Source organism: Spirosoma soli (assembly GCF_042684525.1).
Taxonomy (GTDB): domain Bacteria; phylum Bacteroidota; class Bacteroidia; order Cytophagales; family Spirosomataceae; genus Spirosoma; species Spirosoma soli.
Map to the genome: position 1 here is coordinate 56629 of NZ_JBHULN010000016.1, position 57671 is coordinate 114299.

Annotated in this window: 49 protein-coding genes, 1 tRNA gene and 1 pseudogene (1 of these 51 running past the window's edge); 22 read left to right on the forward strand and 29 right to left on the reverse strand. The window is 49.5% G+C overall.

Annotation, left to right across the window (positions count from 1 at the left end):
• The 3 genes in view from ACFSUS_RS21550 to ACFSUS_RS21560 are tightly spaced (at most 39 nt apart) and all read left to right on the forward strand, a layout consistent with a single transcriptional unit that may run on beyond the window.
• Positions 1–1545, forward strand: partial view of a lantibiotic dehydratase gene (locus tag ACFSUS_RS21550; RefSeq protein WP_381525824.1) — the final stretch only. The gene continues 1614 nt to the left of window position 1, outside the view; the window shows 1545 of its 3159 coding nt (coding positions 1615–3159); its start codon lies beyond the left edge, outside the window; the stop codon is at positions 1543–1545.
• 3 nt (positions 1546–1548) lie between these two features.
• Complete coding sequence (locus ACFSUS_RS21555; RefSeq protein WP_381525825.1) at positions 1549–3750, forward strand: peptidase domain-containing ABC transporter; 2202 nt, start codon at positions 1549–1551, stop codon at positions 3748–3750.
• A 39-nt stretch (positions 3751–3789) separates the two neighbouring features.
• Complete coding sequence (locus ACFSUS_RS21560) at positions 3790–4476, forward strand: HlyD family secretion protein (protein WP_381525826.1); 687 nt, start codon at positions 3790–3792, stop codon at positions 4474–4476.
• A 56-nt stretch (positions 4477–4532) separates the two neighbouring features.
• Here the strand turns inward: ACFSUS_RS21560 and ACFSUS_RS21565 are convergent, their stop codons facing one another.
• Entirely contained in the window at positions 4533–4757 is a 225-nt protein-coding gene (locus ACFSUS_RS21565) for a hypothetical protein (RefSeq protein ID WP_381525827.1), read from the reverse strand.
• Positions 4758–4898: 141 nt separating this feature from the next.
• Positions 4899–5408 (reverse strand): hypothetical protein, encoded by a 510-nt coding sequence (locus ACFSUS_RS21570; RefSeq protein ID WP_381525828.1) that lies wholly within the window; start codon positions 5406–5408, stop codon positions 4899–4901.
• Between the two features lie 119 nt (positions 5409–5527).
• Between ACFSUS_RS21570 and ACFSUS_RS21575 the strand changes: the two genes are divergently transcribed.
• Both ACFSUS_RS21575 and ACFSUS_RS21580 read left to right on the forward strand, forming a co-directional pair.
• Entirely contained in the window at positions 5528–5761 is a 234-nt protein-coding gene (locus ACFSUS_RS21575) for a hypothetical protein (protein ID WP_381525829.1), read from the forward strand.
• Between the two features lie 134 nt (positions 5762–5895).
• Complete coding sequence (locus tag ACFSUS_RS21580; RefSeq protein WP_381525830.1) at positions 5896–6102, forward strand: hypothetical protein; 207 nt, start codon at positions 5896–5898, stop codon at positions 6100–6102.
• A 125-nt stretch (positions 6103–6227) separates the two neighbouring features.
• Here the strand turns inward: ACFSUS_RS21580 and ACFSUS_RS21585 are convergent, their stop codons facing one another.
• The 4 genes from ACFSUS_RS21585 to ACFSUS_RS21600 all read right to left on the reverse strand — a co-directional run bounded on the left by ACFSUS_RS21585 (position 6228) and on the right by ACFSUS_RS21600 (position 14597).
• Positions 6228–7391, reverse strand: coding sequence for a cellulase family glycosylhydrolase (locus ACFSUS_RS21585; protein ID WP_381525831.1), 1164 nt, complete (start codon positions 7389–7391; stop codon positions 6228–6230).
• 62 nt (positions 7392–7453) lie between these two features.
• The gene (locus ACFSUS_RS21590; RefSeq protein WP_381525832.1) at positions 7454–8644 is read right to left on the reverse strand and encodes an aldose epimerase family protein; all 1191 of its coding nucleotides are present in this window, start codon (positions 8642–8644) and stop codon (positions 7454–7456) included.
• Between the two features lie 99 nt (positions 8645–8743).
• The gene (locus ACFSUS_RS21595; protein WP_381525833.1) at positions 8744–9790 is read right to left on the reverse strand and encodes a glycoside hydrolase family 43 protein; all 1047 of its coding nucleotides are present in this window, start codon (positions 9788–9790) and stop codon (positions 8744–8746) included.
• A 121-nt stretch (positions 9791–9911) separates the two neighbouring features.
• Entirely contained in the window at positions 9912–14597 is a 4686-nt protein-coding gene (locus tag ACFSUS_RS21600; RefSeq protein ID WP_381525834.1) for a translocation/assembly module TamB domain-containing protein, read from the reverse strand.
• A 134-nt stretch (positions 14598–14731) separates the two neighbouring features.
• Here ACFSUS_RS21600 and tsaD point away from each other — a divergent pair, with 134 nt between their 5' ends.
• From tsaD to ACFSUS_RS21615, 3 genes are all read left to right on the forward strand, one after another.
• Entirely contained in the window at positions 14732–15730 is a 999-nt protein-coding gene (tsaD, locus tag ACFSUS_RS21605) for a tRNA (adenosine(37)-N6)-threonylcarbamoyltransferase complex transferase subunit TsaD (protein ID WP_381525835.1), read from the forward strand.
• Between the two features lie 73 nt (positions 15731–15803).
• A complete protein-coding gene (locus ACFSUS_RS21610) occupies positions 15804–16727 on the forward strand; it encodes an MOSC domain-containing protein (protein ID WP_381525836.1) in 924 nt (307 codons plus the stop codon).
• Positions 16728–16789: 62 nt separating this feature from the next.
• Positions 16790–17626, forward strand: coding sequence for a UbiA prenyltransferase family protein (locus tag ACFSUS_RS21615; RefSeq protein ID WP_381525837.1), 837 nt, complete (start codon positions 16790–16792; stop codon positions 17624–17626).
• A 21-nt stretch (positions 17627–17647) separates the two neighbouring features.
• Here ACFSUS_RS21615 and ACFSUS_RS21620 read toward each other — a convergent pair whose 3' ends face one another.
• A complete protein-coding gene (locus ACFSUS_RS21620; RefSeq protein ID WP_381525838.1) occupies positions 17648–18586 on the reverse strand; it encodes an alpha/beta fold hydrolase in 939 nt (312 codons plus the stop codon).
• Between the two features lie 4 nt (positions 18587–18590).
• Between ACFSUS_RS21620 and ACFSUS_RS21625 the strand changes: the two genes are divergently transcribed.
• A complete protein-coding gene (locus tag ACFSUS_RS21625; RefSeq protein WP_381525839.1) occupies positions 18591–18911 on the forward strand; it encodes a hypothetical protein in 321 nt (106 codons plus the stop codon).
• Between the two features lie 51 nt (positions 18912–18962).
• Here the strand turns inward: ACFSUS_RS21625 and ACFSUS_RS21630 are convergent, their stop codons facing one another.
• Positions 18963–19502: a PAS domain-containing protein gene (locus tag ACFSUS_RS21630; protein ID WP_381525840.1), complete on the reverse strand. Its 540-nt coding sequence runs from the start codon at positions 19500–19502 to the stop codon at positions 18963–18965.
• Positions 19503–19764: 262 nt separating this feature from the next.
• Here ACFSUS_RS21630 and ACFSUS_RS21635 point away from each other — a divergent pair.
• From ACFSUS_RS21635 to ACFSUS_RS21650, 4 genes are all read left to right on the forward strand, one after another.
• A tRNA-Asp gene (locus ACFSUS_RS21635) sits at positions 19765–19841 on the forward strand.
• Between the two features lie 53 nt (positions 19842–19894).
• Positions 19895–20995 carry a Nif3-like dinuclear metal center hexameric protein gene (locus tag ACFSUS_RS21640; RefSeq protein WP_381525841.1) on the forward strand — a complete coding sequence of 367 codons (1101 nt, stop codon included), beginning with the start codon at positions 19895–19897 and terminating at the stop codon, positions 20993–20995.
• Between the two features lie 17 nt (positions 20996–21012).
• Complete coding sequence (locus ACFSUS_RS21645) at positions 21013–21768, forward strand: zinc ribbon domain-containing protein (RefSeq protein ID WP_381525842.1); 756 nt, start codon at positions 21013–21015, stop codon at positions 21766–21768.
• A gap of 84 nt (positions 21769–21852) precedes the next feature.
• Entirely contained in the window at positions 21853–23304 is a 1452-nt protein-coding gene (locus ACFSUS_RS21650) for a tetratricopeptide repeat protein (RefSeq protein ID WP_381525907.1), read from the forward strand.
• Between the two features lie 30 nt (positions 23305–23334).
• Here the strand turns inward: ACFSUS_RS21650 and ACFSUS_RS21655 are convergent, their stop codons facing one another.
• The 5 genes from ACFSUS_RS21655 to ACFSUS_RS21675 all read right to left on the reverse strand — a co-directional run bounded on the left by ACFSUS_RS21655 (position 23335) and on the right by ACFSUS_RS21675 (position 27460).
• Positions 23335–24522 (reverse strand): phosphoglycerate kinase, encoded by a 1188-nt coding sequence (locus tag ACFSUS_RS21655; RefSeq protein ID WP_381525843.1) that lies wholly within the window; start codon positions 24520–24522, stop codon positions 23335–23337.
• An 81-nt stretch (positions 24523–24603) separates the two neighbouring features.
• Complete coding sequence (gene vapC / locus ACFSUS_RS21660) at positions 24604–25014, reverse strand: type II toxin-antitoxin system VapC family toxin (protein WP_381525844.1); 411 nt, start codon at positions 25012–25014, stop codon at positions 24604–24606.
• Positions 25015–25212, reverse strand: coding sequence for a type II toxin-antitoxin system VapB family antitoxin (locus tag ACFSUS_RS21665; protein ID WP_381525845.1), 198 nt, complete (start codon positions 25210–25212; stop codon positions 25015–25017). It lies immediately after the preceding gene.
• Positions 25213–25254: 42 nt separating this feature from the next.
• Positions 25255–26445, reverse strand: a complete 1191-nt coding sequence (locus ACFSUS_RS21670; RefSeq protein WP_381525846.1) for a hypothetical protein — start codon at positions 26443–26445, stop codon at positions 25255–25257.
• The gene (locus ACFSUS_RS21675) at positions 26432–27460 is read right to left on the reverse strand and encodes a DUF2157 domain-containing protein (RefSeq protein ID WP_381525847.1); all 1029 of its coding nucleotides are present in this window, start codon (positions 27458–27460) and stop codon (positions 26432–26434) included. Before ACFSUS_RS21675 ends, ACFSUS_RS21670 begins: the two co-directional genes overlap by 14 nt.
• Positions 27461–27556: 96 nt before the next feature.
• Between ACFSUS_RS21675 and ACFSUS_RS21680 the strand changes: the two genes are divergently transcribed.
• From ACFSUS_RS21680 to ACFSUS_RS21690, 3 genes are read left to right on the forward strand one after another with little or no spacing between them, the layout of a single operon-like run.
• On the forward strand, positions 27557–29245 hold the full coding sequence (locus tag ACFSUS_RS21680; protein WP_381525848.1) for a VRR-NUC domain-containing protein: 1689 nt from the start codon (positions 27557–27559) through the stop codon (positions 29243–29245).
• Positions 29246–29282: 37 nt separating this feature from the next.
• A complete protein-coding gene (locus tag ACFSUS_RS21685) occupies positions 29283–29540 on the forward strand; it encodes a hypothetical protein (RefSeq protein WP_381525849.1) in 258 nt (85 codons plus the stop codon).
• Positions 29541–29575: 35 nt separating this feature from the next.
• Positions 29576–29908 carry a PIN domain-containing protein gene (locus ACFSUS_RS21690; RefSeq protein WP_381525850.1) on the forward strand — a complete coding sequence of 111 codons (333 nt, stop codon included), beginning with the start codon at positions 29576–29578 and terminating at the stop codon, positions 29906–29908.
• A 13-nt stretch (positions 29909–29921) separates the two neighbouring features.
• Here the strand turns inward: ACFSUS_RS21690 and ACFSUS_RS21695 are convergent, their stop codons facing one another.
• From ACFSUS_RS21695 to ACFSUS_RS21710, 4 genes are all read right to left on the reverse strand, one after another.
• Positions 29922–31313, reverse strand: a complete 1392-nt coding sequence (locus tag ACFSUS_RS21695) for a glucoamylase family protein (protein ID WP_381525851.1) — start codon at positions 31311–31313, stop codon at positions 29922–29924.
• A 78-nt stretch (positions 31314–31391) separates the two neighbouring features.
• Positions 31392–32909: a RagB/SusD family nutrient uptake outer membrane protein gene (locus ACFSUS_RS21700; protein WP_381525852.1), complete on the reverse strand. Its 1518-nt coding sequence runs from the start codon at positions 32907–32909 to the stop codon at positions 31392–31394.
• A gap of 18 nt (positions 32910–32927) precedes the next feature.
• Positions 32928–36047 carry a SusC/RagA family TonB-linked outer membrane protein gene (locus tag ACFSUS_RS21705; RefSeq protein WP_381525853.1) on the reverse strand — a complete coding sequence of 1040 codons (3120 nt, stop codon included), beginning with the start codon at positions 36045–36047 and terminating at the stop codon, positions 32928–32930.
• 100 nt (positions 36048–36147) lie between these two features.
• Positions 36148–36885, reverse strand: a complete 738-nt coding sequence (locus tag ACFSUS_RS21710) for a class I SAM-dependent methyltransferase (protein WP_381525854.1) — start codon at positions 36883–36885, stop codon at positions 36148–36150.
• Between the two features lie 172 nt (positions 36886–37057).
• On the opposite strand from ACFSUS_RS21710, the gene ACFSUS_RS21715 reads away from it, so the two are divergent.
• Positions 37058–37462, forward strand: coding sequence for a c-type cytochrome (locus tag ACFSUS_RS21715; protein WP_381525855.1), 405 nt, complete (start codon positions 37058–37060; stop codon positions 37460–37462).
• A 91-nt stretch (positions 37463–37553) separates the two neighbouring features.
• Here ACFSUS_RS21715 and ACFSUS_RS21720 read toward each other — a convergent pair whose 3' ends face one another.
• Complete coding sequence (locus ACFSUS_RS21720) at positions 37554–38561, reverse strand: aldo/keto reductase (protein ID WP_381525856.1); 1008 nt, start codon at positions 38559–38561, stop codon at positions 37554–37556.
• The gene (locus ACFSUS_RS21725; protein ID WP_381525857.1) at positions 38533–38952 is read right to left on the reverse strand and encodes a (R)-mandelonitrile lyase; all 420 of its coding nucleotides are present in this window, start codon (positions 38950–38952) and stop codon (positions 38533–38535) included. The genes ACFSUS_RS21720 and ACFSUS_RS21725 overlap by 29 nt, the downstream gene beginning before the upstream one ends.
• A gap of 555 nt (positions 38953–39507) precedes the next feature.
• Between ACFSUS_RS21725 and ACFSUS_RS21730 the strand changes: the two genes are divergently transcribed.
• The gene (locus ACFSUS_RS21730; RefSeq protein WP_381525858.1) at positions 39508–40752 is read left to right on the forward strand and encodes a hypothetical protein; all 1245 of its coding nucleotides are present in this window, start codon (positions 39508–39510) and stop codon (positions 40750–40752) included.
• A 99-nt stretch (positions 40753–40851) separates the two neighbouring features.
• Here ACFSUS_RS21730 and ACFSUS_RS21735 read toward each other — a convergent pair whose 3' ends face one another.
• Positions 40852–41736 carry an SDR family oxidoreductase gene (locus tag ACFSUS_RS21735; RefSeq protein ID WP_381525859.1) on the reverse strand — a complete coding sequence of 295 codons (885 nt, stop codon included), beginning with the start codon at positions 41734–41736 and terminating at the stop codon, positions 40852–40854.
• Positions 41737–41925: 189 nt separating this feature from the next.
• Between ACFSUS_RS21735 and ACFSUS_RS21740 the strand changes: the two genes are divergently transcribed.
• Positions 41926–42516, forward strand: coding sequence for a Crp/Fnr family transcriptional regulator (locus tag ACFSUS_RS21740; protein WP_381525860.1), 591 nt, complete (start codon positions 41926–41928; stop codon positions 42514–42516).
• Between the two features lie 34 nt (positions 42517–42550).
• Here the strand turns inward: ACFSUS_RS21740 and ACFSUS_RS21745 are convergent, their stop codons facing one another.
• The 3 genes from ACFSUS_RS21745 to ACFSUS_RS21755 all read right to left on the reverse strand — a co-directional run bounded on the left by ACFSUS_RS21745 (position 42551) and on the right by ACFSUS_RS21755 (position 44724).
• Positions 42551–43120 (reverse strand): DUF4256 domain-containing protein, encoded by a 570-nt coding sequence (locus ACFSUS_RS21745; RefSeq protein WP_381525861.1) that lies wholly within the window; start codon positions 43118–43120, stop codon positions 42551–42553.
• 130 nt (positions 43121–43250) lie between these two features.
• Positions 43251–43643, reverse strand: a complete 393-nt coding sequence (locus ACFSUS_RS21750) for a hypothetical protein (protein ID WP_381525862.1) — start codon at positions 43641–43643, stop codon at positions 43251–43253.
• A gap of 523 nt (positions 43644–44166) precedes the next feature.
• A complete protein-coding gene (locus tag ACFSUS_RS21755; RefSeq protein WP_381525863.1) occupies positions 44167–44724 on the reverse strand; it encodes a dihydrofolate reductase family protein in 558 nt (185 codons plus the stop codon).
• A gap of 296 nt (positions 44725–45020) precedes the next feature.
• Between ACFSUS_RS21755 and ACFSUS_RS21760 the strand changes: the two genes are divergently transcribed.
• On the forward strand, positions 45021–46253 hold the full coding sequence (locus tag ACFSUS_RS21760) for a PQQ-dependent sugar dehydrogenase (RefSeq protein WP_381525864.1): 1233 nt from the start codon (positions 45021–45023) through the stop codon (positions 46251–46253).
• A gap of 231 nt (positions 46254–46484) precedes the next feature.
• On the opposite strand, the gene rlmB is transcribed toward ACFSUS_RS21760, so the two are convergent.
• Complete coding sequence (gene rlmB, locus ACFSUS_RS21765; protein WP_381525865.1) at positions 46485–47339, reverse strand: 23S rRNA (guanosine(2251)-2'-O)-methyltransferase RlmB; 855 nt, start codon at positions 47337–47339, stop codon at positions 46485–46487.
• Positions 47312–48703 (reverse strand): GWxTD domain-containing protein, encoded by a 1392-nt coding sequence (locus ACFSUS_RS21770; RefSeq protein ID WP_381525866.1) that lies wholly within the window; start codon positions 48701–48703, stop codon positions 47312–47314. The genes rlmB and ACFSUS_RS21770 overlap by 28 nt, the downstream gene beginning before the upstream one ends.
• Positions 48704–48903: 200 nt before the next feature.
• On the opposite strand from ACFSUS_RS21770, the gene ACFSUS_RS21775 reads away from it, so the two are divergent.
• On the forward strand, positions 48904–49671 hold the full coding sequence (locus ACFSUS_RS21775; RefSeq protein ID WP_381525867.1) for a class I SAM-dependent methyltransferase: 768 nt from the start codon (positions 48904–48906) through the stop codon (positions 49669–49671).
• Between the two features lie 5 nt (positions 49672–49676).
• Here ACFSUS_RS21775 and ACFSUS_RS21780 read toward each other — a convergent pair whose 3' ends face one another.
• Together ACFSUS_RS21780 and ACFSUS_RS21785 are read right to left on the reverse strand one after the other, a co-directional pair.
• Positions 49677–51986: an FdhF/YdeP family oxidoreductase gene (locus ACFSUS_RS21780; RefSeq protein ID WP_381525868.1), complete on the reverse strand. Its 2310-nt coding sequence runs from the start codon at positions 51984–51986 to the stop codon at positions 49677–49679.
• Between the two features lie 93 nt (positions 51987–52079).
• The gene (locus tag ACFSUS_RS21785) at positions 52080–53084 is read right to left on the reverse strand and encodes an App1 family protein (RefSeq protein WP_381525869.1); all 1005 of its coding nucleotides are present in this window, start codon (positions 53082–53084) and stop codon (positions 52080–52082) included.
• A gap of 107 nt (positions 53085–53191) precedes the next feature.
• On the opposite strand from ACFSUS_RS21785, the gene ACFSUS_RS21790 reads away from it, so the two are divergent.
• Positions 53192–54070 carry a diacylglycerol/lipid kinase family protein gene (locus ACFSUS_RS21790; protein WP_381525870.1) on the forward strand — a complete coding sequence of 293 codons (879 nt, stop codon included), beginning with the start codon at positions 53192–53194 and terminating at the stop codon, positions 54068–54070.
• 93 nt (positions 54071–54163) lie between these two features.
• Here ACFSUS_RS21790 and fdhD read toward each other — a convergent pair.
• Positions 54164–55009 (reverse strand): annotated as a pseudogene (fdhD, locus tag ACFSUS_RS21795) (formate dehydrogenase accessory sulfurtransferase FdhD).
• A gap of 63 nt (positions 55010–55072) precedes the next feature.
• Positions 55073–57649, reverse strand: coding sequence for a DUF5686 and carboxypeptidase-like regulatory domain-containing protein (locus ACFSUS_RS21800; RefSeq protein WP_381525871.1), 2577 nt, complete (start codon positions 57647–57649; stop codon positions 55073–55075).
• Between the last annotated feature and the right edge of the window lie 22 nt (positions 57650–57671).

The window sequence follows — 57671 nt, forward strand, 5'->3', positions numbered from 1 at the left end:
CCTTATCTGGCCAAGTCATCGCGGCCCGTCGAAGATCAGCTTGATTTACGCGATCTATTTATCTCTGTGCGAGGTAATGAGGTCATGTTACGGTCGAAGCGACTGGGCAAGCAGATTATCCCGCGCTTAAGCACCGCCCACAACTACAGCTACCGCGCGTTGCCGGTTTATCAGTTCTTATGTGACTTACAAAACCAGGGTAAGCGTCCGGGCCTTTCGTTCAATTGGGGAGCCATGGCCCGCCATCATTCGTTTTTGCCCCGCGTTACTTACAAATCGGTCATTTTGTTACCCGCCAGCTGGCAGTTAGCGAAAGATGATTTTGCCCCCTTGCTGGCGAGTGATGTATCAGAAGCGATCATTCGTCAATGGCAAGAAACCTGGCGAATGCCCCGGTTTGTGGTGCTGGCCGATGGCGACAATGAATTGTTGGTGGATTGGCAAAATCCGCTCAGCATTCGGGCTCTGGTCGATGCCGTTAAAAATCGGAGTACCATTATACTGGCGGAATTTCTGTACGAAAACCAGCAGGCCACCGTTCAGGACCACGCTAACACCCCTCACACGAATCAGTTTATTGCGCCTTTAGTACGTACCGAACCAGCCTACACTCTCCCGAGCGAACGTCTGACAAATTCGAGCGGTGTACAACGTCTGTTCTCGGTTGGGTCCGAGTGGCTATATTTCAAGCTGTATTGTGGCGTAAAGTCGGCCGACCAAATTCTGCTGGACGTGGTACGCCCCGTTACGGAACAACTCCTATCGGCAGGCCTGATCGACAAGTGGTTTTTCATTCGGTATACCGATCCTAAGCCTCATTTGCGGTTTCGCTTGCACCTCTCAAACCCACTTCAGATTGGCGATGTCATCCGTTGCGTACGCAGTTATCTGGAGCCTTTCGAGCAAACCGGTGTCATCTGGAAAACCCAACTCGATACGTATGTCCGGGAATTGGAGCGGTACGGGATGGAAAACATCGTTTTGTCGGAAACCTTGTTTTACTACGACAGTACGGCCGTTCTGGACTTTCTGGAACGCACCTGGGGTGACGATCGCGAGCAGCTGCGCTGGCTCTGGGGTATTCGGGCCGTCGACGATCTGCTCCGCACGTTCGGTTTAGATCTGACCCAGCGGCACCGGTTGATGCTTGACCTCAAGACTGGTTTTGCTCAGGAGTTTCGGGTAGATCAGTCGGGTAAGCAGCAACTTGATCAAAAATACCGCACCAACCGTCCGCTCATCAGTCAATGGCTCAATCGTGAACAAGACCTGGTTCAACCTACCTATGAGTTACTGACGGTACTTTACCAAAAGCACGATGCGCTCGCTCCCCTTGTTGGCCAGCTACTAGCAAACCAGGAGACCGGGCAGCTTAAATTACCGCTCTCGAGCTTGCTGGCCAGCTACGTGCACATGTTACTCAACCGGTTGATTCCATCGAACCAGCGGTTGCACGAGCTTTTGATCTACGATTTTCTGTATCGACAGTATGATTCTGACTTAGCCCGGCTCCGTAAGCAATCGCCCCAACTTTCACTGTCTTGACGCATGATCACCCTACCTTCCCGTCGCTTTCCTCATTTCAGGCAGTTAGACCATATGGATTGCGGACCAACGTGCCTGCGAATCATCAGCGCCTATTACGGTAAAGATTACTCAACAAACTACTTGCGGGCGCTAAGTAGCACAACCCGCATCGGTAGCAGTCTACTAGGCCTGAGTGAAGCCGCCGAAAAGCTAGGCTACCGAACCGTAGGCTTGAAAATCGGTTTTGATGATCTGCTTTCCGAGAAGCCGTTTCCCTGCGTTGCGTTCTGGCAGCAGCACCATTTTGTGGTTGTGTACAAAGTCACCAACAATCGGGTGTACGTATCTGACCCGGCACACGATCGGCTCGTTTATACCAAAGAAGAGTTCTTGAAAGGCTGGTCTACCGATTCATCCAATGAAGGTATCATTCTTTCGCTCGAGCCCACTCCGGAGTTTTACCAGCTCGCCGATCCGGATGTTCAGCCTAGCAAAGGATTTGGTTTCATTCTGGGATACCTTCGGCGATATCGGTACCTGATGGGTCAATTGATGGTCGGCTTATTGGTGGGTAGCTTGCTCCAGCTGGTATTTCCGTTCCTGACCCAGAGTATTGTCGACGTAGGCATTCGCCAACATGATTTGCCTTTCATTTATCTCATTCTGCTGGGGCAACTTGTCGTTTTCGTCGGTCGGATGATGATCGACCTGCTCCGAACAGAAATTTTGATGCACCTCAGCAGTCGAATTAACATCAGTTTACTGACCGATTTTTTCATTAAGCTGATGAAACTACCGCTTGGCTTTTTTGATGTCAAGATGACCGGTGATATTCTGCAACGTATCGGCGATCATCAGCGCCTGGAAACGTTCCTGACCAGCGGCACGTTGAACGTTCTTTTCTCGTCGCTCAACCTCATCATCTTCAGTGCGGTACTAGCCTACTATAGCCCAATTATTTTCTTCGTATTCCTGGTCGGTAGCCTGCTGTACTTTGGCTGGATCATGTTTTTCCTCAAAAAGCGCGCTGATCTGGATTACAAACGCTTTGCTCAACTCTCCCGAAACCAGGACAAAAACCTGGAGATGATTTATGGCATGCAGGAAATTAAACTCCACAACGCCGAACGACAAAAGCGCTGGGAGTGGGAACACCAGCAAGTGAAGCTCTACAAAATCAACATAAAAGGACTAAAGATCAGGCAGTTGCAAACGGTTGGCTCATCTACCATTAATGAGCTGAAGAACATCATCATCACCGTGTTAGCCGCTAAACTTGTCCTCGACGGTCAGTTAAGTCTTGGAATGATGCTGGCTATTTCGTACATCACCGGTCAGCTGAACGCACCTATTCTGGAGTTAGTTGAATTTATTCGTCTTTACCAGGATGCCAGGTTAAGTACCGAACGCATTAACGAAGTGCACGCTAAACCCAACGAAGAAAACCCGACTGCTCTCCGAACCGATGAAGTCTTGATTGGAGAAGATATTGTGCTGCGTAACGTTTCGTTTAAGTACACGTCGCACGCGCAGACGCCGATGGTGCTGAAAGACGTTTCGCTTACCGTACCTGCCCGGAAGGTGACGGCTATTGTCGGAGCCAGCGGCAGTGGTAAAACGACACTACTGAAGCTGCTCCTCAAGTTTTACGAACCAAACGAGGGCGAGATTCTGAATGGTAGCGTTCCCCTGAGTCAGATGTATCACGGAGCCTGGCGCGACTGCTGCGGCACGGTGATGCAGGAAGGGTTTATCTTCTCCGATACGGTGGCCCGAAATATTGCTCTGGGCGAAGACGTGATTGACCGCAAACGGTTGCGTGAAGCGGCCCGACTCGCTAACGTAGACGAATTTGTGGAAGCGACTCCCCTGCGTTACAACACCAAGATTGGGCAGGGGGGCGTTGGACTTAGCACGGGTCAGAAACAGCGGATTCTCATTGCCCGAGCCATTTATAAAAACCCCCACTTTCTGTTCTTTGATGAAGCAACGAGTGCGCTCGATGCCACTAACGAGCGAATCATTATGGATAACTTAAACCGCTTCTTTACCGGACGTACCGTGGTCGTCATTGCGCACCGGCTGAGCACCGTTAAAAATGCCGATCACATTGTTGTGCTCGACAAAGGCCGGGTGGTAGAGACGGGCACCCATGACGAACTCGTTTCGGGTCGCGGAGCTTATTATCACCTGGTTAAAAACCAGCTGGAATTAGGCCAGTAACTGTAGTGAACGACAACCCCATTATACCGAATAAACGCTATGCCAAACGCTACATATTCAACCGCTAACGACGACCTCAACTTACTGAGCGACGAGGTTCAGGAGGTTCTGGGCCGGCGCTTTAGCTGGGTAGTTCGTCACGGAAACCTACTTACATTAGCGGCATTTCTATCGCTAGTTGCGCTGGGTGCCATCGTGCGCTACCCTATGACGGTGGAACTACCCGGCACAATGCATTTTGTAGGTACTATTCAGCGTATTGCAATTCCACCGGGACAAGCCTATCAGCCACTCGCCCGTAATGGACAGACCGTTCAGCGGGCAACACCCGTAATTCTGTGCTCGGCTCCCACAAACGTGATTCGGGCCAGTCAGGAAGGCGTGTGCATCTGGGAAAACGTAACGGCAACCCAGGCAACCCTGTGCATAGTACCTAATCACCAGACGTTTGACGTTCGGTGCGCTTTCCCAACCGAAAAAAGTAGGTACATAAAATTAGGAAGCCCAGTAACGATTAGTTGCCCAGCCTATCCAGATGCTCGGTTTAAAGGCTTCGTTACCCAGCGGTCGGTGCAGGCACAAGGCAATTCCATCTGGGTAAATGTAAGGTTTACGGTATCGCAATCTAGCCATACGTTAGTGGTGCCAGACCAAGCTAATGCTACACTACGATTTACCCTAAAAGAGCAGACCCTGCTTTCCTACGTCACCGAGGCTCTACTATGAGAGATCCTTAGCCGTTGCAGCAAGCTTTCAACCAGGTAATACCTTGGTCTTAAGCTTTACCAACGTTCAGATTCTACCCAGTCAACAGACGTAATCTCATCTGACACAGGTAAGGGCTTTGATTGAGGAATTAAATCGAACCGATTAGCCGCCTGATCCGGAGTTAAATACACGATCGTATCAGGCATATCCCGAACGATATACGGCTTCTTATCGGCAGGTATAGGTTGCAGGGGTACCAACTGGCGTTGCCTGGAAGTAAACTTGGATTGTATAGACATGCATTCACTAGTTTATGAGCATCAGTTAACTCAACACTACACTAAAAACTCAGCGGGTTGTAAATTAAACAGCATTCAAAGCACCCATTCGTACTTAATCAGGCTATCCTGTCTAAGTGGTGCACCGATAAACAATCTTAATTACGGTAACGAGGTCAGGTAGCGTCCGGCCTCTATGTAAGCACGGATCAAGTGCCGATAGAAGTAAACGCGGTCCCGGCCAATGAAAAAAGCACGTTCGTTTTTGTGAGGGCAAGTAAATAATAGGCCGTTGGCAAACTGGCCAGAGCCAACTCCGTTAAATTGATTAAGAGCTGGAGAAAGAATTTTCAGGCTCCGCTGGGCAGGTGTAATCGCCTGAATGACAAAGGCTGACTGCCGCATGGCGTCCAGCAGGCTAGTAATGTCCTGAAATTGGTCATAAGCGCTAACTTCATCGGTGAAGTTGATACGCTTTCCGGAAAGGGCCGCCTGCCGAACCAAATCGCTTACCTCACCAATCAACTCCATCCAGCAGAGCTGGCTCTGAACCGTAAAGGGGATAGAAGAATTGAAAACTTTGGATTTGAGCAGATACGCGATCTTACTAAGATGATCAGTCAGTTGCGGCCTAGTCCAAATGGCGTCCAGATACATCATCACAAACGACATTTGACTGCCGGTAAGCAAGCACTCAGCCAGGCTGGTAATACTACAACAATGCGGCTACCTAAATGATTACAATTCAGAGATTAATTATAAGCTAACTAGCCCGCTAACCAGCCGTTTTCATGACTAAAACGGGTTGTTCACCAGAAACAAATAAAGCGTTTTTGTCGCCCTGGTGTTATAGAGGAAAACCAACGATCATGGCTCATCAGGAAAAGACAAACAAAAACACTAAGAAAGTGGCCACAAAGCCCGCCAAAGTAGCCGGTCAGCTGGTTCTACCCAAATACGCCCGAAACGAATCCGGAATAACACCTCCAGATTTAGCCCCTAAAGCCAAAAAAGGCCGTAAGTAGACAAGGGGCTCTGACGCACAGCTTAAGTGAGGTACCGGCCCTGCATGAGGTAACAATAGGCTCCAGTTTGTATAGCTATTTGCCAAAACTTTCGTGGGCTACCTCCACTCATCTAATTAACCAACAATTTTTATATGCCGACCAACACATTAGTCATTGTCACAGGGTATGGCTCAATATCACCAAAGCCTTTCCGAAAGGCATATTTGAACAATAGCGAGGAAGTATCCAAACAACGCTTTCTACGGGACTATCCCGGTGTTCGGGATACCACGGTAGTAGTAGTTCCCTTTGAAGATGAATTAACGATCCGGACCAACGGAGAAATCTCTGCTTATTAAGCTCATAAATTCTTCATTGACTCTGCTTTCCCCAATACAGTGAATTATAATCAAGCTGTTAGTGGGCGCTCTATCCCCCCACTAACAGCTTGAAACGTATATTCTTGGTCTGCTATCAAGTATAGCTATTTGCCAGTTGCCTGTTTAATAGCCGCTGTTTCGGCGGGGTCATACGGTGTCTTACCGTCTTGCTTGAACACCTCGTGAAACCAGACGGCCGGTTCGCGCCCATTCACGTAAGGTTTCTGCCAGCTATCCCATGGTAGAAACGTCTGCGTTTTTCCGGCCACAAAGCCCCAGTTGATCATGCCCACTTTGGCTTTTTTGGCAATGGGCAGGTGCGTCTGAAACTTGCTGTTTACCCCCCGCGCCATGTATTCGGTGCAGATCACCGGCCGACCCATTTTCTGCAACACCGGAATTACTTTTTCCAGGTCGGCAGGGCTCAGGTACTGGTGAAAAGTAATGATGTCGGAATTATCAAACTGCACCTTTTCAATGGGCGTCTGTTTGCCAGGATCTCCCCAGTCTTCTGGATTTCGATAGACCCACACGCCCGAGGTCAGTGGCTGGGTGGCACCAGCTTCCCGTGCCCACTGAAACACATGAGGTAACAGCCGCGTGACAATCGCGACTTTACGTTCCTTCGGCAGTTCGGTTTTGATCGTATGGTTTTGGCCGTAGCTATTGTCGTTGGCATTATCGGGCTCGTTCCAGGTGTCCCACGCCAGAATTCGGGTATCGTTTTTGAACGCCCCAACCACTCCCTTCACGTACTCTTCCAGTCGCGGATACTGCGATACGTCGGAAAGCGCATCAGCACCGGGGCTTTGCAGCCAGCCCGAGTTATGAATGCCCGGTGTAGGCTCATGTTGTTTACCAAGCTTGGGCAGGGGGTCCCAGCAGGAATCGAACAAGACCAGCATTGGTCTGATTTTATGCCTGGCGCAGATGGCCAGAAACTGGTCGAGTCGTTTGGTAAAACCAGCGGCATCTTGCCAGAGTAAATCGTGCAGAAACACGCGCATGGTGTTCATGCCAATGCTTTCGGCCATTGCTAGTTCGTTGTCAATGGCTTTCGGGTCGAAGGTATCCGCCTGAAACATCTCCAATTCATTAATAGCGTAAGCCGGTGTATAATTGGCCCCCACCAGAAATGGCTCCTTAGCATACCAGGCGTTGGCTTTAGCCGCTGACCATCGGTCGATTTTGGGAGTGGTTCGAGCGTTCGGCTGCCCAAAGGCAAACGTGGTAATGAATAAGGCTACCAGAAACGAAAAACGTGTCATAAATTAACAGTGATAGTTGTTGGAATGCTCAGGCTAAGTAGGGTAGCTGATATAGTGCAAGCTTATTTGACCGTTGAAAACCGGTACTCAGTGGTTTGCTTGTATGTCTGACCGGGCTTCAAAACAGTGTTTGGGTACGTAGGATGATTGGGCGAATCCGGATAGTGCTGGGCCTCCAGGGCAAAGGCCCCCCGGAAATTGGTGGCCTTACCGTATTTTCCCGTGTCATTTCCTTTGAAGAAGTTACCGCTGTAGAATTGTAAAGCGGGCTCGGTGGTGAGTACATCCATTTTTATACCCGACTGATCGCCCATGATTTCAGCAGCTTTGGTCATACCCGTTCCTTTTTTGTTTAGTACCCAGTTGTGATCGTAGCCTCCGCCGAAGGTGAGTTGCTCGTTTTTTTGGTTGATTCGTGCACCAATGGCCGTCGGCTTACGAAAATCGAACGGTGTTCCTGCTACGGAGACCGGCTCGCCCTGCGGGATTAAGCCCTTGTCGACCACCGAGTACTTATCGGCATCAATCATCAGAACATGATTCAGGATTGTACCACTCCCCTCGCCGTTCAGATTAAAAAAGCCGTGACTGGTAGGATTGTAAGGCGTGGGTTTGTCTGTCGTGGCGGAGTACGTAATGGAAAGGCCGTTATCGTCGGTTAGCGAATAGGTAACTTTAGTGGTAACCGTACCGGGAAATCCTCCCTCACCGTCTTTTGAGATGTATGTAAACTCAAGGATTTCATCGTTGGCCCGTTTGACGTCCCAAACCTGCGTATGAAATCCGCTTGGTCCGCTGTGCAACGTATTGCCGTTGTTGTTCAACTCGGTGGAGTACGTTTTACCATCAAGAGTAAATTTACCCTTGGCTATTCGGTTGCCAAACCGACCAACGATGGGCCCGTAGAACGGTTCATTGGCCTTCTCATACCCGGTAAGCGACGCGAAACCGGGCGCAATATCCGTTTGCTTACCCATCTTATCAGGCACGAGCAAGCCCACAATACGAGCGCCATAATTGGTAATGGCGACCTGTATACTGTCCTTTTTAAGAATGTATAGCCCTGTTTTTTTGCCTTTAACCTGCCCATCAAATGCCTTAGGATCGGGAAGTTTAGCATCGAGCATGGCCGTCGTATCGCCTGTAGCAACAGCAATCGAATCAGTGGCCTTTTGTTCGGTTTTGTTAGCGGGCTGACAGCTAGCCAGGCTTATAAAGGCAAGAGCAACACCCGAAAAAATTAGTTTATTCATTGGTTTCTGTGAGTATTAAAAAGGGTTGGTATATGCCGGACGAGATGCTCTACACCGTCCCATCCGGTTAAGTTCTAAACCGCTCAAGGAGACCTTGTGTTATTTCTCACTCGGAATGGGCATAGGCGTTTTAGGTGCAGGTTTACCGAAGTTGGGCGTACCATCAGCATTCCACGTAAAGGGTTGGATATGCGGGGCACGTTTATTACCGCACCCATCCGTAGCTGATGGATTGGCGTGGTAAATCATCCAATCCTGTTTACCGTCTGCCGATTTAAAGAAACCACCGTGCCCCGGTGCCCACACGCCGTTTTCGGGAGCCTGCACAAATACGGGATTCTTGCTCTTAATCCAACTACGAGGGTCTGTTAGATCGCCTTGTCCGGTATAGGTTAACAGACCGAGGCAGTAATCAAGCCAGCAGGCGTTGGCCGAGTAAACGATGAACAGCTTGTCATCATGCTGTAAGAATTCAGGGCCTTCGTTAACGTATATTTTGGGAATTTCGCCATTACGTTGCCATTCCTGCGGCACATCGCCATGCTGCTCCCAAGGCTGATCGGGTTGTGATAGTTTCACCCGGTCGCCGTCTAACGTCCAGGGGTTTTTCAACTTAGCTATAAAAATATCCTGTCGGCCATTGGTTGGCCCCTCCCATCCCGACCAGGCGGCATACAGTTGGCCTTTGTACTCCATGACCGACATATCAATCGCCCAATGATCGCCTTTATCGCCAATTTTTCCTTTCATAACCCATTCGCCCTGCATCGGATCGGGCGACGTATTCTCGAGCACCCATACTCGGTGCGATAAATTATTGAGCGAATCGGCCGACACATACACGTACCACTTGTTATCAAAATAGTGAATCTCGGGTGCCCAGAGGTCCCTGGAAAACGGTTGGCCGGTCGAAGGAACAAAGATCGTTTTGCGCTCGGCCGTTGCGAGATCTGCCATGTTGCGTGTTCGCCAGAGCGTAACATTAGCGCCCGTAGTGTTCGTGTAATAATACCATTCGCCTTGTTGCAATACCCACGGATCCGGGCCTGACGGTTTAATAGGGTTCGTGAACGTGCGCTGGGCAAGCAGCGGGCAGGCCGATGCAATCAGTAGAACAAAAATTAGTAGGAAACGTAAACACCTCATAGCACAAGTACGCTTTCATGGTGGCCAACGCCATAACCCACGGCAGATGAGCAGCCGTTTTAGCGTGACCTGATACGTAAAGAAAGAAAAGGATGTTTTTACCCCTTCCTGAGGTTAGCCTTTATAATGTTCCGCGCCCAGAGGTGGTGAACGTAGTCACAGGAATCGGAGTCGGTGCCGGCTCATCCGTTGACTTAGAAGGGTTTGGTGTTAAGCCGGGTGCATTACGTTTGCCTCCGAACAGTCGATTAAACGAGCGGGTGTACAGGAAGCTTAGCCCGCCCCCCGTTGTGATCGTACTATTGAGGTTATACTGGCTTAAAATACTCTGCTGATTCCGGTTATACACCTTCGCCCGGAACCGGCCATCGGGCGTTATGAAATATTCCAGTGTCCACTCACCGAGTAAACTAGCCGCGTTGTACTGGCTCTGGCCGTACGTGAATCCGCCATCGCGGCTGATGCGTAACCGGTCGTTGAGCAGCCGGTATGAGAAACGAAGCTGTAAGTTGTTAAGCAAGTTTTCGTTCTGAGTACCCGTCGTGAAACCACCAAATGATACGCCCACGTCAAGGTTTTCGTCCAGGTTAGAGGCCACCCGGCTGATCTGGTTCGACAGCAACTCACTCACGCTATTGAACACTCCCGTGTTCACTTGCCCCTGATCAAACAAGCTGGTACCTTCGGGCAGTAACTGATTGAACAACAAAACACTGCTTACCTGACGCGTAAGTTCCTGGTCGTTGCTTTGCAGTCGTGACTCAAACGCGGTAACGGCCTGACGGTAATCAGACGTAGCTGGATACTCTTTCAGATCTAGATCATAGCTAATAGCCGGTGACCCCAAATCACCGTTCAGCTTGATAACTAAATCGACGGGGTAGCGACGCGTTTGATCGCTCCCCCGATTGGTTGGCGATGTGCTCGTTCCAGTATTTGGCAGCAATGGCGCCAGCGACGTATACTGCGTGTAAGCCGCCGTTACGTCCAGCAGCGCACCATAGGGATCACCCGTCCACGTAATGCGGCTATTTGAGCGAATCTGAAACCGTTTGTTTATGACATTCTGAAACGTAAAGGTGTATTCCCCCTTCTGAATCTCATAATTGCCCGTCATCGTGAAATCGCCTTTCGTGTCCACCTTCATAGCCAGCCGGCCCTGTCCATAGGCGCTGATAATATCTCCGGTCTGACGATCCAGCTGTATCTCGCAATAGGCATCGGGCGTAATGTCGAAGTTAAAATCCATCTGTATGCGCGACAGATCGATGTCACTACCGACATGATCACCGGAATGATTCGCCGTTTGGCTCGCTGGCTGACCCGATGTCGTTCCACTCCGGTTAACAAACCGAATCTGGTCGTCGGAGCTTACGGATGTTGCCCCATCCAATGGAATATAGATTCGGGTCCCTTTATTACTGGCTACGTTAGCACGTATGGTTAGGTTATTAAGCGGTCCATACAACTCGGCTTTACCTGTTACAACCGCCTGACCATAGAACAGATCATTATCTTTAGCGGTGGTGTTGAGGATTCTGAAATTCTTAAAATCCGCGTCGAATCCTAAGGTAAAGTAACGGAAGCCGTCATGGTAGACCCCTCCGCGCAGCTGGGCCGTATTGCCACTCGGATCGCGCAGGGTGAGTCGACGGGTAATGATTTCGTTTTCAGCAAAGTAGATCGTTTCATCGAACGTAAAATCGGCCTTCAGGTAATCAAAACGGCCCCGGCCACCTTTCACCGCTACTTCACCTTTCAGGACAGGCGCCGAAGGAGTACCCGTAACCGCTACCGAACCGCTGGCCACTCCGCCCAGGTTCGAAAACAGTCCTGTTGTGAACGGCTCCAGTATATTCAGGTTTGTATTGTTGAGTCTGGCACTCAAGGCCAAAGGATTCGTCTTTTGCTGGGGGGTGTAGTTACCAATCAGCGTCAGCACATCTGCGCCATTGCGGTTTACGTTTGCATCGACGTTGAGCCGTTGCGCCAGTTGGTCCCACTCACCCCGGCCCTTAATATCACCAATTAACGCGCCCTGATACGACAAAGCATTAACCGCTAGCTGGCTTTCTATGATGGGCGTTCCATAGATGTTACGCACGGATAAGGTGCCGTCTAAGGTGCCACCAAGGGTTGTGTTAAGCACAGAGTTGAGCGACGCTAGCAGGAAACTACGAGCCTCCAGATCAAGATGCTGAACTGAGTCTGGAGAAATCTTACCAGACGCCTGAATCAACTGATTTTGATTCAGAACAGACAAATTCCGGATAGTGTATTCATCGCCAACTTTCCGAATCAGGCTTTCGGGGTTGAGCGTCCAATCGCCATCCAGCACCCGTACTTTCGACTCCCGGAAGGTCAGGTCGATAGCGTCGCCTTTAAAGCGCAATTCACCATTTAGGTCAGCGTGATTTGAACTACCCGCCTGATCGACGCTACTGGTAAAATCAATATGATCAACGTCCCAGGAGGCCTCGACCTGTAGATTACGCGTCGGTAGAAATGTGCTAAGTGTTTGCCGTTTTGAAGAAATTATGGCCGATGCGAGCACCTCTTCCCCATAGGTAAACTTAGACGTCGTCAGATCGACATCGCTCGGCCCGAAGCCTACCTTACCAATCGTCAGCGAGTCGGTTTTTGCCGTAGCCGTCAGAAACGCGGTGTTGTCAAGCGTAAATCGGCCTTCCAGGCGCGTAGCCGGAGCCACATAGACAGATGGCGCCACAAAATCCAATAAGGGGGCAATGTTCTTAGCGATGAACTGGTAGTCTACGTTGTATCGCTCAACTGGCTTAGTAGCTCGTCTCGTCAGTTGCGCGACCCGTTGCCGTTTTCGTTCATAATAAGCCTTCATACCAGCGGCATCACCCACAAAATACAGTTGATATTCACGGGCTAATTGGGTCAGATCGTCAACCGTGCGCTGGGGTTGAAAGTTGCCTTGCAGGCGCGTCGTCAGGAAATCGGAATCCAGGTCAAAATAACGTTGCGTTCCAATTGAGTCACGTCGCTCCACAGACGACACCAGCGTGAGTTTATCTATGCTTAGGTTACGTCGATTGAGATTTAACCTGGCGTCGTTAAATGATGCACTGCCGACAATATCATCCAGTGTCTTTCCTTCCAGACGGATGTCTAAATTCGTTTTTACAATCAGTGAATCACGTAGGTAACCCAAGGCCCGCAAATCGGCATGTTGAATGGCACCACGCAGATCATAGTGGTTGCGTGGCCCGTTCAGATCAAATTCACCATCGAGGGCAAACGCCAGATTTTGATCACTGATGTTAACCTGCCCGTGGAAGAATGCTTTTTGTAGATTACCGCGTGCTACAATGTTACGGTAATTGTAGCCCTGCCAGCTAAACTGATCAAATCGGCCGTCAATGTCAATGTTAGCCTGCTCGAGGTCTGTTCCTTTGCCGGTAATACGTCCCTCTCCGTCTAGTATACCGAACTGATCGGGCTGATTAATGAGCTGGCCCAGATCAACGTGTTCTCCCCGCAGGTTAGCCGTATAGGTCGTCGGGGTAGCTTTAGTGGCAAGTTTCAGCGCCAGGTCGCCCGTTACGTCACCAATAGCCGTTTTGAAAGACCCTTTGGTTTTAAAATCATTGAACGCTCCGGCAAACGTAGCATTAAACCCAACGGTACCCAGCTTCTGGATGACCTTGTTGAATGACGAGTCCGGATAGTACTGCCGGATATCTGCCATGTTGACAACAGACGGGGTAAACGCAAAATCAACCGTTGTTTTGTCGATGTCGGGTAGGCCTTTCCAGGCTATGTTTCCTTTGAGTTGACTACGCCCTTTGGCCCCAAAGCGCAGGTCTGTGTTACTAAGTCGGAAGTCGTTAACCGTGCCGGTAAAATTGCCGGTCAGCAACCACGTCTCATCCAGTTCGCGCAGGTAATCCGAAAAATAGCCTAAGTCTTTTGATCGTACTTCACTGTCATGGAAGCGAGCCTGCATCACCACCCGGCTGTTAAAATGACTAAACGCGGACGGCTTATCGTAGAAAAAGGTTAGCCCATTACGTATCACAGAGTTGCCAATGTGGGCGTACAGTTTGGCCAATTCCAGCTTCGTATTGCAATACAGAAAGCGGGTGTCTAACTGCCGAACCCGCAAGCGCGAATCCCGATCAACACCGGATAAGCCTTTGATGTTAAGTGCGATGGTATCCCCCAGAACTAACAGATCGCTAACGTCGGCATTGAGGTGCTGGAAGGTAAAGTGGTCGTAGTCAAACCGCTTTGGATTGTTCATCAACGGTTCCCTCGGATCGTATAAAGTGTACGACCCATCGGCCAGCGTTACGCGCGCTACCGTAAACGGAACGTTCTGGTTGGGAATGCTGGGTTTGGTGGGATCGGAGGTCAGCTCTTCAATACGGGCAATGAAGTCATCCAGATTAGTGTCGCCATTCCTGGGATTTTTAATCATTCGGACGTCGGGCTTGTAGAGCACTACCTCGTCCAGGTGAATGTTATGAGCCGACGAATCCAGTAAGTTGCGGAGATTATAATCAGCGTCGAGCCGCCCGACGATAATCATCGGCCGACCTTGTCGGTCTTTAATGGTCAACTCTTCAAGCGTAAGCGAATCGAACCACTTGATGGAAACGCCTTTAATAGCAACCGGAAACAGGAGTTTACCCGATAGCCATTTAGCCCCCTCCTGCGCTAGTCGGGTTTGAACCTCAGGAATTTGCAGGCTCAGCAAAATTCCCAACGCCAAACCCACTACCGTCAGAAACAGGTAGAGCAGTGTTTTGAGAAATATGGCAAAAAACTGACGCATCCAGAACGGAAATGCCTAATGTACAATGAATAACGGAAATTAACCGCACGTTAGACGCTATAACAGAGGGAACGGTTTAATGGCAACTTCCATTATACATTCTACAAGAATCATTATCCATTAGTTTTGTAGATGTGAATATATTAGCAATTGAGTCTTCTTGTGACGAAACGTCGGCCGCCGTTTTAGCCAACGGTCATGTTTTGTCGAACGTGATTGCCACGCAATTAATTCATGAACAATACGGGGGTGTGGTGCCCGAACTGGCCTCCCGAGCCCACCAGCAGCACATTTTGCCAGTAGTCGACCGAGCGTTAACCGACGCAAATGTACCTAAAAATGAATTATCGGCGGTTGCCTTCACCCGTGGTCCGGGTTTGCTGGGCTCTTTGCTCGTGGGTGCTTCGTTTGCCAAAGCCTTAGCCCTTGGCCTGCGCATTCCGTTGATTGAGGTCAACCACATGCAGGCTCACGTGCTGGCGCATTTTATTGAGGCTCCTAAACCGTCCTTTCCGTTTTTGTGCCTGACCGTCAGTGGCGGGCATACCCAGATTGTCCGCGTTGACGGCCCGCTCGACATGACGGTCATTGGCCAGACGCAGGACGACGCCGTAGGCGAAGCGTTCGATAAATCGGCCAAGCTGCTCAGCCTTCCCTATCCGGGTGGACCACTTATTGACAAATACGCCAAAGAGGGTAATCCGCTGGCTTTTCGGTTTCCGATGGGTGATATGCCTAACCTCGACTTCTCGTTCAGCGGCATTAAAACGGCGATTATGTATTTCCTACGGGACAATATCCGAGTAAACCCTGATTTTGTGGCCGAACGTTTACCTGATATTTGTGCCAGTATTCAGCACACGCTGGTGCAAATGCTGTTGACGAAACTTAAGCGGGCAGCTCGTGAAACAGGCATTCGGGAGATTGCGATTGCCGGGGGCGTATCAGCCAACAACGGGTTACGCACAGCATTGATGCAAACTGGAGCCGAGCAAGGTTGGAACGTTTTCATCCCGCGTTTTGAATACTGTACTGACAATGCAGCTATGATTGCCATGGCTGCCCAGTTCAAGTATGAACATGGCGAGTTTACAGCGCAGGACGTTAGTCCCCTACCCCGAATGAGCTTTTGAATGGGGTAACTGACAACTAAATAGTAAACTTATCTTTGCACTTGTTCATTGCCCCCACCGACTAGCTCTTAATATGACTATTACCGACCTCCGAATTTATCCTATTAAATCGCTCGGCGGCATATCCGTGTCCGAAGCGACTGTTGAAGAGAAAGGCTTCCAATATGATCGTCGGTATATGCTGGTGTCGCCCAATGGCCAGTTTATCACCCAACGTGCCAATCATCAGATGGCCTTGATCGAGGTAGCTATTGCTGACGTCTCGAATCAGTCAGGTCAGGGGAAGTGGCTACGTGTCTGGCACAGAAATCATCCTGACGACGTACTGGAATTGCCATTAACTATTTCGGCAGCCTCCAGCGTTCCCACGGATCACAATTATTTACCGGTCGACATTTGGGACAGTAAAGAGGTGCCAGCCATTACGGTTAGCCCAGAGGCTGACCGTTGGTTTTCGAAAGTGCTCAATGAACCCTGCCGGTTAGTTTTCATGCCCGAAGTAACCCGTAGAGACGTAGATGCCAAATACGCCCAACCGGATAGCCAGGGACGCTTACCCGCCGTTAGTTTCGCTGATGGTTATCCGTATTTGTTGATTGGTCAGGCTTCGCTCGACGAGCTTAACCAACGGCTACCTGCGGGTAGTCCGTCAATGGAGATGGGTAGGTTCAGACCTAACATAGTCGTTGAGGGTAGCTCGCCGTACGAAGAAGACACTTGGTCGCACTTTCGGGTGGGCGGCATGGATTTCTACGGAGTAAAGCCCTGCGCTCGTTGTGTGCTGACAACCATTGACCCCGCAACGGGTCAAAAAGGAAAAGAACCGCTGCAAACCCTGGCTACGTACCGGCGGTGGAATCACAAAATTCTGTTTGGTCAGAATGTACTACCAGACCCAACGGCCGTGGGTGTGCTACGTGTAGGCCAAAAGTTGGAAGTTCTTAATCGTCAGGAGCCGTGGCTGGACGCACCCAACTTACCCCTTCAGAGTCGATAAAATTTTAGAACTTAACCAATAACCTGGAGTTATCTGCCTACGTTAATTGCCTTTTCTCTACTTTGCTTACACCTCTCCGCAACGCTTATTATCTGAGTTTCCCCGTCGTGATGGGGGCTGTTTTGTCGAATCGGATGGCGACCCGGCTATCCGATGTTGAGCCAATACACTGGGCTACTCCCATCGTGCTGGCATTAGCCGTCTTCGTCATCTACACCGTTGATCGACTTTTTGACGTGCAAAAGGCTGGCGCTTCTACGGCTACGCTGACAGCCCGGCACCGATTTCATCGCCAGCATGCCCCACTGCTATGGCGCGTTGTCGCTGTTGCGGCCTTATTGGCCCTAGTACTCGCTTTCTTTTTGCCAACCGGCGTTATCAAATTTGGGATTATCCTGGGGGGTATTTGTGCAGCCTATGTAGGGGCGGTGTTCCGGCTTCCGACACGACATCCGGCTTTGCTGCTGAAAGAGCCATTAGTCGCCCTATTGTATTCGGTGGGTATCTGGGGAAGCGTTTGGGTACAACGCCCCGTTGTGAGTGGTATTGAGATCACCGAGTTTGCGATGTTTATTGGTATCGCTTTTCAAAATCTTATTTTGTTCGATGTTATGGAAGTCCGCGAAGTTGCTAGTCAGCCGGTTTTCTCACTGGCGTCAGAATGGGGAGAGCCACGTTGTGATCTTATCCTTCGCTGGCTCACCTTTGGGGTTGTGGCAGCGGGACTTACAATTTGCTTCGTAACGCATGATCGCTTTGCGCAGCGTTCGGCGCTCATGCTGGCCCTGATGAGTTTAACCCTGTACAGCATCCAGCGGTATCCCGCTTATTTTCTCAGAAACGAACGGTACCGCTGGTTAGGTGATGGCGTATTTTGGATGCCTGCCTTGGTTTTATGACCTTTCGGGCACCATTTCTCGTTACTTTATGGCCATTGCCTTTACCTGCCCTCCCTCTTTTACGTCCCGACGCGTCAGAATATCAAGCAGAATCTCGGTCATATATTCTCGCTTGTTGAATACGATATCATGACGATTTTCGGGCAGTAAGAACTGTTTTACTTTGGCATTGACCAGGTGCTCCTGGGCAAAGGAAACATTTGTTGGATACACGAGATCATCCCGCTGACCATGTAGCATAGTGATGTTCGCCCGGATTTTAGGCCAATCGGGTAAGATAGCTTCCAATGCCTGCCGATGCGCTAATTTTTCATCATTGGCCAACCGTAGCAAAGGCGGTATCCCCCATCGTAACAACGGAGTATCCACCAGATAGCTGATAGGATAGGTACGTTCCAGTCCTGGCCCCAACGCCGACGATACAAACACCACATGATTAACTTGACCAGGATTGTTCATAGCTAATCGGGCTGACACCGATCCACCGTACGACGACCCAACAATCATCAGGTAAGGGGCTTTTCGGTAACGATCAATAAGTGGTTGTAAGAATTCTGCCTGTCGAACAACCGACGTTTCAACTCGGCCAAAGTTGGAGTATCCATAGCCAGGTCGATCTACAGCCACCAACTGAGCCCGGTTCAGCAGCATTGTATCCTTGAAAAACTCATTGAAAAACGATAATGAGCTGGGGGCGCCGTGCACAAACAAGACAACCGGCAATGCCGAATCGCCAGTACGAGCAGGCGTTTCCATATACCGGATCGTTCGCGGCTGATCATGACCATTGGCAATTTTGTAGTAGTGAACTTCCGGACGAATGCGTTGCCCCCGAAATTCTTCAGCCAACTCCTGGTCAGTTTGCCTAAAATCAACAAACCAGGCAACAACTAATACGCCAATTCCCAGCACTAATAATGTTAATAAAGCCCAGCGAAGGACGAGCAAAAACCGTTTCATAGCAATGTCTTCTCTAACTATAACTGCAAATCATCGGCCAAAGGTTTTCGGAAAATTAGAAACCTGTGCGAGTGGCAAACATTTCGGATACCAGCCCGTTTGGTTGAGAACAACAAACCTGCAATACGTTATGAAAGAAAAAGCCGATGCCCCCGCTCAGATTAGCCAAAGTGATCTCGACCGGCCAAACCCGAATGTCCCTGGCGATACGGCGATTAGCGATACTGCCACGCGGGAAGAAACCTTGCAAGCGCTGCAAGCAAACGACGCCGAGAAGATGACGCCTGATGAAGCAAATGAATTAAGTACTGATGATGACAAATAAGCGATAAGTAGAGATGATTACGATGTTAATCAGGCGGATGCTGTGTATCCGCTACTCTACTTCGCTTTCCACGGCTAAGAAGTGGGTTAACGCACCCTGACTGTCATACAAAGGGTCAATCGCTACCCGGCAGATATAAGGCTCACCGTTCTTGCGGTAATTCAGTAAATCGGCTTTTACAGGGTCAGCGGCACGAAGCGACTCACGCACCCGCATAATTGTTGCTAGGTCCGTACCCGGTCCTTGTAAAATCTGGGGCGTTTTTCCGATTGCCTCATTGTGAGTGTATCCAGTCATGGCCAGGAAATTGCGGCTCGTCCATAAAATGGTCTTCGACAAATCAGTAAGCACAAGCGTGTGCCCGGTCTGTAACTTCTTAAGGTATGAGTTGCGTTGGCGTCTGGACATATCCCAGTCAAATATATCACCAAGTTGTCGGAACAAGTTGGCTTCTTTACGCTTAGCTCGTTCCTGAGCCTGGGTAAGCATAAATATTTCGTAGCAAGCCACCGGATATGGTCGGTTGCCGTCCTGTTGTGACCGGCTATACACGCGGTTCACCAATTCAATATACGACTCCGACGTTATCATGGTTGTTTTTGGTTAAGGCTTCCTGAGAAGAAATGTACTACTTAGTGCTGGCTAATTCTAACCGGAAAGCGTTATTTATTTATTACGATCGCTTTTTAACTATTTTTTTTGAGACAAAACAAGTTGATTCCCAGTAGATGAAGCACTGTTTCGTCAAAAACTATCAAGTTTTTTAAAAAGCTTTCTTGTGTATAACACCAAAAGCCCCTACTTTTGTGCCACGATAAAGGAAAAACGGCAAACGTTGACCACTTATCAGCATGGTTCGGTAGTTCAGTTGGTTAGAATACCTGCCTGTCACGCAGGGGGTCGCGGGTTCGAGCCCCGTCCGGACCGCCAACAGAAAGCCCCGCAAATTTGCGGGGCTTTTTTCATATAGTCCCGACTCGACTATGTTCCAGATCCGTCACCTTACGGCTTACCTTGAAGCCTTTGCCCCTCTTGCCTATCAGGAATCTTACGATAATTCAGGATTACTCGTTGGCGATCCAGACACAACCATTACAGGCGTTCTCGTTACTCTGGATGCCACTGAAGCCGTCATCGACGAAGCCATTGCCAAAGGTTGTAACGTTGTAGTCGCCCACCACCCGATTGTGTTCAAAGGGCTTAAAAAACTGAACGGCAAGAACTACGTAGAGCGAGCAGTGATCAAAGCGATCAAAAACGACGTAGCACTTTATGCGGCTCATACGAACCTCGACAATGTGGCAGGCGGAGTTAATTTTAAGATAGCTGAAAAACTTGGCCTTCAGCAGGTGCAAATACTGGCTCCTAAATCGCAAGTATTAACCAAGCTCGTTGTATTTGTTCCAGATAAAGATTTATCAGCGGTTTTGACCGCTATCTACGAAGCTGGGGCCGGTCGCATCGAAGCGTATGAACATTGTTCGTTCCGGGTAGGTGGCACAGGTACGTTTCGACCACTGACCGGGGCTAACCCAGTTGTCGGGGCAGTGGAGCAAGATGAAACCGTGAGCGAACAACGGCTGGAAGTACTGCTACCAACCCACCTCGAACGTAACGTAGTGGCCGCTATGAAGAAAGCCCATTCCTACGAAGTACCAGCTTATGACCTGTATGCGCTCAATAATAGCAACCAGACTGTCGGGTCGGGAGCGGTGGGTAACCTGGCCGAACCGATGGATGGAAAAACGTGGCTTGCCTATCTCAAAGAAAAAATGAGTCTGAATCTGATCCGGTATACCCAATTACCAGATCACCCTATCCAACGTGTAGCCGTGTGCGGAGGTGTAGGGAGCTTTCTGCTACCGGATGCCATTCGGGCCGGGGCCGATGTGTTTGTAACGGCTGATTACAAATACCACGAGTTTTTTGATGCCGATGGCCGTATCGTTATTTGTGATATTGGCCATTATGAAAGCGAAGTCTTCACGAAAGAGTTGATTAGCCAGCATTTGGCAAAAAAATTTACTACTTTTGCGGTAATTTTATCTGAAACGGATACGAACCCGGTTCGATACTTCATATAGCACTAACTACTTTCCGAATGGAACTGACGATTGCGCAAAAATTAGACGCCCTTCTTAAACTGCAATCCCTTGATTCACAATTAGACGAACTTATCAAAATTCGCGGTGGCCTCCCCGAAGAAGTACGTGATCTGGAAGACGACATCGCTGGCTTCGAGACCCGTATTGGTAAGTTCCAGGCCGAAATCAAGACGCTGGAAGAAGAGATTGAGCGCAACCGTGTTGCCAAAAAGGACGCTGAAAAGCTGATTACCAAATATAAGGATCAGCAGATGAACGTCCGTAACAACCGCGAGTTTGACGCCATCTCAAAAGAGATCGAATTACAATCGCTTGAGATTGAACTGGCTGACAAACGTATTAGCGAAGCTCAATTCCGCGTTCGGGGTAAAGAAGAGGAAATCAAGACGACACAGAGCGCCCTCAATGAGCGTAAGGAAGATTTAAAAGCGAAGAAACAGGAACTCGATCAGATTACGTCTGAAAGTCAGGAGGAGGAAAAAGAAATCATCCGGCAACGTGATGAGCAGGCGACAACCATCGAGACGCGACTCTTGAATTCTTACAACAAGATCCGCGGCAACGCCCTCAACGGATTAGCGGTCGTAATGGTGAAACGCGGTGCTTGTGGCGGTTGCTTTAACGTAGTACCTCCACAACGCCAGGCTGACATCAAAGACAAGAAGAAAATCATTGTCTGCGAACATTGCGGCCGGATTTTCGCCGACGTTGAAGGTGTTCCCGAACCGGCTCCGGTTGGTCGCGGACGCTAGTTCTGAATTAGCAAGTTGAACGCACAAGTACTACAGAAAGAGCTGATTTACTCGGATGCAAGTCTGCGTAGGTCAGCTCTTTCTGTGTTAATCGTTTTCTTATCGTTCACTACGGTACCTGCGCAGGATTTTGTCTGGACATCTGGTCTACAACGGGCTTACTCTGACCTCCAGAAGCTGAAAGTGCAATCGGCCCGGCAGGCGTTGATTAAAGAATCGCCCGCCAATGGTGTCCGTATCTTCCTCGACGATTATGCCGATATGCTCACACTGGTGACCTCAGACGATGATCGGCTATTTGCTAACTTCAGCAAGCGTGAAGACGACCGGCTTGATGCTCTCCAGGCGTTAGACGATAAATCGCCTTGGCAACGGGTTATGCAAGCCGAAGTGCGATTGCATTGGGCATTCGCTAAACTGAAATTTGGCAAAGAACTTAGCGCCAGTTGGGACGTTATCCGCGCCTACAAACTACTGTCAGAAAATCAGCGAAAATTCCCAAACTTCCTGCCCACTTACAAGTCGCTCGGTACGTTGCATGTTATGATTGGCTCGGTACCGGAGAATTATGTTTGGGTAGCCAATCTGCTCGGTTTACGGGGCAGCGTTCGTCAGGGGCAGCAGGAGTTGCAACGAGTGCAGAACGATCCAATCTTTCGGCTCGAAGCGCAGTTAATTGACCTGATGGTACGTGCTTATATACTTAAATTCACCGATGCGGATAGCCGAACATTGGCGCAGCTTATCAGTGGCAATCCTGACAATTTACTGCTTCACTTCTTCGGAGCCACCATTGAGCAGAAGAACGGCCGTGGTGAGCAAGCTCTTATTTACTTAACCAGCCGTCCCCGATCTGACGGCTACCAGTCCTTGCCAGTGATCGAGAATATTTTAGGAGATATTTATCTGCAAAAAAGTGAATATTCTACGGCAAAGACCCATTTTCAACGTTTCGTAAGCACGTACAAGGGGCAGAACTTTTTAAAAGATTCGTACTATAAACTGTTCCTTTGTCAATGGCTGGCGGGCCAATCCGATACGATCACGCGTCCTTTTTTACAAACAGTATTAACGGTTGGGCGCACAACGGTCGAGTCAGATAAAGCCGCTCAAAAGTTTGCCGAAGCCTATTTAGAGCGGGGAGCATCCCCCAATCAGAAAGTCCTGATGCGTGCCCGACTGGCTTCGGATGGCGGCTTTACGGATAGCGCCCTCGCCTATCTTCGCCCTTATAACGAGGCAAAGTTTATGTCGGCAGTCGAGAAAGCGGAGTATAATTACCGAATGGGACGTATCTATCAGCGCCGGAACGATCCCGATGCCGCGCTGCCTTACCTCCGCCGTGCCCTTGCTATCAGTGAACCTGATCAACTCTCTTTCGGAGCGGTATCAGCCTTACAATTGGGATACATCTACCAACAAAAGAACGACCGCACACAGGCACGGTCGTTCTTCCAGAAAGCGCTCAGCTTCAAACGCCATGAATATAAAAACAGCGTTGACAATAAAGCCAAGGCGGGATTAAGTCAGTTATAAAGTTGCATGGTGCGCCGGAAAACTTTATAACTACTCTAAAGCGGCTACACCCGGTAGCACTTTACCTTCCATATATTCGAGCAGTGCGCCACCACCGGTTGATACGTAACTAACGCGGTCGCCGTAGCCAGCCTGGTTAACGGCCGATGCCGAGTCGCCACCGCCGATGAGCGAGAACGCGCCGTTTTCTTCGGTGGCTTTTACAACCGCTTTAGCAATAGCATTAGTGCCGGTAGCAAAGTTTTCGAACTCAAATACGCCCATAGGGCCATTCCAAAGAATCGTTTTTGACTTCAATACTACGTCTGTAAATAGCTTGATAGTCTCAGGACCAATGTCTAGTCCTTCCCAACCGTCAGGAATCTGTCCAGTGGCTACGGTTTGTCGATTCGCATCGTTCGAGAAATCATCAGCGCAGACGTTGTCAACCGGCATATAAATGGTAACGCCTTTTTCCTCAGCCTTTTGCAATAATTCTAGAGCTAAGTCCTGCTTGTCGGCTTCGAGCAACGACTTACCGATCTGACCACCCTGCGCTTTGGTGAAGGTATAGGTCATGCCACCGCCAATGATGAGGTTATCTACTTTGTCGAGCAGCTTCTCAATAATCAGGATTTTATCGGAGATTTTAGCTCCTCCCATGATAGCCGTAAACGGCCGCTCGGCGTCTTCCAGAATCTTTTTGGCGTTGTCTAGTTCAGCCTGCATCACGTAGCCGCACACCCGGTCCTGGAAAAACTGTCCGACAACGGCCGTACTGGCGTGGGCGCGATGAGCCGTTCCAAAAGCATCATTCACCCACACATCGCCCAGTTTTGAGAGCTTTTCAGCAAACGATACGTCTCCTTTTTCTTCCTCTTTGTAGAACCGTAGGTTTTCCAATAGCAGAATCTCACCCGGCTGCAAACTAGCTGCCTGATCGATGGCTGATTGTCCAATGCAATCATCCGCAAATTTCACCTCCCGGCCAAACGCTTCGTTAAGAGCGGGTAGCAAATGTTTAAGGGAATATTTTTCTTCGGGACCACCTTTCGGCCGACCGAGGTGCGACATCAAAATAGCCGAACCCCCATCGTTGACAATCTTCATGATCGTCGGGATCGTCGCTTTAATGCGCGTATCGTCGGTGATGTTATACTCTTTGTCAAGTGGAACGTTGAAATCCACCCGAACGAGGGCCTTCTTGCCAGCAAAATTGTAGGAATCTACGGTTTTCATGCGACTGCGTATGGTCGTTGGTTAACGGGGCCAAACTTAGCGGTTTTTCGCCAGACACGAACGGGAAGTTAGTTTCGGTACTTAAGGGTTAGCGATACGTAGAGTCGTAAAGCGGGCGATCTGGTCGAAATCGATGTCGTTATGCAGTACGGGAACGCCGTAAAAGATAGCGTAGTGGGCAATCAGGCAGTCGTTCGGCTTACGGATGGTTACCCCTTTCTGCCTCAGCGAGCGATATAATGTAGCGGCTTCAATGGCAGCTTCAACAGGGTCGAGTAAAAGTATGGGTACGCTTAAAAGCACCTCCCTTACATCCCGAAAATCTTTGTCACTCCGAATCCCCTGTAATACTTCTTGTAAAATGGTGGGCGTGGCGTAAACGGGTACTCTTTGAGTAAAATACGTACCCAACAAATTCGTTTCCGGAGAATAATTGCTCTTTTCATTAAACCAGTCAATCCAAACAGAGGTGTCAACTAAAATGGATTCCATCTATAGTTGAGAAGTTGGTTGAGATTCATCATTCCAGAATTCAATTTTACCCCGCATTTCCAGAAGCCGCTGGTTTGCTTGAAGCACAGTCACGTATCGTTCTAAAGCACGTTGGATAACTTCATCAGTGTTATAAATGTGGCTCAGCTGCTTAGCTTTATTTAGCAATTGGTCATCTAGTTTTACGCTCGTTTCCATTTACTTATACTTTCTTGTAAAACTAATTAATTTTGAAGAGTATCAGTACTTACCCTCGCTCCCACCGCCACCAAACTCTCCCCCTCCAAACCGAAGACTGTCTTTTGGCCCTTGCTGAGTACCGCTTGCCGCCTGAATAGCCGCTATTGTTTGAGCATTAACGAGCAGGTTATCGGGCGAGTCCTCATCGGGATCATCCGTAAAGCCATGTTTAGACTGACCGGGTGTTCCACTACGCAGGTAACGAATGCCAGCAACCGCCAGCCCAATTAGCGCTAATCCCAGTACAGTCAAAAACGTGTTCAGCGCCAGCAAACCAACGTACTTGTGTATGGTCATTGTAGCCCCAATTAGCCCTACTTCGCCGAGAATGATGAGCATTCGGTTTTTCCTGGTCAGGCCCTGCTGTATGTATCCAATCGGGATGGCAAACGTTAGTAACCAAAATAAACCCGACAAGCCAATCGGTGGGGCAACGTCAGGAATCGGTTTTAGCAATACCCCGTTTAGCTCTCTGACTACAAAGTAATTACCGCCAGCGGCTAACATAACAAGCGCGATCCACTGCGCCAGGTTTATTGAATCGGTATAGCAGGGTTGTTTTGCCGTTAAGCGAGTTAACCGTTTTGTCATAAAATAGACAATTAACGATACGCTCATTATAATAAAAGGCAGTGCTGTACGTCCCCAGCTAAAGTCTAATGTTTTGTCAAATACAAAAGCGTAGAACGTAGCTAAGGTCAGAAAGGCAATAAGGGTGTCGCTGTAATACCATAGAACGAGTATCAGTAGCGGCAGGGTAAACAGACAATGCGTCGCAACAGACAAACCTGTGGGCAATAGTTGATTCAGGCCAAAGGCCAGAAAGCCGGTTAGCGTAACCGCGAAAGCATTATCGACCCCGTTATGGTACAGTTGTTGACGGTTGATTAACACCTGGCCCACAATACCAATGAAAATTCCAAACACGACATTGAAAATGCTGTACGTACTACGCTCTGAAAGCAATCCCGAAAAGATGGTATTCAGCAGGAGATAAACGCCCAAAATAGTAACCGTTGTAAACAGGAACAGCCCTATTTCGATGAAGCCGTTCGTCCGCCGAAAGCCAATCGGGTAATTCTGCTCAATGGCTGCCATCTGCGCGTCCGTGAGCAGCTTCTGTCGATGCCATCGCTCCGATTGCCGAACGACTTCCCAGTTATAAACCCATTGTTCGTTATACGCTCTCATGTACGGTGTTTCCTTTCGGTAGTTGACTCATCAGGTAGGCCACCAAGCCAATACCCGTCAGAATAAAATACCAGTAATACAAGCCATCGCCCCAGCTGGTGGGGTGCAGATAATGGAAAAATAAGTAGGTGACACCGATGTAGCCGTATACCGCACTCATCAGTAAAAATAAAAACGATTCAGCCTGACCCGCTCCTGTTGGATCACCAGCCCGATAAGCACGGTGTTCCAGTCGGGCATACCGATCGAAAGCAACACACGTAACGGCAAGGCCCAGTGCAAACCAAATTACCGACTCTTCAAAATTGAACAGGCCGCCCAGGAGCGCTATCAGCAGCAGATTCCCCGCAATTGTCAAATACGTATAGGTGAAATGTGCCTTAATGCCCTGTTTTCGTAGGGTAAGGGCAACAGCAATTAAGAGTATGGCCAGCCCGATGGACGATAAAACGGTTGTCTGGTCAAAAAAATTAGTTTTGAAATACAGCTCAAGTGGCCGTACGGTAACGCCTACCCAGGAGATTAACGCGGTCAACGCCATCCCCAATACGCCCCGGTGATCAAAACGATACGCTAACGGCAGAAACAGCAGGGCAGGAAGTAAGGTCACCAGGCCATACCGATCGCCAAAAACATTATACTGATATTGAGCGTAGCCTTCCAGGGTCAGGAACAGGAGACAACCGAGAATAAGCGCGTAATCGCCGAAAGCAGAGCGACTACGAGTCTGTCCTTTTGTCCATTCCGGCCGCGAACGCCAGGCGAAGGCAAAGCAGGCAGCACAACCCACGGCCATTGCCAGTAGCAGGGCACTATGGCCAATCTGATCGAAGTTATCGTATACCAGCAAACCCAATCCTGAACTCAGCAGCAGTATCCCGACGTATAAGGTTGCTCTTAATTCCCAGTGGAGCGAAAAAGGCCTTTTCTGATCTGATTCAACAATTTTCGCTTGCTGACCAGCCGATATAATACCTTGTTTGCTCAACTCGTTCAGGACATCATTTGGGGACATAAATGGCTCTTTTTTTGTTACTATAACGTGGGTGGAAACCCGCCAATTATTACCAGTGCTGGTTTCCATCGGTATGCCGCATCACTACTTTACTTTATGATCGGACGTCAGAAAGTTTTACTCACCCCTCGCTACTACCTCGACAATTTCCGCTACGTGCTGGACTTTGTTAAACGGCTGTATGGCGGTTTATTGAACGACGCCGAATGGAATTTCATCCAGAGGTTCGAAGCGCTGAGTCTCGATGCACAATGTTTATACGTTCGTTTTAGTAACCGCAAAGGACTCTTTTTTCGCATTAATAAACTACAATACAACGAAATAACTGACCTGCCGGCTGCTGTTGGCGAGCTCTTGATGGCTGGATTTATCGAGCGCTTATCGACTCACCATGAAGGTATGGGCGATTTGGCACTGGGTGTATTTACTAAACCCGAATTGCTTGAATTGTTACCGCTGGAACCTGAAGAAATCAAGCCACTGGCTAAAGAGAAAAAGGAAGGTGTCGTACGTTACGCCTTGCAGGAACTCAATTTTGGGGAGGTAGTGACCAGCCTGACGACCCGCGAGACCGTCGTGAGAATGAACTTTGAAGCCGAGGGCATGATGATTAAGTACTTGTTCTTCGGCAACCGGGGTGGCAACATGACGGAGTTCGTGGTGCGCGATTTGGGCATGGTCAACTTTGAACGGTACGATGAAAGCAAAATGACCGCTCGCTTCCGTACACGTAAGGAAGTGGAAGACAAACTGCTGATCTCGCTGACGAACGAAGAGTTCTACGACCTTAAAGAAGCGGAAACCCCGGCTGATGACATTTATAACTGGTTTCTGAACTGGAACGAAACCCGGCCTGAGTTAACTGAGATTGCCATTCCGGGCTACCAGAAGCTGGTGTGTAAAGTAGGCGCTTATCTGGAGCGTCAGAAGCTACCCGAACAGGCGTTGGCTGTCTATGAATTATCGGATCGAGTACCGGCGCGGGAACGGCGCGTTCGTTTGCTGTACAAGAACGGATCGGTTGACGAAGCGTTAGCCCTCTGCGACGAGATTGCCGTAAAGCCGTTGAACGCCGAAGAGCGATATTTCGCGAATGACTTCCGCGAAAAGATACTGGGGGCGGGGGCCAAAAAGCGTACCCGTAAAGCTACTACACGCTTCTTGTCGGATGCCGAGAGCGTAGACATTCCTGCGGCCTACCGCCACCACGTTGAAGCGGGCGTTATGAATCACTACCTCGAACAGGGGTACGACGCTGCGTTTACCGAAAACTATCCGTGGCGAGGGCTATTTGGCCTAGTGTTCTGGGACATCATTTACGATGCTAACGTATCTGCCATTCACCATCCCTTGCAGCGGGCTCCGTCCGATTTTTATCTGCCCGATTTCTACCTGAAACGCGAAGAACTTCTCAAGAAGCGGCTCGCTGAACTAGCCACAAAAGACGACTGGCGACGGCATACGGGCCGCATGTTCAACGCGAAGTACGGCATTACGAACGTACTGGTCGACTGGTCGGATGAGCTCATGACGCTCGTACATCGCATGATTGAGCTGCTGGATACGGAGCAACTTGGCCTGATTCTGCTCGAAATGGCCCGCAACGTACGGGAGCACACGCGCGGCTTTCCCGATTTGCTGGTTTGGAACGATCAGGGCGAATATGATTTCGTCGAAGTTAAGTCCCCTACCGACCACCTCGGGCCACAGCAACTGCATTGGCTGGAGTTTTTTCAGACCATTGGCGTACGGGGCAAAGTCGTCCGGGTGATTTGGGAGTTGTAGTTAAAACGTGTAGCTTGATTGTTTAAATGGAAGCTTTATGGAAATGATCCGTCAATTTGCCGTGCCTCACAATGGAGTTGTGCAGGTACCAGTCCCTGAAGAATTTAATGATCAGGAAGTGGAAGTGCAGGTTATTCTGACCGCTAAGCCACAGGAAGCAAAAGCGAAGCCTACTAAAAAAGGTGGCCTAAGCCATTTAGTAGGAAAGTATAAGCATTACACTGCTGAGCAAAATCAGGAGATTGAAAATGAGTTGCGAGATCTGAGAGATTCATGGGAAAGAAATATCTCTTAGACACTAACATTGTTACTAAGACACTCTAGGGCTTAATGCCAGAAAGAGGCTTAGAATTTATGACAACTGTTTTGGAGGCAACTCCAAATCTATCTGTTATTAATCGAATTGAGCTTTTAGGATGGATACCGAAAGATCCCAATTTTGCAATTGATTTAAAATTATTTGTCGCAACTTCGCAAGAATTCGGCTTGACTGAAGACATCATCGAGCAAACTATTCTCATCCGGAAAGGTGTCAAGATTAAACTTCCTGACGCTATTATTGCCGCTACTGCTATTGCAAATGGATTAACGTTACTATCCGACAACGATACCGATTTCTTGCGGGTGCCTCGGTTGAAGTACGTTAATCCAGCAAGGTTATAACAACCTCAATAGGCTATTTGAGCCAGCCGCCCGTGAAGCCAGCCTTTTGCAAACCACGCCGAATATGTGGGTTCTTTTTCATTAGGTTCCAGACGAAGCCCGTTCGCAGATTTTCGGCCATCAGCAAAATTGGTCCCTGATCAATACCGAGATAATCTACATCAAACCAGCCGACATCGGTTGGTCCATTCGCGAAGGATGACCTATACCGATACGTTGGATTGAACGCGTCGCGGAAGCCGTAGGTGCCGTAAAGTTTCGCCCCGTATTTTGCTTTCATAGCCCGCAACGCCGGTACACAAATTTCGGGCGCAAACGCCATCGACCCACCAGCTGCCGTGGGAGCAATCGTCCCATCGTCCACGACTTGGGTGGAGGCCGCTCCTCTCGCCCGATACGAAAAAAATTGTCGTCCGTTCACAGTTGTATCCTTCGGGCCATCGCAGGCGGTTAAGCCCCAGATTGTTGGACCGTAATCCTGCCATTTACCTGGATTGGCTACGCAATACGCCCGATTAGCGTAGGTGGCCCGGCGGGAGTTTTCGGCGTAGTCAATGCCTTTGCCTCGCATATATTCGTCGCGGATACCCCGAAAGTCGATCCAGGTATGCGAGTATTGATGTCCAAACAATGGATCAAAGTTGACATGCGGCTGATCGTAAAATGTAGCCCACGGGTACGACTTAGTCCAGGCAGGCCACACCTCCGGCCCAACTGTGTGCGTCGGTGAACCAAGGGCCAATATGTATAGCAGCATTCCTTCGTTATAGCCGGTCCAGTCACTCTTGATAAATCCCGTTTCGGGATGCCAGCCCATCGAGATAACCGGCCGTCTTGCCTGAAACCATGTCCAGTCAACACGGCCGTAGATCTGGTCAGCTAATTGGCGTATTTCGGATTCAACGGGCGTATTCTGATCAAAGTAGGTTTGCGCACTAAGAATACCCCCTAACAACAAAGCCGTATCAATCGTGGATAATTCAACCTTTTTAAACCGTTCTCCGGTTTTCATATCCAGGAAATGGTAGAAAAAACCCTTGTACCCAGCTATTCCCGTTGCCTTCTCCGACTGTGGAGCTCTGGCAAAGAAACGAAGCGTTCGCAACGTTCGGTCGGCGGCTTGCGCCCGCGTGATGTAATTCCGCTCGACGCCAACCAAGTAAGCGGTTAGCCCAAAGCCAACAGCTGCAATGCTGCAAAATGAAGGCGATGGCGCCCGATCGGGTACTAGGCCGTTTTCCGGGTTAGCGGTATCCCAAAAATAGCGAAACGTATCGCGTTGCAGGCTATCCAGAAAGGCCTGATCCGCAGCCGACACTATGTAAGACGTTAACGGGGGTTTAGACTGGCCACAGACAGCAGACAACGAGCCACAAAGAATAGTGAGAATCAGTAATTGTTTCATAAGCAATTAGAAACACGGATGGCGCGGATTTTATCTCAATTCTCATCCGTGGGAATCTGCGCCATCCGTGTCCCACTATTAGTACTGCGGATTCTGCGTTAACACGCCCCCACTCAGCTGAATTTGCGTTTGAGGAATGGGAAACACTTCGTTCTTGCCTTTCACAAACGTTTTACCATGAGCGGCAAATGCCTGAACGGCCCGCCCTGGCTGAACATCTTCCTGACGGATTAGGTCGAAGAAACGGTCGTGCTCCATGGCTAGTTCAACGCGCCGTTCGTGCCAGATTTTGGCCAGATCAATTGTTGCCTGGGCCGGTAAGACAGCGCGGGTGCGCAGGCGATTGATGTCAGCTAGGGCTTCAGCGCTTCGACCCAGCGCCTGGGCGGCCTCGGCATGAATGAGCAGCACCTCCCCTAACCGCAGGATTCGTAAGTTCTTGGGCAATCGGTCATTGTTACCGCAATTCCGTTCGGCCGTGCGGCTGTGATAAGCTTTATAGTTATACCGGTCATTCTCGACCGAATCACGGCTGGGTACCCGGAAACCGTCCCACAGCACCGTTCCGCGCGGAGCCGGGTTGATGAACATAATGGTAGCGTCACGCCGTGTGTCGTTAGGTTCGTATTCATCGAGCAGGCTTTGCGAAGGTGTATTAAAACCAAAGCCCAAGTCAGACCATCCACGACGGCCACCCGCCCGGGGCCCCTGGCAAACGACATACAGGTTAATAGCTGCTGTGCAGGATAGATTGATACCGGTTTGCACTTCAAAAATAGATTCAACACTATTAGCGCCCGTTTCGCGCCATATATTGGCGTAGTTTGGTAAGAGGTCATACGTACCCACCTGATTCTTGATGATCGAGTCGGTTAAGGTATACGCCTGTTGCCAGTTTTTCTGATATAGATACACCTTAGCCAGCATGCCCATAGCAGCTGCTTTGGTAGCTTTACCCGTTTGCGTTTGGGCTTTAATGGGTAGATTAGTAGCCGCAAACCGCAGGTCATTGATGATGAAGTTGTACGTCTCCTCACGTGTGGCTCTGGCCTGCAACGCCGTATTGTTGATTTGATCGACCGGCGGTACGCCCTGGAGAATAGGAACGCCCCCAAAAAAGCGCACCAGATTGAAATAAAAGTAGCCCCGTAGGAAACGAACTTCGGCTTCGTACTGGTTGCGAGTCGTCTGATCGACCGGACTGAGCGGAATCAGCGAAAGCGCCTGGTTGGCTCTGGCAATCGACCGGAAATACGCTGACCATAAGTCGTTAATGTTACCCACGTTAGGCGTTGGATTCAGATTATCAAACGTGCCAAACGAATTGGCACCATCAGCGGGGCTGCTACCTTTATCACCATCGTCGGAAGCAATGTTGGTCATGCCGACAAACGTAAAGCCGTGCATATTCTCCTCCCACAGACTATTGTAAACGCCCGTTACCAGGCTCTGGGCAGCAGCCGGGTCACTACGAACAGCCGCTTCGCTAATTTGACCCTGAGGAGGTGTATCCAGAAATTCCTTACAGCCCGTTAGTCCCAGCCCCGACATGGCGACCAGCAACGTAGCACGGATGAAGAGTTGAGTATAATTCATATTGATAAAGTCGATTGGTTAGAAACCCACGTTGAGTCCGACGGCAAACGTGCGGGTGGTTGGGTATGAGTTAAGTTCAATGCCAGAGTCCAGCGGACCGCCGGGTAGCTCAGGACTAAACCCGCTGAACTGTTTGATGGTAAACAAATTCTGCGACGTCACATAGATCCGGGCCGTACGAAGTTTTACCTTATCCTTTAACGCTGCCGGGATTGTATAACCCAGCGTCAAATTATTAAGCCGGATAAATGAGCCCGATTCGACAAAATAAGTCGATGCTGGAGTTGCCGACGTAATGATGCGTGGATCGGTCTGCGAAGGCCGATTGGTGGTCCAGCGGGCGTCGGCGTAGGCCGCTTCAATATTGTCAGTATTCTCAAAACGGAATGCTTTTTTCCCGTTATAAACCTTATTACCAGCATTACCATACACGTCGGCCGCCAGGTCAAAGCCTTTATAGCTCAACCCTAGATTAATACCGTAGTACAGTTTTGGCTGATACGACCCGGCATAAATTCGGTCGTTATCGTTGATAACGCCGTTACCGTCAACATCCTGATATCTAAGATCCCCCGGCCGGACATTAGCCCGGTCGCCAAACACGGGGGCCCCGTCAATCTCGGCCTGGTTTTGAAAGACGCCAATGGCATTCAATACGTAAAAACTTCCGACCGGCTGTCCATTATCACTGCGGGTAACGAACCCTTGCTGACCAACGCCACCCGCCAGCAACGCCTGCCCCCCATTGAGTCCAATCAACTCATTCTTGTTGGTTGTCAGGTTACCGCCGATGCTGTAGCTCAGTCCGCTTTCCAGTGTTTCTTTCCAGTTCAGCACAAACTCAAACCCACGGTTACGGAACGAAGCAATGTTGGTCAGAAACTGGTTGTCTGGATCACCGAAAATGGCCGGAATGATGCGGAAAGCCAGGGCATCGCGGGTTGTTTTGCTGTAATAATCAATCTCACCGGTCAGCCGGTTATCAAACAGGGCGAACTCTACACCGGCGTCAATCTGCTGGGTACGCTCCCACTTTAGCTGCTGGTCTTTAATATCTTGAATAGCGTTGCCCAGTGTAAGTCCGTTATCATAAAAATAAGGTATGTTGACATTGGCCGTTAAAATATACGCGTTACTGGCAATGTTATCGTTGCCTAGTATGCCCCAACTACCCCGGAACTTTAGGAAGTTGAACAGCGACTGGTTCTTCATAAAGGCTTCGTCAGAGATGACCCAACCTATCCCAGCCGTCGGAAAATAGCCCCACCGTTCTCTAAATTTCGAGCTGCCATCGGCGCGCAACGACGCGTTGAACAGGTATTTATTTTTAAGGCTGTACGTTACCCGCGTCACAAACGACTGACGTGTCTGTAAATCGCCACCGCTAGCGTTACTCAGTTGCTGGTCAGGATTACCGAGTCGTAAATACCACAGATTTGGATCATTCGGTACATTGATCCGGGAAGCCAGCAGTGTGTCCGATGTGAACTGCTCAGTCACTGCCCCCAGTAAAAACGTCAAATTATTATCACCAAAGGTTTTATCAATTGTCGCCGTATTATCGATGATGTAGCGCAGTGACCGGCTCTCATTGACATTGAGCTGGCTGTTCTGCTGCCGCTGGTTACCACCGGCCGTAACGAACGTATTAGCGTCGTTCTGAAAAGCGCGTAAATACGTTCGATCACGGTTAAAAATCAGGTCGCCATTAAAAGCTGAACGTAACGTAAGCCACTCGACGGGTTTGTAGCTAAGCGCCAGATTCCCCTGCAATCGATTATTGATGATACGCTGGTCGCGGGCGTCCAGACTTAACAGCGGATTGCCCACATTACCGAAGGCCGACAGGTTACCGTATTTGTCGCCTACCTTGGCGGGCACAATGGGAGCCGCCCGGTATAAGCTCGAATACACGCCGTCCAGATTAACGGCTTTTTCGTTACCTCTCGAAAACGAAAGCTGATTACTGAAGGTCAGCTTATCATTGATCTTAACCTCGTTATTGGCCCGGATCGTCAGTCGCCGGAAGTCATTCGTTTTCACTACGCCAACATCCGTGAAATAACCCGCGCTGAAGAAAAACGTATTTCGTTCGCTGCCACCGGAAATAGAGAGGTTATGATTCGATTGGGGGGCATTCCGCAGCGCCTGGTCATACCAGTTCGTTGTTTGATCGGAGGTCAGGGGCGGGTTGTTGACATTCTGATTGGGAGCAGCATCGGCCAGGTAACTAACGTACTGATCGCGGTTGGCCATCTGGACCAGATTCGCCGGTTGCCGAACACTGAAATTAGCATCGTATTGTACCTGTGTCGCTCCCGACTTACCGCGTCGGGTGGTCACAATCACAACACCATTCGCAGCTCGAACCCCGTAGATAGCCGCTGACGCATCTTTCAAGACTTCAATGCTCAGAATATCGTTGTTGCTGATATTCCGAATGTCGTCCGTCAACACCCCATCGACTACGTACAATGGGCTCACCCCGGCGAGCGCCGAGCCAACGCCCCGCACCCGAATCTGCGGCTGCTCATTCGGGCGACCCGAAGCAATGACCTGCACCCCGGCTAACCGGCTCTGTAACGCCTGCGTAGGTGTCTGAACGGGATATTTAACAATTTCTTCGCCTTTAATCTGGGCGACAGCTCCCGTCAAGTCGCGTTTTCGCTGGGTTCCATACCCAACCACGACGACCTCATTCAATGTTTGGGTATCATCTGCCAGCGTAACGTTTATAGCCGTCTGGTTTCCAACAGCAACTTCCTGATTGGCAAAACCAATGTAGCTGAATACCAATACCGACTGATTAGTTACGCCGGTAAGCTGGAAGCTACCATTGGCATCAGTTGTTGTCCCACGGGTGCTGCCTTTCAGGGTTACGGTTACGCCGGGTAAGGGCTGCCCTTGTGAATCAGTTACTTTACCAGAAACCGAAACGCCAGTCTGGCTTACGGCTGGACTGGCAGTTGACTGGCCCGCATTGATCTGGCCATTGATCGCGGTCTGTGAACCGGGCGATACACTGGTAGCTTGCGGTGACATTGGTGTAGCCGGGGTTCCGGGGGTATTAACGCTCTGCCCCCATCCGACAACACTCCAAAGCACCCCTAATAATACTAAGTAGCGCAGTTTGTTCATAAGTGAGATAAGATAGTACTGATAATTCCTATCGTATCAACCCAAATGAATGCTATTTGTTATCAGCAGAGTACTATCAAAAGCTACTACTCTTTTTCTTTTATACGGTACCTAGCCGCATAAACACCGGAAATTTTAACAGACGCTCTGCCTCTCCCCACTTACTTGCTAACTCTTCTTTCAAAGCGAAAACCGGGTCTTCTTCATTTTCGTGCTGGTATTGCTGAACCGCCGACCACGTTCTTAAATAATTAAGAAACCGGTCTAACGACCACTCCCGTTTCACCTCAAAGTTGTTACGTTGCGCGTTGGCAAAGGGAAAGGGTAAGGTCGCGTAGGCGTTGTCAATGTATTTGCGCTGGGGGTCCCAATACGGACCAACCCAATTTCGGTAAAAGTCAACGATGATGGGATCAAGGTCGGAGCCAACGCTAACCAAACCGTATCCCCACTCGGCAATAACAGCGCCGGGTTTCGCTACTCGTCGCACTTCCTGATGGAATGCATCAACATCAAACCAGTGCACTGCCTGCGCCACGGTAATGAGGTCAAACGTATGATCAGCAAAGGGGGTCTGTTCAGCCAGGCTAGGCTGGTAATGCACATTGGGAACCTGTACGGCGCGGGCCAGCTGGGTCTTGCTGATGTCAGTAGCCTCTACCGTTTCGAAAAAATCAGCTAAAGCCACGGCCACCTGACCATTACCCGTAGCGCAGTCCCAGGCCGTATTTCGGGCGCTCACCCGTGAGAGAATGTATTGATAGAGGTCAGCTGGATAGTCTATTCGGTACTGAGCGTACAGGTCGGCATGGCCGGAGAAACGATCGAGGGGCATCATGAAATAAAAACAATAATTAACTTTAAACGATTTAAGGAAATAATTGTCTCACAATTGTTTTAGAAGGAAAACCGCTGCTCAAATTGGCTTCTCAACCGGAAGCGTCTATTTTTGCGAGGTTGCCTACAATCTACTGTTTAGTTTTTACCAATCAATCGCTTACCCGATTCACATGAAAAAATCGTTTGGCTTCTTAATCGCTGCGGCTTCCTTAGTCCTGGCCTCTTACAACGCGAATGCACAGGCTGCAACGGCCGACATCCCAGCGGATATGAACGCTCTGATGAGCAAATATACCTGTATTGCCTGCCACCGCCCTAATCAGCGTCTGGTTGGCCCTGCTTATGTAGACGTTGCTAAGAAGAACTATTCTGACGAAGAGATCGTGAACCTGATTTACAATCCAGTACCAAGTCACTGGCCTGGCTATCCTCCAATGGCTCCCATGAAACAGGTACCAAAAGAAGATGCCCTGAAACTGGCAAGCTGGATTAACTCGCTCGATGGTGGTGCTAAGAAAACATCGACCAAAAAGACGACGACAACCAAAACCACGAAGTCGACCAAGAAAGCATAACGCTCAACATGCACCAAACAGAAAGGCCCTTCCTACGCAGGAAGGGCCTTTCTGTTTGGTATACACGAACTAAATGGTGTTGGCAGCGGCCTCACATGCCCAGTACCGGATGAGGTTGATACAGTTCTTCCAGGTGGCGAATTTCCTCCTCGGATAGTGTTACGGATAAAGTACCTACTGCATCTTCAATATGCCCGGGTTTACTGGCACCAATAATCGGCGCGGTAATAACCGGTTTACTCAGCATCCAGGCTAGTGCCACCTGGGCGCTCGGTATGCCCCGCTGCTGAGCCATTTCCGTAACGCGGTCGGCGATGGTAAAATCGGCTTCGCTGTATAACGTTTTACCGAACGCGTCGGTGCGGGCTCGTTCGGTTTCGTTACGTTCTTTACTACGTCCGCCGGTCAGTAGTCCCCGCGCCAGGGGCGACCAGGGAATAACCGCAATCTTCTGGTCGGCACAGAAGGGTAACATTTCCCGCTCTTCTTCCCGGTATACCAGGTTGTAGTGAGGTTGCATGGACACAAACCGCGTCCAGCCGTGCAGATCAGCGGTGTACTGAGCCTTAGCAAACTGCCAGCTGTACATCGACGAGGCCCCGATGTACAAGGCTTTACCGGCTTTCACTACGTCGTGCAGGGCTTCCATGGTTTCCTCAATGGGCGTGTTGTTATCCCAGCGGTGAATCTGGTATAGGTCCACGTAGTCCGTACCCAGCCGTTTGAGGCTGGCGTCGATGGCGCTCATGATGTGCTTGCGCGATAAGCCTCTGTCGTTAGGTCCCGGTCCCATCGGGTTATACACTTTGATCGCCAACACAATCTCATCCCGACTGGCAAAATCACGTAGCGCACGGCCGACCACCTCTTCGCTCATCCCGTTCGAATACACATCAGCCGTATCGAAAAAGTTGATGCCCAGTTCAAGGGCTTTTTGGATAAACGGGCGGCTTTGTTCTTCATTTAGTGCCCAGGGCCAGCGCTCGGTTGGAACGCCGTAAGTCATGGTACCCAGGCAAAGGCGGGACACCATCATACCGGTGTTCCCAAATCGAATATAGTCCATTGGCTTATCCTTGATATGAATGATACTCTTCATCCGTTACGGCCTGTAACCAGTTAACGGCTCCTCCTTTGCTTGCATTGGGATTGATGGCAATGTGCGTAAACCGACTATCTGGCGTGGCTCCATGCCAATGGACCAGACCAGGAGCAATGTTTACCGCTTCACCGACCCGAAGGAGTTGGATGGGTCTGCCTTGCTCCTGGTAATAACCCGTGCCAGCCGTCACTACTAAAATCTGTCCGTTCGGATGCGTGTGCCAATTATTCCTCGCTCCGGCTTCGAAGGTTACGTCACTCACTACACAATCCGTCTGATCATTAGCCGGTACGAGCGTTTTCACCCAGGTAATACCTGTGAAATAATCAGAAGGGGCCTGTGTTGCCCCTTCTGGTGCGGCTGGTTGGTTTTCTTTACTCTGATCCATATCCATGCAAGTTTGTTGTGGAGTCGATTATACGGAGACCCTGCGAAGAGCTTTCTTATACTTTATTGCTTTATACAACGTAGCCGTATCGATAACAAACCGGTATCGCACGTCAGGTGTCGGCATGATAGCCTTCTATGGCAACCATAAGAGACGATCCAGTAGATGACTTTGTGAGGAGTTACGTATTATCAATCTACCTATTTGCAGGCGTTTTGTTAGATTTAATAAGAATTTACGGTGAGGGGGTGGTATGCTAGTAACTGCTTGGAGTACCCTAAAGCAGGTTCAAAGTTTTAGCTTCAACCCTGCACAAAGCGACGGAAACGTTACAAATCATTTGAAAAAGGCGAATAGGGAGACATATGTCAAAAAGAAGTTTGTTAATCTAATTTATGTTCTTTTACTTTGGAACACAAAGTACTTTTTGTCAACACCTAACTATATATAAATTATTATCGAGACATTTCCTTAACAGCCCTCTTGGAAACGAAGCAGACTTGAGGACACCAAGAGCCACTGACAGCCATGTATCACCTTACTATAAAACACAATATGAAAGCAGAAGTCGTTAACAGCTTAGACAATCCCAGACAACTTGAAAAATTGTATCGGGACGATAAAGTGTCTTTCAAACGAGAGTTTAACTCCGTTTATCCTACTATCAAGGATAATACAGTGGCTCAAATTTGGTACGAAAGGTTAAACTTTGAGAATGAAGCTCTTTCCTGGGGGTCAGGGCGAGAATTGTTTTTTGTTATTGTGGCTTCTTTCGTTGCAGGGTTAATCGCTAAACTTCCTACTTTTTTTGCCATCAATCCCGAGTATTTCTATCCCCGAAACATTGGTTTTATCGTTTTCCCGTTCCTGATGGCTTATTTCGCCTGGAAACAAACCCTTCCGCTGAAAATCATCTTCCCCGTTTTCTTAATCATTGTAGCTTCAGTAATTTATATCAATGTGTTGCCCAACAACGATAAAAGCGGTACGTTGATTTTAGCCTGTATTCACCTGCCTTTGTTTTTATGGTCTATTCTGGGCTTTACGTATGTGAGCGGTGATTTGAAAAACGGCCAAGGCCGACTAAATTTCCTCCGGTATAATGGCGATTTGGTAGTAATGACCACCATTATACTTATTGCAGGTGGCGGCCTAACCGTAATTACCTTAGGGCTTTATGAACTGATTGGCCTTAAGATCGGAGAATTTTATTTCCAGAATATTGCCATTTGGGGACTAGCGGCTGCCCCCCTTGTCGGCACCTACCTTGTTCAGACAAATCCACAATTGGTGAATATGGTTTCACCTGTAGTAGCCAAAATCTTTACACCCTTAGTCTTTACAACACTGGTAATTTACCTGATTGCCGTCATCTATACAGGCAAAGATCCGTACAATGACCGGGAATTTCTGCTCATTTTCAATTTGCTTCTGATTGGCGTAATGGCGCTAATATTATTCTCAATTGCTGGAACCGCTAAAAATTCAGAAAGCCGCATTTTGACGTTTATGCTGTTCGGCTTGTCAATCGTGACAATTGTTCTGAACGGAATAGCCCTGTCTGCCATTGTATTCAGAATTTCAGAATGGGGGATTACACCAAACAAGCTGGCTGTTTTAGGAGGTAACATTCTTATTTTAATAAACCTCCTGCTGGTAACGTACAGGCTATTTAAAACGGTGAACGATCAGAACCAAATCGAGACTGTTGAAAGTAGCATAGCCTCCTTTTTGCCCATCTACAGTTTGTGGACAATCGTGGTAATCTTTCTTTTTCCGTTGCTTTTCAGCTTCAAGTAATAGAAGTATAACTGACAATTAAAAAACGGAGCTACCAGAAAAGGTCTGGTGGCTCCGTTTTTTAATTGTCAGTTAAATGATATGAGGCTTCGCTGCCGTTCAAGCTTCGAAGTAGTGCCCCATGTCTAGGTCTTCGATCAGGCCAGGATGGGTAGGTTGCCAGCCTAGCCGCTCCCTTGTTTTGGCACTGGACGACGGACTGTTGATCACAATAAAGCGACCCATCCAGCCGAAATGCCCGACCGCTTCGTCGGGCGACACGGATACAACCGGCAGGTTGAGGTGTCGGCCAATGACTTCGGCAATCTGACGAACCGGTATGCCTTCGTCGGCCACGCCGTGGTAGCGGGCACCGGCCACGCCCTGCTCCAGCGCCAGCCGGAACAGATGAGCTGCGTCGAGCCGATGTACGGCTGGCCAGCGGTTGCTACCATCACCCACATAGGCAGACACGCCTTTGTCCCGGGCAATCCTGATGAGGGTGGGCACAAAGGCCTGATCGCCCCGGTCGTGCACCGAGGGCGGCAGGCGAATGACCGACGCCCGCACCCCGAGCTTGGCCACTGAAAGGCCAGTTACTTCTGAGGCCCGCGGCCCCGCCGGAGCTGGGTCGTCTTCGGTAATCAGCTCACTGGTTCCTTTCAGACCCGCCGTGCCTGCCGTAACAATAAGCGGACGGTTGGAACCGGCCAGTACGGAGCCCATAGCCTCAATGGCTGCCTTATCGGTTGCGCCAGCAGCTTCGTATTGGGAAAAGTCGTGGATAAACGCCGTATGGATAACCCCATCTGCATCGGCGGCTCCTTGCTTTAAGCTATCGAGGTCTTCCAGGCTCCCCCGCAGCACCTCAGCATTCGCTTCGGTGAGCGCCTGTGCCGACGCATCGGAACGGGCCAGCCCCACCACCTGGTGACCTGCCGATAACAATTCCTGAACAACAGCGGAGCCGATAAACCCGGAGGCTCCTGTGACAAATACACGCATAGTTTTAGTTGATTTTGACATTCGTTTTCATACCGTTGCCCGCCTGCTAACTCCGATTTAAGTTGCTGCTGAACGACTATACAAAACTATGGAGGAGCATCGCGGCTCACCGAGGTCATTTGACGCAATTTTCAGAGTGCCTTTTCGCTAACTTTACAAATAGTTGCTATTAGTAGCCTTCGTTTCACCATGTTTGAAGACTTCATGCCCTACCTCCGGCAGCATTTACCTATGCTGACAGCGGAGCAAATCGAATTAATCCGGTCAGCATCTGTGGTGCGAAAAGTCCGCCGAAAGCAGCGATTGCTACAGGCAGGTGAGGTATGTCAGTACAAGATGTTTGTGATCCGGGGTTTGCTGAGGACGTATCACATCACTGATGCCGGTCATGAATACGCGATGAAGTTTACGGCTGAGCACGGGTTCCTCACCGATCCGGAAAGTTATGTTCATCAGACGCCGTCTAAACTCTGTATAGATGCGTTGGAGCCGAGTGACGTGCTGCTGTGGAATCACGACGATTTTGAAAATCTTCGGATCGCCATTCCGGAACTAAACGCGCTTTCAGAACACATGATAACGCATAGCAACATTGAAACGCAGAAGCGGATACTGCTGAACATCAGTTCGACTCCCGAAGAACGGTATCTTAACTTTATGACGACCTACCCCGACATTTTTCGGAGGGTCCCCCTGCACATGGTGGCCTCGTACCTGGGCGTGTCGCGGGAAACGCTCACCCGCATCCGGCAGGGATTACTGGTAGCGGCCAAAGGATGAATTTACGGAATCTATTTCGCTGGCACAGGAACAGTTAAACCCTTAGTGAGCCACGGAAACCCCTGCCGGAATAGTACGATTCTGCCCCGTTGTGGTACACAAAGACCGTATCGTAGCGACGGTCGCAAAAGAGGGCACCACCGAGCTTTCGAATCTCAACCGGTGTTTTCACCCAGCTCGACGTTTTCGTATCGAACTTGCCAAGTTGCTGCAATTCGCGGTATTGCTCTTCGGTTAGCATCTCGATACCCATCTCTGTCGCCATGTCCATAGCAGTATTTTCGGGTTTATGCTCTTTTCTTGACTCCCATGCGGCACGGTCGTAACAAACACTTCGGCGACCTTTCGGGCTTTCCGCCGAGCAATCATAGAAAATGTATTCGCCCGTCGTCGAATTATAGCCAACAACATCTGGTTCGCCACCCGTCGTTTCCATATCATCGAGCGACCACAGCTTTTCTGGATTAGTTTCCAGTTTTGCTTGTACGTCGGCCCAGTCAAGACCTTGATGGCGGTTCCTGTTTTTCTCAAAACGGGCTTTCAATACGTTGAGTAGTTCGTCGCGTTGTTCTGGTGACAATTGCTTTGCGTTTGTCTGTATCATAATGTTCCGTAATGGCGGTAAAAGGTCATTCGGTAATACGGCTGGCTTAATGGCGGTTTGTCATTCTCTAGTACGACGACATATGACAAACCTATCCCAAGTAAAAAGCTTGAACAGCTTTATTTTATACTCAGTCAGATATGCTTGAGAAAAAGTCTCCAATTCCTCCTATTATGTTCCCAATATCCAACCAAGATGCGTCAACGTCAAAATCAGGAAGGTCAAGTATTTCTGAACCAGTCGTCATTGACAACGCTTGTAACATTTCCGTTTTCATTTCTATATAGTCGCAAACTTCACCAGTTTGGTCGTGATAATTATCGAAATCTGAATGAGAAGAAAAGGCGCTCATTGCCCAGCAAGAAAAGTCTAATCCGTCATACCATTTGCTTTTTTCATGTGCATTTTTCACTTCTTCCGGTTTATAATATTTTTTCTTTCCATAATCTTTTACGAGTATCCTTCCAATGTCAGTTAAATACTCTTTTTTGTTTGTTGGTGCTATAGAACAACTACGGCTCATAATATTATTGATTGAGTACTTAGTATATTACCGTTAATGAAAAGGACTTGCTACTGTGGTGGTATTCACCACTCGTCCAGCTTGAAACCTACATAAACTCATTGTTTCCGGCGTTATTCGTCTGCCGAAACTTAAACCGCGTAACGCACAAAAAATCAGAATACATTCGTTGCCCCGCCATATTGCCAACGTGATGTTATGCATAGTACGTCTGAGCTTAATGTCAACTTTCTGAAATAAATTGTATAAACTCTTTGCCTAACTGCGTGAATCTTTCTGCTAATGTTCCGTCTTCGGACATCATTGTGTTTAATCTATTAGTATTGTGGAGTCCTGCATCGTGCAAGTCATTCCAGATTACGTATTTACTCATATACTAGCTAAGTAGGTTGAGTCACTATAGCTTTTTGAATAAGCGATATATATTGGTCAGCTGTCAATAATCTGCGTAAAATATGAAAAAGTCATGCTGATGCCGTTCGTACGATCAGACATGGCTCTTTCATTTTCCCAGTGAGGCAGCTTATTCGCTACGACTTGGCTCGTAATGAAGCACGACAATTCCGCAGGCAAATGGAGTGGCTTTTACTAACGTCAGCGCCTGTTTACTATTCAATTGGTTTAAGATGGCCATTCCGGTGCCAATGGCTGCCGGATTAACAAATAAATGGTACTCATCAATTAGATTGTGTTTGATTAGGTTCGATACAAACGTTGCACCGCCGTAGGCGATGATGTCACCACCGTCCTGTTGTTTCAGTTTAGCGATTTCGTTAATCAGGTCACCCTTGGCTAACTCCGTATTGTCCCAGTCCGATTGGTTGAGCGTTTTGGTAAACACAACTTTGGGGGTGCTATTAATTTTTTCAGCGCCCTCCAGTTCCGGATTTGACGACCAGTGCGGAATAAACCCCTGAGCCAGATTTCGACCCAGAACAATGCAGTCAACGGGTTCGGTTAGGGCTCCCACGTAGTTTTTAAGTTCGTCATCCCAGTTAAATGCCAACCAATCCATTTCGCCATTGGGCCCTGCAATGAATCCGTCAACGGTCATTTGCACCTGAAGTTTCAATTTTCTCATTGTTAGTCTGTTCTTTTTATTGTCCGTTAACTTGTTTACTGTCCGTCCCCTAGTGGTTATCCTATCGTCATAAGCTTTCTGGTAATGGGCTGTTTGACGAAGAGATTTGTGCCACGAGCTACAGTACAAAGGTACCAGTGCCCAACGTCATCAAGCGTGTGTATACCCGACAATCTGAAGGGGTGTTTGCGACAGCTCAGTATTATCGGGACACCTAAGCCCAGGTGGATTTGTCAGGCTCATTTATCGTTAAACCTGAGTTGCTATTAACTTAGCACTTTATTTCTGAGCTAATAATGAAAAACAGCATTCTAATAATCTTAGCGAGTACCTCCCTGGCGTTAACAGCTTGTGGCCAAAGTACGTCTACTAACTCAGTGGCGTCTACGCAGTCAACTGGCCTCCCACCGGTCGAAACGAAAGATCCCAATTCGGCCTACAAGCCTGCATTTGCTGGCCAGACCAGAGTAGCCGGGGTAAAATCAGCCACCAACTACGAAGGCCAGGTGTTAACGGAAGCGCTTACGAGTCCGTGGGGGATTACCAGCCTGCCTGATGGCCGGCTGCTTATTACCGAGAAAGCAGGAACGATGCGTATTGCCACCGCAGAGGGTAAAGTTAGCGAGCCGATCACGGGGCTGCCGAAAGTGGACCCCGACGGTCAGGGCGGGCTGCTGGGGGTTCGGGTTGATCCCGATTTTGGAACAAATCGAATGGTGTATTGGGTATTCTCTGAACCAAGCCCCAACGGAAACCTGACGGCGGTGGCCAAGGGTAAACTGTCCGCCGATGAGAAAAAGGTGGAAGGAGCTACTGTCATTTACCGGGCTACACCGGCTTACAAAGGCAATCTGCACTATGGCGGACGAATTCTAATTGATCCGACCGGTAACCTGCTCATTAGCACCGGGGAGCGTTCTGATCTGGTAACTCGCCCGCAAGCGCAGTCTCTTAACTCGGGCTTAGGGAAGGTTATCCGCATAACGAAAGAAGGTAAGCCCGCTCCCGGCAATCCATTTGAAGGCCAGGCGGGTGCCCGGCCTGAATTATATTCGTACGGTCATCGGAACGTACAGAGCCTGGCGCTTCACCCAGTAACGGGCGATTTGTGGGAGGCCGAATTCGGACCGAGAGGGGGCGATGAGCTCAATCTTATTAAACCCGGAAAGAATTACGGCTGGCCGACTATTACGTATGGCATTGAGTACAGTGGAAAGAAAGTAGGTGAAGGTATTCAGCAAAAAGAAGGGCTTGAACAGCCCGTTTATTACTGGGACCCTGTCGTGTCGCCCAGTGGTATGACGTTCTACACTAGTGACGCTATTCCTGAATGGAAAAACAACCTCTTTATTGGTTCGCTGAGTGGCATGCACATCGCCCGCCTTGTTATTGAGAACAATAAAGTGGTCGGTGAAGAACGACTACTGGCGGGTGATTACCAGCGGTTCAGGGACGTAACGCAGGGGAAAGACGGTGCTTTATATGCCGTTACAGACCAAGGCAGACTGTACCGCGTCTATAAAAAATAAGGTCTGATAAGTTCGGATAAAACGTCGAGTCGCTACGAACTAGTTAACTTATCTTCAACTAGTTTGTAGCGACTTGTGGTGTTTACGGGTTGTATGCTCGTCGGATTCAGTAGCGTTCGTTGCCGGTTTAACGATTCCAACGCAACCTGTTGACGTTCGGAAAATACATCTTGCTATAGTTTCCCTTGCTTAGTAACCAGAGTACAAACGTGAACGAGCTTCTCTTCTTACCTAAACGTTTGCAGCGCCCACTTGACTTTCGCTACCAATCTTCAAACTCCGCTGCCGGACAGCTTCGTATAAAACTACACCTGTTGCTACCGATACGTTTAATGAGCCGACTGCACCCAGCAGCGGAATTTTAACGTGATTATCGGCCATGCGGAGTAACTCGGGCGAAATGCCGTCCTCTTCAGACCCCATGATAATCGCAATGGGACCGGTTAGGTCTGTGTTACGTTCGTAAAGGTCACGGGCTGACTTTTCGGTACAGGCTACCACCATAATGCCTGAAGTCTGCAAATATTTTACTGTTTCGGCCAGATCGGGTTCGCGGCAAACCGAGATATGGTTCAATGCCCCCGACGACGTTTTCATAGCGTCGGAATTGATAGCCGCAGCGCCCCGGCCGGGAATCACAATGCATTGTACACCGGTACACTCGGCCGTTCGGGCAATGGCGCCGAAATTACGGACATCGGTAATCCGGTCGAGAAGCAGTAGAAAGGGCGTTTCTCCGCGCTCATACACGTCAGCAATCACGTTAGAGAGCTTGACGTACTGCACCTGCGAGATCAGGCAAACAACCCCCTGGTGATTTTTGCGGGTTAACCGGTCGAGTCGCTCGACCGGCACCCGTTGAATGGTGACCCGGTTTTGGAACGCCAGATTCTGGATTTCAGGGTTGCTCAACCCCTTCTCCATGTATAATTTATCAACCTGCTGGTCAGACTTGAGCGTCTCAATAACAGATTGAATACCGAATACCATCTCATCCGATTCAGGACGAAACTGGTATTGCGGTCTTGACGTATTGGGTTTGTTGTTATTCGAGCGATTTACTCGCGGATTGCGCCGGTTCTCCATGCTTCGACAATCGGGTACCAAATCGGCTGATACTCAATGTAGCGCACCAGTTCGTAGTGATCCTCGACAAATTGATTCGGTTTCTTAGTAAATGTAAAGTTGATTTCCGAGACGCTGGCCCGGCGATTATAAACCCACACTTCCCGCTCACGGTTCCGTTGCACACGATCGGGCGGGCCCAGCACGATGTAAATCATGCCTTTGTCTGTTTTCCAGCCCTCTTTGTAGGTTGTAAACAAGCGGTTTGCTTCTTCAACCCGGTCAAAATACGCCTTCAATGTTTTCTTGGCTACTTCTTCATTGCCCGACATTAGACTTAGCCAATAGCGATCGAACGCTTTTTTGGTGTCCTGCGCCTGATTCAACTCGCCAATTTCGGTGCTTGTACTCATGTAGAGCACCGGCTTAATGAGCTTTTCGGGGCGGGTCATCTTCGGAAAACGCTTGTCGGCCACAACCAACCCAATGCCGTTGGCATCAGTCGTATCCTCCATAAAGTAGTACAGTCCCTCTTTGGGTAAAACGAACGGCTGATTGGTCGTGATGCTCAAGGTTGAATCGACCGTCAGTGATTTGGGAGCCGGACGGGGTGATGTATTCATGGGCGACGAAGCCGCATCAAAGTCATGCCGGTAACGAAAGCCAAACAACGGTTTACGGGTCCCGTTGACGTCGCGAATGATTACGGTATCACCAGCGTTGACGTAATTACGCAGTTGTGGCTGCTTGCCCGTTTTTTCAAACAGTGTGAAGCGGTCACTGAGCCGGGGGGTCTTAAACCGCAGGGATAGATCATTACGGGCTTTAGAGCCGCTGTTCACTTCCGTAATTTCGGTTAGCAGAACAGCCCCAGTAGCTTCTTTTGGCCGTTTAACGTCAAAAACCAAGGTAAGATGATCACCCTGCCGGCTTACGCTTTCGGTGTTTAATGCTACGTTTCCATAGCCCAACCGATCGCGGTTGTTGTAGTCAGGATACATAACATAGGCAATCTGAAAATGTTGGCTAAAGTCGGTTGGACTAAGTACCGCTTCCCCAGCAGCCGTCTTCGCCGTCAGGTCCATGTATACCCGGACCGTATTTGTATCGATTGCCAAGAATTTACCCTTAATGGATGTAACAGCCCACTCACCCACCGGTTTGGGCGCAGTCGACTGAGTGGAGCCAACGGTTGGCCCATCAGCGGCTCTAACGGGCGCTGCAGTTGACGAAGCCGCTGGTCGGGAGTCCGAACGATTCCCCTGGTTGCGTTGGGCTTCTGTACGGGCATCATAGGCTGCGGTTGCGCGGTCGCGCTGCGTTTTTTTGCTCGATGAGCAGCCCGATAATAGTGTAATGACTAGCAGTATAGATAGAATACGCATAAATAACAGCAATCTCGCGTGTTTCAGAAGAAGTTGTTTCCTAAAATTACCCAGATAAATTCATGGCCAGATAACTTTTTGGGTTGCTTATCAATAACGAAAAAATAGCCACGTTCGAGTTACCAGAGCCGTTCATTTTTCTTTGCTTCTCTAAAAGACTAATTTTACGGTACGAATTGCACACATAATGTGGCGAACAAATGTACAAAACCACTGAAATTACTTCCGCCGAAATTGCGTCTGACAACCCGGTTCACCAGCGGCTTTTATTTCCCTACGTAGAAGCCGCCAACCTGGTTAGCGGAAAGGTGCTCGAAATTGGCTGCGGCTGGGGTCGTGGGCTTGAACTGCTGACGAAAGCAGCGGACCACTATACGGGTATCGACAAAAATCAGGAGTTGATTTCGGCGTTAAGCGCTGAATACTCTACCTCTACGTTTATTGCCGCGAACATTCCGCCCCTGACTGGTTTGGCTGACAACACGTTTGATTATATCGTGACTTTCCAGGTTATTGAGCACATTGAAAACGACGACCTGTTCATCAAAGAAGCCCACCGCGTTCTGAAACCTGGTGGTAAACTGTTACTAACGACGGTCAACAAAACGTTCTCGCTTACCCGCAATCCCTGGCACGTTCGCGAATACTATGCCGATGGTCTGAAATCATTGATGGCTAAATATTTCCCAACCGTTGAGACCCGGGGGATTCACGGCAACGATAAAGTAATGACCTATTACGAGCAAAATAAAGAATCGGTCAAGAAGTTAACCCGCTTCGATATTTTCAATCTCCAATACCGGCTGCCCCGTCGCCTATTACAAGTTCCTTACGATTTGATGAATCGACTGAACCGCAACCGGCTCCTGCAAGCCGATGGCCTGGCGGCTGAGATTAATTACACAGATTACCTGGTCAGCACCAACCCAGCTAGTAGCCTCGATTTCTTTTACGTAGCAACAAAGTAAGGCGGTTAGACAACCGCCTTTTCTTCTACCGTCGGCGTCACGTTCACCACAATCGACTTTGAGGTTGGCGTGTGACTCTTTTCGGCAACCGAGTCGATAGGAATCAGTACGTTCGTTTCGGGAAAGTAAGCGGCTGCACAACCCACCGGAATGTCGTAAGGTACTATTACAAACCGGTGAGCGGTGCGTTGCTGCCCCTGATACTGACTGTGAATGTCCACTACCTGCTTTTCCTGCAAGCCCAGCTTCGCAATGTCAGCTGGGTTCATGAATACCACCCGCCGTTCGTTGTAAATGCCCCGATAACGGTCGTCGTTGCCGTAGACCGTTGTATTGAACTGATCGTGGCTGCGGATGGTCATCAGCAGCAACTCGTCGGGTTGTAGGGTGTGCTGGGTTGGTGTATTGATTGTGAAATGCGCTTTGCCATCTTTGGTTTTAAACTCCCGAACGCGTGGCCCATTCGGTATATAAAAGCCACCTGGCTGCCTGACTTTCTGATTGTACTGCTCAAAACCAGGCACAACCTGCTCAATCAGATCACGAATACGGTCATAATCGGCCACCAGACCATCCCAATCGACCGTCGACTTTTCTTGTAAGGTCGCCTTTGCTAACTCGGCAATAATGGCGGGTTCGCTTTTCAGATAGGGAGAAATTGGGTCAAGAACGCCCTGCGATTGCGCCACTACGCCAGTTGTGCTTTCGCAGCTGACAAACTGCTCGCCCGAAGCCTGCATGTCGTGGTCCGAGCGGCCCAGACAAGGCAGAATCAGCGCTGTTTCGCCGTGAATCAGATGACTCCGGTTCAGCTTGGTAGACACATGAACGGTAAGTTTGCACTTTTTCAGAGCCTCGGCCGTGTAATTTGTATCCGATACGGCCAAGGCAAAATTACCGCCCATACCGAAGAACACTTTCGCCTTTCCTTCGTGCATGGCTTTCACGGCCGCTACGGTATCATAACCGTTCTTCCGGGGTGGTTCAAAGTTAAACGTGCGCTTTAGGGCGTCGAGAAACTCAGGCTTAGGCTTTTCCCAGATACCCATCGTACGGTCGCCCTGCACGTTGCTATGGCCACGAATCGGGCTTGCTCCTCCCCCTTCAATGCCGATGCTTCCCTTCAGCAACAGTAAGTTGATTACCTCATTGATCGTCTCGACTGCGTTGCGATGCTGCGTGAGTCCCATGGCCCAGCAAATAATCAATTTCGGCGTAAACTTAAACAGATCAACGGCCTCCTGTATCTGGGCCATCGAAAGTCCGCACTGAGCCGCTAAATCATTTATGTTATACGTATCAAGGTCCTGAACAAAGGCGTCGTAACCAGCAGTATATGCTTCGATAAAGGCTTGATCTAATACCTTACCTGGCGCTTTCTTTTCTTCCTCCATCAGTAACTTACACATCGCTTTCAGCAACGCCAGATCGGTATTGATCCGAACCTGCAGGAACACATCCGTCAACTTTTGGCCACCAAGCAGCATGTCGCGGGGGCTTTGTGGATACTTAAACGCCAGCAATCCCGTTTCGTGCAAGGGGTTCACGGCGATGATCTTGGCACCGTTACGTTTCGCCTGTTCCAGCGGAGTTAACATCCGGGGGGCATTCGTGTCAGGGTTCTGGCCAATAATCATGATGACATCGGCCTTTTCGTAATCATCATATTTTACCGATGCTTTTCCTAAACCAATTGTTTGAGATAAAGATACCCCCGTCGATTCGTGGCACATGTTCGAGCAGTCGGGCAGGTTGTTGGTTCCGAACATCCGCACAAACAATTGATACAGAAAAGCGGCTTCGTTGCTGGTCCGGCCAGATGTGTAAAATACCGCTTCATCGGGTGAAGCAAGTGCGTTGAGCTCACCGGCAATGAGCCCGAAAGCTTCCTCCCAGCTGATGGCTACGTAATGCGTTGCCCCCTCACGTAGCACCATCGGCTGGGTTAGCCGCCCCTGCTGACCGAGCCAGAGATCCGTTTTTTCGAGCAGTTCGGCCACCGAATACCGTTGAAACAAGACCGGCGACGCTGTATGCTTGGTCATGATCTCGTCGGCAACGGCCTTGGCGCCACTCTCACAATATTCGCCTATACTGGAGCGGTGTCCATCGGGATCGGGCCAGGCGCAGGACGGACAATCGTACCCGTCTTTTTGGTTCAACTTGATGAGTGCCTTCCAACCACGAGCGGGACCCGTTCCGTTGAGAACGTGTTCTACCGATTTATAAATAGCGGTCAGACCAGCGGCTTCATCAATGGGTTTACCGATGGTAAGGTCACCGGTGAGTTTTTCGGGGGGTGTGTTTTGAGACATAGCGAATGAAATGAGACGAACGAACAGCTTCTCCTCAACAAATCATAAAACTAAGTAGTCACGCAAAAAGCTTTCTTCTGCTTGACTTAATTTTCAGGAAGCTACCAAACCAATTTGTACCGAATGTTGATGCGCTTCGTCGCTGTGCGCAAAATAGCAGCAAGGTACACCAACGGCTTCAATTCGTTTTAGAGTCTCACGCGTCTTAGGCTGGTTTTTCCCATGAACCTGCCGAATGTAAACGCAATGGATCTGATTAGGAAAATGCTCTACCAACGATGCGTAGATGTTAGGGTCTTCCTGCGTATCGTCGCCTAGTAAAATAAACTGCTGCGCCGGGTATGTCTCGATAATACGCACAATCCGCGAAAATTTGGTCATGTGTTTGTTCTGACCCGTCTTTAGCAATTGGCTCAACTGTTTCAGTTGACTCAATAGGTAAACTCCATTCGGCAAACCGTTCTTTTCCGAAAACGTCAGGATATAATCGTACAGATTCCATTCGCTGCTCGATACGTAAAAGAACGGATTGCTAGCCATAGGTCCGGTATCGGCCTCAGCCAGTAGCCTGTAGTGTTCCACAACGCCCTCGAACGGCTGACGACTGTGGGCATTTTGAGTCATTAGTACCTGAAGCCGCTTTAGGATTGTGGCCGAATGTGAGATTAAAAACGTATCGTCAATATCAGAAACGCAGATAAACTGGGTCGGATGCGGCACCAACACCTGCCCTTCAGCTGATGTAAGTACGGCCGAGGTGGCGTTCATCAATTCAGCCTGCACAGTATACCAACCGGGCTGCAGTGGCTCCTGCAACGGCACATCAAACCGGAAATAACCATCGGTATCGGTTTGAGTTTCGACGAATTGCTTCCCGAAACTGACGCGAACCGTAGCCTGCGTGTAGGGCTTGACAAGGAACAAGCGTAGCACTCCAAAGAGATTAATCAGCAGGTTATCGCGGTATTTTTTTCGGGGTAAGGCACTTCGGCGAAATACGGTGCCGTGAATGGTTAAAAACTTATCGTTGCCAAAACCACGGTATATTTTCACGACGGGCTGATCAGTAAGCCGTAGCCATGTTAATAAATGTCGCATTCGTTTACTTTTTGGGCTTAGATTTTGTTTATAAAGCAAGTTGCTCGTACAGCTTTCGCGCTGTTGCATCAACACTTGCCATTCATAACCTATAACCAGCGCAGAAGTTGACTTTTTTATTTGCGATCAACCCGGTTTCCGGTGGCCGGGACAAATCTGTCTGGGAAGAAAGTATCCGTACTTACTTTGCCGACTCGCCCCATTCCTATCATCATTTTTATCTCAACGGTGAAACCGATGACGTAATGATCCGCGAACAAATTGCGCAACACCACCCTGATTGCGTAGTAGCCGTTGGCGGGGATGGTACCATTAAATGCGTAGCCACTGAACTACTCGGTACAGGTCTTCCAATGGGTGTGTTACCGGCAGGATCAGCCAACGGAATGGCGCGCGAGTTAGGCATTCCGCCTGATGTCAATGAAAGCCTGGACATACTTGTGCATGGTACGCTCAAACCTATAGATGTCATCTCCGTTAACGACAACGACATTTGCCTGCACCTTGGCGACATTGGTTTGAATGCTCAGATGGTGAAACACTACGAGCAAAACAACTTCCGGGGCAAGCTTGGCTACCTACGGAGTGTGGTTCGGGTATTAAGAAATCGACAGCAATTGAGGGTCGAGATTACGGTTGGCGAAGAGTGCGTTCAGCGTGCCGCTTTTATGATTGTGCTCGCCAATGCCCGCATGTATGGCACGGGTGCTGTTATCAATCCCGACGGCGACCTATCGGACGGTAAATTTGAAGTTGTCATCTTTCGGCGATTATCATTCTGGGAAATCATCAAACTCTTCTGGCGTTACCAGCCCTTCGATCCGAAGCAAATAGAAATTCTACCAGCCACCTCCGTTACCATTGAAACCCTACGAAAGGCATACTTTCAGGTAGACGGCGAATACCGGGGGCGTATCACCGAGCTTCATGCCAGCATACGGCCAAGCGCCCTGACAATCATTGTTCCCAACGACGCAACGCCTTAAGTAAATGACCATTCGCGGTGAAGCATTATCAGGCGTGGTCAAGTATGCTCAAGAGTCTTTCATGACTACACTTGACAACCCCTGACAACCTCCTTAAGCAATCTGTTTTAGCCGAACCCGCTCGGTTTTGCTGTACAGATTAAAGCGCTGGTCGCGAACAAATCCTGCCAGTGTCATTTCAGCCGTCTGCGCCATCTGCACAGCTAGACTTGACGGTGCTCCTACGGCTGCCAGTAAAGGCACACCTGCACGCCAACTTTTCTGCACAAGTTCAACCCCGATACGTCCGCTCAGGAAAACCCCAGCGTTTGTTAATGGTAGCCAGTTTTGTCAGAAAGCCGCTCCTATTAGTTTATCCAGGGCATTATGGCGACCAATATCTTCACGAACCAATAGTAGTTTACCGCTTTCGTCAACGAGGGCAGCCGCATGAATACCACCGGTATGGGCGAAAGCCGTCTGTACCTCACGTACACGGTCGGGTAACGAGAACAGTAAGGTCGGTTCGATAGTAAAAGTGGATGTGATGGCTCCTTGGGTTACCTCCATAACGGCCTCGATGGTGCTTTTGCCGCACAGGCCACAGCTGGATGAGGTGAAGGTGTTACGCTCCAGCCGATCCCAGTTAACCATTACATCCGGGTGGAGTTCTACGCGAATTACGTTACCTTCTTTATGCGCTTCCTGCACACAATGGCGACAGGATACAATATCGCCCGGCTGCTGAATGATTCCTTCGGTAAACAGAAAACCCATAGCTAGTTCTTCATCGTGGCCGGGTGTTCGCATAGTCACCGATACGGCTCGCTGCTGCCGTTCGCTGACGGGACCAAAGCCAAGCCTAATTTCGAGTGGCTCTTCAACCGCTAATAAGTCAGGGGCTTCGCTCTGATTATTACCGGCTATTTTCTGAATCGTAACGGGCGCAACAAGGGGCATAAAAAAAGAACGGCTGATTGTTTAGACTAACAACTGCCGTTCTTGATAAATGATTGCTACCCCCTAAAAACTTACTGATGCTGACCCTTTTATAACGAACTTGTCGATTGGTAAACCATCGCGCCCCGTTCCGAGATAGGTTAGGCGGTGAATACCCTGTATGCGGAAAATCTTGAAAATGTTATCAATACCATAGCCGACTTCTAGGTAAGGCGTTCCAGGGTTAAGCGACCCAAAATGAGTAGGTTTAAACCCACCGGGAAGCGGCTTAAATGTTTCAACAGCTCGGTTTTCGCTCGACATGCTTCCCCACAGGGCATCGGCATTGGCCACAAGTCGCCAGTTCAGTTTCCGGATACCCGGTAAGCGATTGAACAATAATCCCTCGAACTTGTGCTGCACATGGATGGCCACAAAGCGGTCGCTCACAAACTCGTAGAACTGCATCCGGTTAAACGTATTTAGCGTCAGCAAAGGCGTTGGATTGCCAATATGCGGAAACAACAGCGGAGCGGGCAGTGTCGACGGAGTAAAGCCGGCCGTCAACAGATAAGACATCCGACCGAGGGGACCAACTCGAAACGATTGCTGAGCGCGGGCCGTAATCCGGTCGTAGTTATAATCACTGCGTAGAGCTTTACTGCCGTGCGTATACCGAACTGTTAATACAGGCGCCCGTTTGGTGCCGAGCGTAATGCGCTCGTTGCCGTCCATGATGTATTTCTCTTTACGCGCTAGTCGGGCCTCCACGGACCAATAAGCATCGAAGATATCGGACCGTAGGGGCGACTGATCCTCCATTTCGGGATGAATACGATAATGGAACGGAAAAATCGGATCAAAACTGCGGCTGCCGAGCGTGGTTGTAATCATGATTCCTTTGATGGGCTCCGTCCGGAAGAAAACCTCTTTCTGTACACTATGATACGCCCCACGATACCGTCCAAAGCGGCTTAGCGCGTAGAACATCCGGTTGCCGCCAATCAACTCGGGCGTCAACCCTAACCGTTCGAGGTCGCTCGACATCCGAACGCCCAGCATCGTCCAATGTCGGCGGGAAATGATGTAATCGATTTCGGCTCCGTATTTAAACTGCTTATCAAGCGTGCCGTATGCCAGATACCCGCGCAACACCCAGGTCCGACTCAGTTGGTCGTTGGTCCGAAAACCAAGCCGGGTCCGTAAGCCTTCAACGGTGTTGTAAGCAAACAGATAAGGATAAGGACCTATGTCAAAGCCGCCCAGTTTGTAGAAACCCGTAACGGCAATTTGTCCGATGGCTTCAGCAGTTCGGACAACTGGCACCTGGCGTAGTGAATCAATAAGCTGACGCGCTTTTCGGTCGTCACGATCTAACGAATCGGCCCCAGCTAACGACTGCTGAACGGTATGCCAGTACCCTTCGTTGGCCGTTGCGACGGTATCGTTCAGTTCGACAGGCTGATCATAAAAACCCACCGGCCGCGGCCGGTTAACTATCACATTGCTATTGTGAAGAATGACCTTGGCCCGCATGCCGAGCGATTGTTTACCTACCCCCGTGAGGTCTGCCGTTAACCGAAGGCTTGTCGGTAGCCAGCCCGTTGTGGCTCCGGACGTAGACGAGGAGTCGATGGTAGGCTCCAGTTCCTGCTCGATAACCAGGCGCCGAACGTAGTTTAGGTTCGCTCCAGTACCAATGTGCGCTTCGATCTGGCAAAGTGCAAATGAGGTTGTATCAATCCAGGCTTTTCCGGTGAACGCTAAATCTTCGGGGCGCTTGGGGTCGAACTGTATTTCGTAGCAGATACGGTCACCAATCTGAGTGGTGTCAGCCAGAAAAAATTCGTACCAGTTCTTCCAGTTATCGCCAATGGGCGAGGCAAAGTCCTTACCAAGAATAGGGATGTAGTTGTCGTAGAAATTCTGGCTTACCAGACCCGTTCCGCCCAAAAGCTGCGAACTCAGACCCGCATCATCAACGGCAACTCCTTTGATGCGGGTTTTACGTATTTCTTCGCGTTTCCGCTGCGGATTTGCCCGGAAATAATAGCGGGACACCGACTCCGATGCCAACATGGGCATTAGCCGATGGCCTTCGTCATCGACTAAGGAGTCGTGTTTACTCATAGCTTCGTTGATACGCCGAATTAAGGGGTTACGACGCATCTTGTCTGATACATGACTCAAGGCAACTTCGGTCTTAACGTAGCTATCGCATTCGTAGGCCGACAGGCGATTACGGTCATTGAGTAACCGATTCTTACGAACCTGACGCAGCACGCGGAAGGCAGGGTTTTCTCCAGCCCGCACCGTTACCTCCTGCAACGCATTGCCGGCGGGTACTAGCCTAAAATCGATGGCCTGGGTGATTCGTTCACGGTCAATAGCCCGTCGTAGGGTGGCGTACCCTAACGAACTTACGGCCAGCGAATCTGACAGATTCTTTGTGCTAAGGGCAAAGCGGCCTTTTTCGTCAGTTAACGTACCGGCTCGGCGGCCCATTAATGCAACACTGGCAAACGGCACAGGCTCACCTGTTTGAGCGTCTGTAACCATACCAGTAACAGTGTATACGGTCTGGCCATAACCGTTGCCACCTGTAATAAGCAGCAACGTCCATACTGATAAGAAAAACAGTCGTTGTAAAGGTCTTTTCATATAGTAAAGTCGCGGTTGGCGA

What these genes read in the sequence shown, in the direction of transcription:
- ACFSUS_RS21555 (WP_381525825.1), top strand. Translation starts at nt 1,549, where the DNA reads ATGATCACCCTACCTTCCCGTCGCTTTCCTCATTTCAGGCAGTTAGAC.
- ACFSUS_RS21560 (WP_381525826.1), top strand. Translation starts at nt 3,790, where the DNA reads ATGCCAAACGCTACATATTCAACCGCTAACGACGACCTCAACTTACTG.
- ACFSUS_RS21565 (WP_381525827.1), bottom strand. Translation starts at nt 4,757, where the DNA reads ATGTCTATACAATCCAAGTTTACTTCCAGGCAACGCCAGTTGGTACCC.
- ACFSUS_RS21570 (WP_381525828.1), bottom strand. Translation starts at nt 5,408, where the DNA reads ATGTCGTTTGTGATGATGTATCTGGACGCCATTTGGACTAGGCCGCAA.
- ACFSUS_RS21575 (WP_381525829.1), top strand. Translation starts at nt 5,528, where the DNA reads ATGACTAAAACGGGTTGTTCACCAGAAACAAATAAAGCGTTTTTGTCG.
- ACFSUS_RS21580 (WP_381525830.1), top strand. Translation starts at nt 5,896, where the DNA reads ATGCCGACCAACACATTAGTCATTGTCACAGGGTATGGCTCAATATCA.
- ACFSUS_RS21585 (WP_381525831.1), bottom strand. Translation starts at nt 7,391, where the DNA reads ATGACACGTTTTTCGTTTCTGGTAGCCTTATTCATTACCACGTTTGCC.
- ACFSUS_RS21590 (WP_381525832.1), bottom strand. Translation starts at nt 8,644, where the DNA reads ATGAATAAACTAATTTTTTCGGGTGTTGCTCTTGCCTTTATAAGCCTG.
- ACFSUS_RS21595 (WP_381525833.1), bottom strand. Translation starts at nt 9,790, where the DNA reads ATGAGGTGTTTACGTTTCCTACTAATTTTTGTTCTACTGATTGCATCG.
- ACFSUS_RS21600 (WP_381525834.1), bottom strand. Translation starts at nt 14,597, where the DNA reads ATGCGTCAGTTTTTTGCCATATTTCTCAAAACACTGCTCTACCTGTTT.
- ACFSUS_RS21610 (WP_381525836.1), top strand. Translation starts at nt 15,804, where the DNA reads ATGACTATTACCGACCTCCGAATTTATCCTATTAAATCGCTCGGCGGC.
- ACFSUS_RS21620 (WP_381525838.1), bottom strand. Translation starts at nt 18,586, where the DNA reads ATGAAACGGTTTTTGCTCGTCCTTCGCTGGGCTTTATTAACATTATTA.
- ACFSUS_RS21625 (WP_381525839.1), top strand. Translation starts at nt 18,591, where the DNA reads ATGTCTTCTCTAACTATAACTGCAAATCATCGGCCAAAGGTTTTCGGA.
- ACFSUS_RS21630 (WP_381525840.1), bottom strand. Translation starts at nt 19,502, where the DNA reads ATGATAACGTCGGAGTCGTATATTGAATTGGTGAACCGCGTGTATAGC.
- ACFSUS_RS21640 (WP_381525841.1), top strand. Translation starts at nt 19,895, where the DNA reads ATGTTCCAGATCCGTCACCTTACGGCTTACCTTGAAGCCTTTGCCCCT.
- ACFSUS_RS21645 (WP_381525842.1), top strand. Translation starts at nt 21,013, where the DNA reads ATGGAACTGACGATTGCGCAAAAATTAGACGCCCTTCTTAAACTGCAA.
- ACFSUS_RS21655 (WP_381525843.1), bottom strand. Translation starts at nt 24,522, where the DNA reads ATGAAAACCGTAGATTCCTACAATTTTGCTGGCAAGAAGGCCCTCGTT.
- vapC (WP_381525844.1), bottom strand. Translation starts at nt 25,014, where the DNA reads ATGGAATCCATTTTAGTTGACACCTCTGTTTGGATTGACTGGTTTAAT.
- ACFSUS_RS21665 (WP_381525845.1), bottom strand. Translation starts at nt 25,212, where the DNA reads ATGGAAACGAGCGTAAAACTAGATGACCAATTGCTAAATAAAGCTAAG.
- ACFSUS_RS21670 (WP_381525846.1), bottom strand. Translation starts at nt 26,445, where the DNA reads ATGAGAGCGTATAACGAACAATGGGTTTATAACTGGGAAGTCGTTCGG.
- ACFSUS_RS21675 (WP_381525847.1), bottom strand. Translation starts at nt 27,460, where the DNA reads ATGTCCCCAAATGATGTCCTGAACGAGTTGAGCAAACAAGGTATTATA.
- ACFSUS_RS21680 (WP_381525848.1), top strand. Translation starts at nt 27,557, where the DNA reads ATGATCGGACGTCAGAAAGTTTTACTCACCCCTCGCTACTACCTCGAC.
- ACFSUS_RS21685 (WP_381525849.1), top strand. Translation starts at nt 29,283, where the DNA reads ATGGAAATGATCCGTCAATTTGCCGTGCCTCACAATGGAGTTGTGCAG.
- ACFSUS_RS21690 (WP_381525850.1), top strand. Translation starts at nt 29,576, where the DNA reads ATGCCAGAAAGAGGCTTAGAATTTATGACAACTGTTTTGGAGGCAACT.
- ACFSUS_RS21695 (WP_381525851.1), bottom strand. Translation starts at nt 31,313, where the DNA reads ATGAAACAATTACTGATTCTCACTATTCTTTGTGGCTCGTTGTCTGCT.
- ACFSUS_RS21700 (WP_381525852.1), bottom strand. Translation starts at nt 32,909, where the DNA reads ATGAATTATACTCAACTCTTCATCCGTGCTACGTTGCTGGTCGCCATG.
- ACFSUS_RS21705 (WP_381525853.1), bottom strand. Translation starts at nt 36,047, where the DNA reads ATGAACAAACTGCGCTACTTAGTATTATTAGGGGTGCTTTGGAGTGTT.
- ACFSUS_RS21710 (WP_381525854.1), bottom strand. Translation starts at nt 36,885, where the DNA reads ATGATGCCCCTCGATCGTTTCTCCGGCCATGCCGACCTGTACGCTCAG.
- ACFSUS_RS21715 (WP_381525855.1), top strand. Translation starts at nt 37,058, where the DNA reads ATGAAAAAATCGTTTGGCTTCTTAATCGCTGCGGCTTCCTTAGTCCTG.
- ACFSUS_RS21720 (WP_381525856.1), bottom strand. Translation starts at nt 38,561, where the DNA reads ATGAAGAGTATCATTCATATCAAGGATAAGCCAATGGACTATATTCGA.
- ACFSUS_RS21725 (WP_381525857.1), bottom strand. Translation starts at nt 38,952, where the DNA reads ATGGATCAGAGTAAAGAAAACCAACCAGCCGCACCAGAAGGGGCAACA.
- ACFSUS_RS21730 (WP_381525858.1), top strand. Translation starts at nt 39,508, where the DNA reads ATGAAAGCAGAAGTCGTTAACAGCTTAGACAATCCCAGACAACTTGAA.
- ACFSUS_RS21735 (WP_381525859.1), bottom strand. Translation starts at nt 41,736, where the DNA reads ATGCGTGTATTTGTCACAGGAGCCTCCGGGTTTATCGGCTCCGCTGTT.
- ACFSUS_RS21740 (WP_381525860.1), top strand. Translation starts at nt 41,926, where the DNA reads ATGTTTGAAGACTTCATGCCCTACCTCCGGCAGCATTTACCTATGCTG.
- ACFSUS_RS21745 (WP_381525861.1), bottom strand. Translation starts at nt 43,120, where the DNA reads ATGATACAGACAAACGCAAAGCAATTGTCACCAGAACAACGCGACGAA.
- ACFSUS_RS21750 (WP_381525862.1), bottom strand. Translation starts at nt 43,643, where the DNA reads ATGAGCCGTAGTTGTTCTATAGCACCAACAAACAAAAAAGAGTATTTA.
- ACFSUS_RS21755 (WP_381525863.1), bottom strand. Translation starts at nt 44,724, where the DNA reads ATGAGAAAATTGAAACTTCAGGTGCAAATGACCGTTGACGGATTCATT.
- ACFSUS_RS21760 (WP_381525864.1), top strand. Translation starts at nt 45,021, where the DNA reads ATGAAAAACAGCATTCTAATAATCTTAGCGAGTACCTCCCTGGCGTTA.
- rlmB (WP_381525865.1), bottom strand. Translation starts at nt 47,339, where the DNA reads ATGGAGAACCGGCGCAATCCGCGAGTAAATCGCTCGAATAACAACAAA.
- ACFSUS_RS21770 (WP_381525866.1), bottom strand. Translation starts at nt 48,703, where the DNA reads ATGCGTATTCTATCTATACTGCTAGTCATTACACTATTATCGGGCTGC.
- ACFSUS_RS21775 (WP_381525867.1), top strand. Translation starts at nt 48,904, where the DNA reads ATGTACAAAACCACTGAAATTACTTCCGCCGAAATTGCGTCTGACAAC.
- ACFSUS_RS21780 (WP_381525868.1), bottom strand. Translation starts at nt 51,986, where the DNA reads ATGTCTCAAAACACACCCCCCGAAAAACTCACCGGTGACCTTACCATC.
- ACFSUS_RS21785 (WP_381525869.1), bottom strand. Translation starts at nt 53,084, where the DNA reads ATGCGACATTTATTAACATGGCTACGGCTTACTGATCAGCCCGTCGTG.
- ACFSUS_RS21800 (WP_381525871.1), bottom strand. Translation starts at nt 57,649, where the DNA reads ATGAAAAGACCTTTACAACGACTGTTTTTCTTATCAGTATGGACGTTG.